Consider the following 57,671-nt stretch of genomic DNA (forward strand, 5'->3'; position numbering starts at 1 on the left):
GCGCAGCCTGCCGCCGCGGCGCAAGCGCCGTCGCCCCAAGGCGCGCCCGTGGCTCGCTCGCCGCGGAGTGCGGCGCGGGCACGAACCGGTGCGGCCGCGGCGCGGCCGGCCGCCCAACCCGCGGCGCAGGGGCAGCGGGGGCCGCAGGCCACTCAGGGTCGTGCGCAGACCGGTCCGCCCCGGGCGCAGCCTGCCGCCGCGGCGCAAGCGCCGTCGCCCCAAGGCGCGCCCGTGGCTCGCTCGCCGCGGAGTGCGGCGCGGGCACGAACCGGTGCGGCGCAAGCGCCGTCGCCGCAGGGCGCGCCCGTGGCTCGCTCGCCGCGGAGTGCGGCGCGGGCACGAACCGGTGCGGCCGCGGCGCGGCCGGCCGCCCAACCCGCGGCGCAGGGGCAGCAGACCCAACAGGGCCGGGCGCGCGCCAACACGCCGCAGGCTCCGCGCCGCCGGGGGATTGTGGCGTGGGCGCAGAACCGGGCGGCCCGCAACGACCGTCCTTGGGCGCCGCACAATCGCGCGCCGGCACCGCAGTACGTGCCGTTGCCGCAGCGGGGTGCGCAGCAGCAGGGCCCGCCGATGCTTCCTCCGCCACCGGTGGCTCCCCGTCGGCCGGCTTCGCCGCAGCAGCTGGCGCAGGCTGCCGAAAAGGGCCGCCCGTGGGCGCCGCAGAATCGCCCGCAGGCGGTCCAGGCCGCGCCTCGGCCGACGGTCGCGCGGGACACCGCCGCACCGGGCATGGGCGCGCCTCGAGCGCGCGCACGCGGTGCGGCGACACCGTCTCCGGCCGCGCCGCCGCAAGCGCCTCCCGCGCGGGGACGGGCAACCCGAGCCCCCCGGAGGGGAGACAACGGACAGGCACCGGAGACCCAGTCGGGTTTCTGACCGGGCGTCGGCCTACGTGCCACGGGAATGGGGCAGGGCGTGTCTGGTGGATCTTCACACCGCCCAGGGCGCCTGGCACCGCATCCGGGCCTGGCGGCCCTCCCAAGGCGGCGTTGCAGGCTGTTGCGCGTACGAGAAAGTACGAGCTGCGGGCCTGCCGCCTTGCGATGCACGGCACCAGACGACGGAGGGGCGCGAGCATCCACCAGACACACCCTGAGGCTGCGTCCGGACGCCCCCCATCGGAACGGAAAGAGGCGGCACGCTCGCAGACTTCGCTGCGAGCGTGCCGCCTCTTCGTGCCGGCTCAGACCTCCGGCGTACGGCCGCGGTCCTTGACCGCCAAGGCCAGCACCAGGATGCCCGCGAGGCCGCACACCAAGGCGATGCCGGGGAGCACATAGCCCATGACCGGGTTCTGCAGGTCGCGCCAGTCGCCGTCGATCAGCCGGTAGACGGCCAGTCCCGCGGACGTGAGGCCGACCAGGGCGATGACCGCGTACCAAATCGCGTCTTTGGCTTCGCGTTTCGCGGGAGCCGCGGTCTCGGCGGGGACGGCGTTCGGGAACGGCGTCGGGTAAGCCGCCGGCGCGGCGGCCGCGACGTTGCGCGGGGCGACGACCGTGGGGTCGGCCACGGGCGCTTCCCGGCGCGGCGTGGGGACGGCGGCGGGCGCCGGCGCCGCGGCGGCCGCGGCTTCGGACACGAGGCGCGGCTTGAGGAGCTGCGGCTGGTCGAGCGGGCGGTCGACGACGACGGTCGGGGCGGCGGCCGGCGTCGCGGCGGCCTTGGCACCCTTGCCGGGCTTGTTCCCGTTGCCGTTGTCCGACGCCGGCGGGGACTTCACGACGACCGTGGGAGCCGCCGGGTCGTCCTTGGCGGCGTCGGTGCCGTCCTCGTCGGTGGGCTTGTCGGCCTTGGCGTCGGTCGCCTTGTCCGGTCCGGGGGCGGGCAGCGTCCCCGCGGGCTTCGCGCTCCCGGCGTCGGCAGGCGACTCGGCGGCTTTGTCCTTGCCCTTGTCCTTGTCCGCGGGGCGCGTCTGACGCGGAACCGCAGGTGTCGCCGCGGGAGTTGCGTCGCCGTCGTCGTCCGCGTCGTCCTTCGCCGCGGAGGCTGCCGCGGCCGCCGCCGGGACGGGGATGGCCACCTTGGTGGTGTCGTTGGCGCCGGCCTTGGGCGAGGCCTTCGCGTCCGCCCCCTCGGCAGCGGACGGAGAGGTCTTCTTCGCGGGGCTCTTCGCGGCGGCCTTCGGAGCATCCTCGGCGGATCCCTTGGCAGCGTCCTTCGCCGGACCGCTCGCGGACTCCGTCGCGGCGGGCTTCGCCGCGTCCTTCCCGGCGTCGGACTCGGGAGCCTTCGCGGTGGTCTTCTTCGCGGCGGGCTTCGCCGCCGGCTTCGGGGCCTTCTTCGCGCTCTCCGCCGCGGCGTCGGCGGCCGTCTTCGTGGCCTCGGCCACCGCCGCCCGTATCGCCTTGGGCAGCCAGGCCGCGCTGGTGGCGTCCTCGCCGTCGAACAGTTGGGCCAGCTCCGCCGCGGAAGGCCGCGCGTCGGGGCGCTTGGCCAGGCACTTGGCGACGATCTCGACGAGGTCCTCGGGCAGGCCCGCCAGGTCCGGCGCGCTCCGCAGGACCTTCTGGGCGAGCGCCGGGCCCGTGGTGTCGCCGTACGGGGCGACCCCGGCCGCCGCGCACACCACGCCCGCGAGCGCGAACACGTCCGTCGCCGGCCGTACGCCGCCGCCGGTCGCCTGCTCGGGTGCGGGCAGCGCGCTCGACGCGTCCGCGCCGAGCATCGCGGATATACCGAGGTCGGTGATCTGCGGCCCGTGTTCCGTCAGTTGCACGGTGGCCGCCGACAGACCCTGGTGCGTCACCTTCGCCTCGTGCACCGCAGCCAGCGCCCGCGCGAGCGCCGAGCCGAGGGCCCGCAGCGCCTCCTCCGGCAGCGGCCCGTGGTCGCGGACCGCGTCCGCGAGCGTGATCCCGGGCGCGTACTCGGCGGCCAGCCACGGCGGCGTGCCGTCGGCGTCCGCGTCGAGGACCCGGGCCACGTGGGCGCCGTCCACCGCGCGCACCGCGTCGGTGGCCTTGCGGAACCGGCCGAGGAATTTCGCGTCGGTGGCGAGATCCGGCCGGACGAGCCGTATCGCGACCGTCTCCCCGTCCTCGTCCGCACCGAGGAACACCGCGCCGAGCCTGCCGTCGCCGAGCCGCGCGGAGAGGCGGTACCGGCCCACGACCCCCGGGTCGCCCGGTTTGAGTGCTTCCATTGCCGCCGTCCTCCCGCACATCCGCTGACAAACCGTCAAGAACCAACCGGCAATTCGCAAAAAACTCGGCAAACGCGCAGGTCGGGTCCCTGGGGTGTGCGGCAGCCTACCGTCGGACGCGCTTGGGGGTTCGCGCCGCGGCGGTCCACCACACCCGCCCGCAGGCAGTGACGCGCGGCAGCCCCCAAGCCGTTGCAGCCAGAACGTTTTTGTGACGTCGGCGAGGTAACTCGCGCGTTAAACCGTCGTTGCGTTCGCGTGTGGACGGGTGACTCCTGGCGGATTGTGCCGGAAGGGGTCTTTGACCGCCCCCCGGCCGGGCAATAGCTTCGCAGCGTTGCGGCCCCGCGACGCGACGTGGCACGGCTGGAGGGAGTTGGCGGCGGATGGGGATCGTGCTGGGGCCCAACCGGTACGGCAAGGCCGAAGTGCGGCTGGTGCGGGTCGTCCGGGACGACGCGACCCACCACCGGCTCGCCGACCTGACCGTGTCGATTGCGTTGAGCGGTGACCTCGCCGCCACGCATCTGGCCGGCGACAACGCCCATGTGCTGCCGACCGACAGCATGCGGGCCCTCGTCTTCGCCTTCGCGCGCGAGCAACCCGGCGAGGAACCGGAAGAGTTCGCGTTGCGGCTGGCCCGACACCTGACGACGGCCTACGAGCCCGTCCACACCGCGCAGGTGCGCATCCACGCCCACCCGTGGGAACGCATCGCCGCCGCGGAAGGCCCCCACCCGCATGCCTGGACGCGCGCCGCGGGCAGCCGGTACGCCGGTGCCGTCCGGAACGCGGACGGCGCCGAGCAGGTCGTCTCCGGGCTCGACGACGTCACCGTGCTGAAGTCCACCGGCTCGGAGTTCCACGGCTTTCTCACCGACCGGTACACGACCCTGGAGCCCACCGACGACCGCGTACTGGCCACGTCGGTATCCGCCCGCTGGCGGCACGCGGCACGGCCCGAGGAGAGCGATCTCGGGGCGGACTGGACGGGCTCCTACGCGGCCGCCCGCGCCACGCTCCTGCGCACCTTCGCGGACACCCGCAGCCTGTCGCTCCAACAGACCCTCTACGCCATGGGGAAGGCCGTCCTCGACGAGCAACCCCGGCTGGCCGAGGTCCGGTTGGAACTCCCCAACAAGCACCACTTCCTCGTCGACCTCGCCCCGTATGGACACGACAACCCGGGTGAGGTGTACTACGCGGCGGACCGGCCGTACGGCCTGATCGAAGGCGCGGTCCTGCGCGACGATGCGATTCCCGCGATGCCTGAACTGCCCTGGTAGGCCTGATAGGTGACGACGGAGGGGGATCCGGTCCGATGCCCGACACCATCGTGGAAAAGCGCCTGCGGGCGCAGCAGATGCCCGCACTGCCCGAGATATCCGGAACGGCGCCCGGCGGAGGACCAGGCGGCGTCCAATCGATAGGGCGGGCCTTCGAACTCCTGGAGCGCCTCGCCGACGCCGGCGGCGAACTCGGCCTCAGCGAGCTCGCCTCCGCCACCGGCTTGCCGCTGCCGACGATCCACCGCATCATGCGCACCCTCGTGGCGGGCGGCTACGTCCGCCAGGAGGCTTCCCGCCGCTACGCCCTCGGCCCGCGCCTGATCCGGCTCGGCGACAGCGCGAGCCGGATGTTCGGAGCGCGTGCGCGGCCCTTCCTGGCCTCCCTGGCGGACGCGACGGGGGAGACCGCCAACCTGGCGCTGCTGGACGGCGACGAGGTCGTGTACGTCGCCCAGGTGCCTTCCCGGCACACCATGCGGACCTTCACCGAGGTCGGGCGGCGCGTCCTGCCGCACAGCACGGCGGTCGGCAAGGTGCTGCTCGCGCAGCTGCCGCCGGACGACGTCCGGGCGCTGCTCGCCCGCACCGGCATGCCGCGCCTCACCGACGCCACGGTCACCGACCCCGAGGCGTTCGTCGCGCAGCTGGCCGACGTCGCGCAGCACGGCTGGGCGGTGGACGACGGCGAGCACGAGGACGGCGTGCGCTGCCTCGCCGCGGTGGTGCCCCACCCGACCGCCCGCGCCGCCGTCTCCGTCTCCGGTCCCGCAGCCCGGCTCGGCGGCGAGGCGCGCGACCGCATCGCACCGGCGCTGACCGTCGTCGCGGGACGCCTGGCGGCGGCATTGCGGGACGAGGCGTAGGCGGCCCCCGCGGGCCGTGGGGCGGCCGATACCCCAGTGGACACGGTGCGTGGTCGGCGGACCGCGCACCGTTCCACACCGCCTTACGGCCGTCTCGGCGGGCAACCGCCCAGGTGGGCGTTTCGCGCCCGCACCCCCGATCCGCGCCGACGTGCCGTGCATCACCATCGATCCGTGTGTACGAGCCGAGTTGGCACGCTCGGTCACCCTGTGTGTCGGCCGATAAACCGACATCGCACGAGTGGTCGCGGTCGTCGGCAAGGCATAGCGTGGGCCGGAGTCGGACCACTGCCATGCGGTTCGCACAGGTTGATCCGGCACCGCGGGGTAGCGCGGACGCCGTGTGGGCATCACATATATGTGACGATCCGTCACGTGATGTGGCTCACGGTTTATTCCGCGTGACGGGAGCCGGTTGCGGCGCGGCATTGTGCGCCTGCTATTCGTACTGGTGCACACATGTCACAAACAGCCGGGGCCGACCGGACACGATCCGGACGGGTGTCGGAACCTGAGCCGAGAAATAGGGGACCCAGCCATGAGCGGAGACTCGGTAGTACTGCGCTATCAGGGAAACGAACACACGTATGACGTTGTCGAGGGCACCATCGGCGACAACGCCATCGACATCGGGAAGCTGCGCGCGCAGACCGGCCTGGTCACGTACGACGGCGGTTTCGTCAACACCGCGTCGACGAAATCGGCGATCACCTTCATCGACGGCGAAGAAGGCATTCTTCGGTACCGCGGCTACCCGATCGAGCAGCTCGCGGACCAGGGCAGCTTCCTGGAGACGTCGTACCTGCTGATCAACGGCGAACTGCCGAACGCGACGCAGCTCGAAGACTTCCGTACCGAGATCACGAAGCACACGCTCCTCCACGAGGACGTGAAGCGCTTCTACGACGGCTTCCCGCGCGACGCCCACCCGATGGCCATGCTGTCGTCCGTGGTGAGCGCGCTGTCCACCTTCTACCAGGACAGCCACGACCCGTTCGACGAGGAGCAGGTCCACATCTCGACGATCCGGCTGCTCGCCAAGCTGCCGACGATCGCCGCGTACGCGTTCAAGAAGTCCGTCGGCCAGGCGCTGCTCTACCCGGACAACTCGCTGGACTACGTGCAGAACTTCCTGCGCATGACGTTCGCGGTGCCGTCCGAGGAGTACAAGGCCGACCCGGTCATCGTCTCGGCCCTCGACAAGCTGCTGATCCTGCACGCCGACCACGAGCAGAACTGCTCGACGTCGACGGTGCGCATGGTCGGCTCCAGCCACGCGAACCTGTTCGCGTCGGTGTCGGCCGGCATCAACGCCCTCTGGGGCCCGCTGCACGGCGGTGCGAACCAGTCGGTGCTGGAGATGCTGGACGCCATCAAGGCGGACGGCGGCGACGTCGACGCATTTGTGCGCAAGGTGAAGAACCGCGAGGACGGCGTCCGCCTCATGGGCTTCGGGCACCGCGTCTACAAGAGCTTCGACCCGCGCGCGCAGATCATCAAGAAGGCCGCGGACGACGTCCTCAGCCGCCTGGGCAAGCGCGACGAGCTGCTGGACATCGCGCTCCGCCTGGAGGAAGTGGCGCTCAGCGACGACTACTTCGTGTCGCGGAAGCTCTACCCGAACGTGGACTTCTACACGGGTCTGATCTACCGGGCGATGGGCTTCCCGACCTCGATGTTCACCGTGCTGTTCGCGCTCGGCCGGCTGCCCGGCTGGATCGCGCACTGGCGCGAGATGATCGCCGACCCGGCGTCGAAGATCGGCCGCCCGCGGCAGGTCTACACCGGCATCCCGATCCGCGACTACGTGCCGCTCGGCGCCCGCTGAGGGACCGTTTCGCCACGAAGGACGTGAACGCCCGGTGGCCGGGTGGGACCCGCGGGTCCCACCCGGCCACCGGGCTTCCGTGCGTGCGGCCCGGGGCCGCCGGAGCCTTGCGTGCGGAGCTACTTCTTCGGCTCGAGCATGGTGGCGACGTACACCGAGGCGGCGCCCACCGAGATTCCGACGATGTACGGGTTGTCCTTGTCCGGCCAGCCGACCACGCTCTTCGTGCTGTATTCGGACCAGGCCGCGAAGTTGTACAGCGGAATGATCGGCATCTTCTCGACCATGATGTCCTGCAGGCCTTCGAGGGCCTGCTTCTGCACCGCCGGGTCCTGCGTGGACGCGTACTGCTGCAGGAGCTTGTCCGTCTCCGGGTCCTGCCAGCGCTCCGTGTTGTTGAACGCGGGCTGGCCGACCGGGGCGGTGAGGTAGCCAGCCAGGGTGCGCTCGTAGACGTTGAACGGCGAGTACGCCGCATACGCCGGGCCGGTGATGCCGACGTCGAAGTTGCCCATGTAGGTGTCCGTGATCGACTCGGTCGTGGACTTGCTGTCGATCTTCACCTCGATGCCGACCTGCTTGAGCTGGTCGGTCATGACCTGGTAGAGCGTGAGCACGTCCGTGAAAGACGACGACGTGAGCAGCGTCATCGTCAGCCGCTTGCCGTCGGGGCCGACCATGATGCCGTCGCCGCCGGGCTTGTAGCCGGCCTTGGCGAGCAGCGCCTTGGCCTGCGGGATGTCCTGCGTCAGCTGGATGCTCTTGTACTTGTCGGCGATGAACTCCGCGTGCTGCGGCAGCAGGCCGGTGGGTGTCATGTTTGGCTGCTCCTCGCCCTGGAAGGCGAGTTGCGCGAGCGCTTTGCGGTCGAGCGCGAAGCTGACGGCCTTGCGGACGTCGGCGTTCTGCCACTGCGGCTTGGTGAGGTTGAATCCGAGCGACATGGGCGCCATCGGCGGGAACCAATAGTGGTTGTTCGCCGGGTCCTTGGCGACGTATTCCTTGTCGATGTTGTTGACGAAGTTGCCCGCCCAGTCGAGTTCGCCTTGGGCCAGGGCCAGGTTCGCGCTGACGTTCGAGGTGTACGCGACGTACCGGATGCCGTCGATCTTCGGCTTCCCGGCCTGCCAGTAGCCGGGGTTCTTCGCGAGCAAGTAGCCCTGCGGCGTCCAGGATTCGAGCTTGAACGGGCCGGTGCCGACCGGATTCTCGAAGGTGTACGTGTTCGGGTCCTGCACCAACTCCCAGATGTGCTTGGGCACGATCGCCGTCAGACCGACGAACGGGAGCTGGGTGAACGCCGGTGCCGGGAAGTCGATGACCGCCTTGGCCGGGCCCTCCGCGCGGGCGCTGCTCGCGAGCAGCCCGTACTGGTTCAGCGCCGGGTTCTTCAGCAGCAGGTTGATGCTGAACGCGACGTCGTCGGCGGTGAACGCCTGCCCGTCGGTCCACTTCACGCCGGTCTGCAGGTCGAGGGTGAGCTGCTTGCCGTCCGGCGAGAACTGCCACGACTTCGCCAGCCACGGCTTGAAGTCGCCGACCTTCAGCACGTTCGGGATGAACAGCGGCTCGTTGATCATCCCGACGCCGCCCATGAGGTTCATCGGCCCGGTGATCGCATACGGATTGAAGTTCTTGACCATCGGGCCGGTCGGCGCGCCCGTCGCCCGCAGGATCACCTTGCCGCCGGCGCCGCCGCCGCCGCTCTTGTCGCTGCACGCTGCCGCGCCGCTCAGCAGCGCCAAGGCGGCCGTGGCGGCGAGGACGCGGCGCCGCAGGCGTCGGCCCGTCTTTCCGGGAGCACCCGCGGCTCCGGAGGCCGTTCCGAGGCCTCCGGTCCGTGTCGAGCCGCCGAGCCTTCCGATTCTGAACACGTGCGTCACCGCCGTCCGTTCGGGGTCGGATGAGGGGAATCCGGGAGCGCGCCGGGGCGTGCCTCCGGGTCTTCGGGAGCGAGCAGCCAGCAGGCCGCCCAGTGGCCGTTCTCCGGGTCCGCCGCCGCGGCCGGGAACACCGGCGGGGCTTCCTCGGCGCAGACCGGCATGGCGAGCGGGCAACGCGGGTGGAACCGGCAGCCCGTCGGCGGATCGGCCGGGTCCGGCGCCTCGCCGAGGCGCTCGGGCGGGGCGGAGCCGGGCGGGCGGTCCGGGTCGGGTGCGGAGTCGACGAGCAGGCGCGTGTAGGGGTGCGCGGGCGCCTGCGTGACGGCCTCGGCGGGGCCGCCCTCGACGATGCGGCCCGCGTACATGACGCGGACGTTGTCGGCGAAGTAGCGGGCGGACGCGATGTCGTGCGTGATGTACAGCAGCGCGAGGCCGTCTTCGTGGCCGAGTCGGCGCAGCAGGTTGAGGACGCCGAGCCGGATCGACACGTCCAGCATCGACACCGGCTCGTCGGCCAGCAGGATCTCCGGCCGCACCGCCAGGGCGCGGGCGATGGACACGCGCTGCCGCTGACCGCCCGACAGTTCGTGCGGGCGTTTGCTCGCGAACTGCTCGGCCGGCGTCAAGCTGACACGTTCCAGCAGAGCCAGCACCTCGGCGTGGACCTCCGCCGACGACCGGCGCGGACCGTGCAGGCGCAGCGGGCGGGCCAGGTGGTGATCCACGGTGTGGATGGGGTTCAGCGACGCGAACGGGTCCTGGAAGATCATCTGCACACGCCGCAGATAGCTCTGGAACGCCCGGCCGCGCGGCTTCCCGACCGGTTCGCCGTCGAGCAGCAGCTGCCCGCGCGTCGGCGGCTCCAGGCGTGCCAGTACCCGGGCCACCGTCGACTTGCCCGATCCGGACTCGCCGACGACCGCGGTGATCTCGCCGTGGTAGAGAGCCAGTTCGACGTCGTCGGCGGCCCGGACGACGACCGGGGAGCCCCAGAGGCCGCGGCGGCTGACCGGGTAGTGCCGGGAGATGCCGCGGGCTTCGAGCGCGGGGGTGCGGGCCGGGCCGGGTGCGGGAGGCGAGACGGGGCTCCCGGCAATGGCGGTGTGGCGGCGGTTGCGGTCGGGTGCGGGGGACGCCGCGGGAACGTCGGTGGCCCGTCGGGCATGCCGCGGCGCCGGGAGCTCGGCGGCGGCAGGCTCGGTCGGCGCGGGTGAGGCCGATGTGGGGTGTCCGCGGTGTCGGGCGCCGGAGTGCTCCGCTGCGTCGGCGGTCGTTCCTTCGTCTGCACTGCCGCCTGTCCCGTTGTGCGTCCGCATGTCTCTTCCCGCGTCGGTTCCTGCGACCGCGGTCGGATCCGGACCCGGCGGGCCTTCGGACGCCGGCGCACTGCCCGGCTCCCCGGGCCACGCCGCCTCGGGACCGGTGTCGGACGCGGCGGATCGGTCGTTGCTCGCCGGTGGTTCAGTCGTCATGGCCGGCCCCCTCCTTCGGGTCGTCCAGGTGGCACGCCACCAAGCGGTCCGGCGACGCCGGAGGGGTGCGCAGCAGGGGGATGTCCCGGGTGCAGCGGCCGAACGCCTCGGGGCAGCGCGGGTTGAAGGCGCAGCCGGGCGGGAGGGCGCGCAGGTCGGGCGGTGAGCCGGGGATGCCGGCGAGGTCGCGCCGGGGGCCGCGCAGGGGCGGGAAGGAGCCGACGAGGCCGCGTGTGTACGGGTGGGTCGGGGTGCGGTACACGTCCTGGGCGGGGGCCGATTCGACGATGCGGCCCGCGTACATGATCGCGACCCGGTCGGCGACTTCGAGGAGCAGCGACAGGTCGTGCGTGATGAACAGCACCGAGAAGCCGAACTCTTGGCGCAGTCGCACGAGTTCGGCGAGCACGTCGCGCTGGACGACGACGTCGAGGGCGGTCGTGGGCTCGTCGAGGACGAGGATCTCCGGGTCGAGCGCGAGCGCCATGGCGATCATGATGCGCTGCCGCATGCCGCCGGACAGCTCGTGCGGATAGGCGCTGAGCCGGGCGCTGGGGACGCCGACCGTGGTGAGCAGGTGCGCGGCCCGGTCCCGGCATTCGGCGCGGCTGATGCCCGGCCGGTGCGCGCGCAGCGTGTCGGCGATCTGCACGGCCACCGTGTGCACGGGGTTGAGCGCGTTCATCGCGCTCTGGAACACGATGGCGATCTCTTCCCACCGGAACGCACGCAGGTCGTTGCGTGCCATCGCCATCACGTCGACGGGCGGGCTCGCGGCGCCGTCGGCGGAGGGCTTGCGGTGGTAGAGGACTTGCCCGGCGGCGATCCGGCCCGGCGGGCGCAGCAGCCGGGTGACGGCGTGCGCCAGCGTGGACTTCCCGGAGCCGGACTCGCCGGCCAGTCCCAGGGTCTCCGACCGGTGCAGGGTGAGGTCGACGGTGTCGACCGCGTGCACGGCGCCCGGGCCTTCGCCGTAGTCGACGGTCAATCCGCGGATTTCCAAGAGCGGTTCGCGGCCGGGTGCCGGGATCGGCGCGGGGACGGTGGCGGGGGCGGTCATACGCTTGCCTCCGGGGCGGTGGGCGACGGCTTCCGCGATGTGCGGCGGGCCCGGCGCTTCTTCTCGGCGGAGGCCAGGCGCGGGTTCATCAGCTCGTCGGCGCCGAAGTTGATGAGGGACAGGCTTGCGCCGACCAGGGCGATGCACAGACCGGGCGGGACGTACCACCACCACGCGCCGGTGGTGAACGCGCTGGAGTTCTGCGCCCAGTACAGGGTCACGCCCCAGCTCCACGTGCTCAGCGAGCCCAGGCCGAGGAACGACAGCCCGGCTTCGGTGAGGATCGCGAAGATGAAGGTGAACAGGAACCCGGAGACGATGATCGCCCCGAGGTTGGGCACGAGTTCCACGGTGACGATGCGCCACGGGCGTTCGCCGATCGCGCGGGCGGCTTTGATGTAGTCGCGATTGCGCAGCGACAGGGTTTGCGCGCGCAGGAGCCGCGCGCCGAACGCCCAGCCGGTGACGCTGATGACCACCGCAATCGGGAACCAGCCGCCGCCGTGCAGGTAGCCGGTGAGCACGATGGTCAGCGGCAGGGCCGGGATCACCAGGAAGATGTTGGTGAGCATGGACAGGATGTCGTCCGTCCAGCCGCCCGCGTAGCCGGCGGTCACGCCGATGAGGACGCCGAGCGCGGTGGCGAACGTGGCCGCGACCAGGCCTACGAGCATCGAGGTGCGGGCGCCGACGAGGATCTGCGACAGGATGTCCTGCCCGGATTGCGTGGTCCCCAACAGGTGCTGCGCGCTGGGGGATTGCAGCACGGGGCCGCCGGTCTTCGACGGGTCTTCCGGGGCGATCCACGGCCCGATGACGGCGAGCAGGACGAAGCACCCGAAGACCACCATGCCGGTCAGCGCCTTGCCGGACCGCAGCAGCGGGAAGCGGCGTTTCCGAGCGGCCGGGGCGGCGGCGGGCTCCGCGGACGGGGATTCGGGCGCGGCGAGTGCGGTGGCCGCGGTCATCGTGCCTCCTGGCGGATGCGCGGGTCGAGGAGCACGTAGCACAGGTCCACGACGAAGTTGGCGAGCAGCACCATCAGCGTGATGATGAGGAACAGGCCCTGCATGAGCGGGTAATCGTTGTTCAGCACCGCGTTGTAGAGCATGAATCCGATGCCGGGGTACGAGAAAACCGTCTCGGTGACGATCGATCCGCTGACGATGAAGCCGAGCGACATCGCGAACCCGGAGATGTTCGGCAGCAGCGCGTTGCGCGCGGCATAGCCGAGCATGACGCGGCGCGTGCGGAGACCTTTCGCCTCCGCGACCAGCACATAGTCCTCGGACAGCGTGGTCAGCATCATGTTGCGCATGCCGAGCAGCCAGCCGGCGATCGACCCGACGACGATGGTCGCCGCGGGCAGCACCGAGTGGCTGAACGCGCTCGCGATGAACTCGCCGGACCAGCCGACTTCCAGCTCCGGGCGGTAGCCGCCGGACAACGGGAACCAGCCCAGTTCGGCACCGAACACGGACAGCGCGACCAGCGCGATCCAGAAGTACGGCACCGCGGCGAAGAACGTGGTCACCGGCAGCAGGTGGTCGAGGAACGATCCGCGCTTCCACGCGGCCGCCACGCCCAGCAGCGTGCCGAGCACGAAGCCGATCGCGGTGGCGACGCCGACCAACACGACCGTCCACCACAGGCCTTGGCCGATCACCTCGGACACGCGGCCCGGGAAATAGGCGACCGAGGTCCCGAGATCGCCGTGCAGCAGGTCTTTCCAGTAGGTGCCGTACTGCGACAGCAGGCTGGCATTGCTGACGCCGATTTGGGCCTTGATGGCGTCGATCTGTTCTTTCGAGATCTGCCCCTGGAAACGGGACAGCATCGTGTTCTCCGGGCTGCCCGGCATGAGCCGGGGGATGAGGAAGTTCATGGTGATCGCCGCCCACGCGGTCACCACGTAGAAAGCGATACGCCGGATGAGGAAACGCACCTATCACCACCGACTTCGAGCGGGCCTGGCGGGCAGAGCGAGGCGAGCAAGGCACGAGCGGGTGGAACACGGGAAGCGCGCGGGCGGGACGGTGCCGCGTGCGCCAGACTGTACGACCCCGACTGAGCGATCGGTAGGTATGTGATGTGACCGTGATCAAAACCGGACGGTGGCCCACGGATGCGGCAAAGCCCCGGCGGAACGGGTCCGCCGGGGCTTTCGAGTGCCGGGAAGGCGGCCGGATGGCCGCCTGAACTCCCTTACGGGAAAGTTCAGTTGGTCGTGGCTCCGGGCGGTGCTCCGCCGGTCGCCGCGTCGATCACGTACAGGTGCCGGTCGGTGCTGCCGACGAACACCATGCCGTCCGCGACCACCGGCGACGTCACCCGGCCATCGGTGACGTACCGCCACCGCGGCTCGCCCGTCGCCGCGACCGCGACCACCGAATGGTCGCTGCTGCCCGCGAACACCATGCCGTTCTCCACGACCGGCGACGTGACCCAGCCGTCCGTCTTGTACCGCCACAGGCAGCTCGTCGAGTTGACGTCGACCGCGTAGAGGCCGCCGTCGCCGCTGCCGAAGTACGACACGCCGTTCGCCGCCGCGGGCTGCGCCACCGGGCCCTGCGCCTTGTACCAGCCGCGTAGCTGGCCGCCCTGCGCGTCCAGCAGGTACAGGTACTGGTCGGTGCTGCCCACGTGCACGACGCCGCCGGACACCGTCGGCGCGGACACCCAGCCGCCGGTCTGGTAGCGCCAACGCGCGTAGCCGGTGACCGCGTCCAGCGCGTACACGCACCGGTCGCTGCTGCCGAAGTACACGACGTTGTCCACGACCGTCGGCGTCGTCGCCCAGCCCTGCGTGGGGAACCGCCAGCGGCACAGGCCCGTCGCGGTGTCCACCGCGTAGACCGCGTTGTCGCTGCTGCCGAAGTACACCGTGCCGTTGGCGACCACAGGCGCGGCCACCACCTCGCCGCCGGTCGGGAAGCTCCACCGCCACTGGCGGCTCGCCAACTCCAGCGCGTACAGGTGGTTGTCCTGGCTGCTCAGGTACATCATCTCGCCCTCGACCGCGGGCGGATGCGACCAGCCGCTGCTGTCGAACCGCCATTCGCGGGTCGACAGATGCAGCGTGTGCAGGCCGTTGTCCTTGCTGTGCACGTGGATCCGCGACGTGCGGACGCCGCCCGCACGCACCGGCGGCGACAGGATCTCCGCACTCGCCGCGAACCGCCACGGGCGCGTCGTCGGCGCGGACATCGGCCCGGTCGGGGTGCGCGGCGTCGGCGGATGCGGACGCGGCGCGTCGTCGGCACCGGCGATGTACGTCGGCGTAGCCCCCGGCGCCGGACCGCCCTTGCGCAGCATCGTCTCCGCGGCGCCCGGCTGCGCGCCGTGCGCCTGACCGGGCGGATGCGACCCCGGCGGGGGACCGTACGGGCCCGGCGCGGTCGGCTGCGGGGTCGGCATCGGGCGCTGCTGCACGCCGCCGCCGGGCATGCCCGAGCCGGGCTGCGAGCCCGGACGCGGCGGGGCCGTCATCGGGTAGGCGCCCATCGGCTGCCCGCCGACCGGCTGCGGATGCGGCGGCGCGGACCCGGGGCCGCCGGGCGGCATCACCGGGCGCGGCGGGGCGCCGTGCGGCTGGGAGCCCGGACCGCCGAACGGACCACCGGGGCCGCCCGGGCCGCCGGGCTGCGACACCGGCGGCTGCGGGGACGGGCCGGGTACCCGCGGCACCGGGTCGGGACCGGTCGGTGCGGGCTGGGCGGGCGACTCGGCCTGGATCTGGGCGGGCAGCTTGCCCCAGTCGTCGTCGCTCAGCTTGCCGATGTCGTCGTCGGTCTCCTCGGGCGCGGCCTGCGGCTCGGGCACCGGGGGAGTGCGCTGGCCCGCCGGGCGGTACTGCCGCTCGAACCGCTCGACCATCGCGGCAGCTGCCTCGGGCAGCCGGCTGTCCGAGTCCGAGTAGCTGCTCTCCGCGTCCAGCAGCGGCGCCAGCCGGGTCAGCAGCGCGGTCGGCGACGGGCGGTGCTCCGGCGCGCGCTGCATGCACGAATTGATCAGGTCGTGGAGTTCGTCGGGCAGCCCCACCAGGTCCGCCGAGCCGGTCACCAGGCGCAGCAGCGCCTCGGCCGGCTTCCGGTCCGGATACGGCGAATGCGCCGTCGCCGCGTACACGAGCGTGGCGCCGAGCGAGAACATGTCGCTCGCCGGGGTGATGTCCCGCACGCCCTGCGCCTGTTCCGGCGACATGTAGGCGGGGGTGCCGACCGCGACACCGGTCATGGTCAGCGAACCGAAGTCCGCGGCCCGGGAAATGCCGAAGTCGATCACCTTCGGGCCGTCGCTGGCGACCAGCACGTTGGACGGCTTGAGGTCGCGGTGCACCAGCCCGGCCGCGTGCACCGACTCCAGGGCCTCCGCGATGCCGGCGGCGAGCCAGCGGATCGCACCGGCGGGCAGCGGACCGCAGGCGCGCACGAGGGTTTCCAACGAGGGGGCGGGCACGTAGGCGGTGGCCAGCCACGGCACGGCGGCATCGGGGTCGGCGTTGACCACGGCGGCGGTGAACACACCGCTCACCCGGCGGGCCGCGGCGACTTCCTGCGCGAAGCGCGCGCGGAAGCCCGGGTCGCCGCCGAGTTCGGAGCGGATGGTCTTGATGGCGACCAGCCGGCCGAACGGCGAACGTCCGAGGTAGATGCGGCCCATCCCGCCCGCGCCGAGCCGGCCCAGGACGGTGTACGGCCCGATCCGGTTCGGATCACCCTTGGCGAGGGGCTCACCCGGCCACTCGTGTTCGGTCACAATCCCCCCGATTTCTCCCCCACCACCGCCCATCATCCCCGCCGGTTCCTCGCTGCGACAGAGTCCGCGCCGATCCGGTCGACCGGCGCGTGTGCAGCCACCGGGGACGCGGAGCGCCGCGTCCGGAATCCCCCTGCTGCCTGAGGCAGAGTACCGGCCCGCGAGCGCCGCCGCCCACGGTGTGCCTCCGTCGGAGGCGGGTGTCGCGGATGCTTCGGTGCTTCTTTCACTGCGTTGAGACGCGGGACGGCGGATCGGGGTTCCCGACCGATCGAGTTCGTCCCGGGTGCGCATATGCCGAGCGGCCGGCCCCGCAGGGAAACCGGCCGCTCGGCCAAGCGTTTGACGGAATTCCGGTTGTGTCAGTGGCTGACCGCGGCCGGGTCGACCTTGATGTCCTCGCGGCGGACGCGCACGAGCACGAACGCGATCACCGACGAGGCGAACAGCATGAGCGACGCGGCGAAGATCGGCCCAGTCGAGAAGACGCTGGCCGCCTCCGCCGGCGTGTCCGCCGACTTGACCGCCGACGTCGCGATCGTGGCCAGCACCGCCAGCCCGATGGTGCCGCCGATCTGCTGCGTGACGTTGAGCACCGCAGAACCGACGCCCATGTCCTTCGGGTCGATGCCCGCGGTCGCGGTCGCCATGATCGAGACGAACACGCCGCCCATGCCGAGGCCCATGAGGACCACACCCGGCAGCACACCGGTCCAGTAGTTCGAACCGGCGTCGAGGAACGACAGCCACAGCAGGCCGGTGCCGGCCAGCAGCGGACCGACGACCAGGAACGGCCGCGGACCGGTCCGCGTGATGATCCGCGAGGTGACCTGCGCCGACGTGATGACGCCCGCGGTCAGCGGCAGATAGGCCACGCCCGCCAGGATCGGCGACAGGTCGAGCAGCAGCTGGTTCTGCATGAACAGGGTGAGGAAGAAGAACGTGCTCATCATCCCCGCACCGGCCAGCATCATGACCAGGTAGCCGCCGGTCCGCGTCCGGTTGAGGAACAGCCGCAGCGGCAGCAGCGGCTGACGGGTCTTCAGCTCGCCGAACACGAACAGCGCCAGGAACACCACGCCCACCACGAAGCTGGCGATCGCCATGCCGTCGGTCCAGGTGTGGTCCTTCTGGTTCTGGCTCTGCTCCGACACCCGGATGAAGCCGTAGACCAGTGCGGACACACCCACCGTCGAGGTGATCGCGCCGGGCAGGTCGAACCGGGCCAGGCCGCCGCCCGCCCCGGTCACCTTGTCGTTCGGGAAGATCCGCGGAATGGCCAGGCCCAGCGCGAGGCCGATCGGCACGTTCACGAACATGACCCAGCGCCAGTTCGCGTACTCGGTCAGGAGACCGCCGGCGAGCAGGCCCACGGCCGCACCCATACCGGACACCGCGGCATAGACGCCGAGCGCCTTGTTGCGCTCCGCGCCCTCCTTGAAGGTCGTGGTGACCAGCGACAGCACCGCGGGGGCGGTGATCGCTCCGCCGACGCCCTGCAGGGCACGGGCGGCCAGCAGCATGGCCTCGTTCTGTGCGAACCCGCCGAGCAGGCTGGCCACCGTGAATATGGCCAGCCCCAGGATGAACATCCGGCGGCGGCCGAGCAGGTCGCCGAGGCGCCCGCCGAGCAGCAGCAGGCCGCCGAAGGTCAGCGTGTAAGCGTTCATCACCCAGGTCAGCGACGCGTCGTTGAAGTCGAGCGCGGTCTTGATGTGCTTGAGGGCGATGTTCACGATCGTGGCGTCGAGGACGATCATGAGCTGCGCACCCGCCAGCACGGCCAGCGCCAGGCCCGGGTGCACGCTCTTGCCCGGCGCGCCGGGCGATCCCGTGGAGGCGGCGACCTCGGGGGGTGCCGTGGACATAGAGGTACCTCGTTCTGAGAAGACGGAAAATAGAGGACGGTTCCGTACTCTGGTCACAGTAAGCAAAGCCCGTTAGAGAACGCAAACGTTTTCTGTACGATGGTTTGCGGAGGCCGACCCCATGGCGGAGGTGACCGATGTGAGCGATGCCCAGGACGCCGCGGTGCGGGACGAAGCCCGCGTCGCGCCGCCGCACGGCCTCGTCGTCGAGGTCGGCGACTATGACCACCGCCGGTTCCCGCGGCGCCGCGGCGCGGTGCTCGCCAAAGCGATCAACGACGCCGTGGTGGAAGAGCTGGCCGAGCGCGGCTACGCCGGATTCACCTTCGAAGGCGTCGCCTCGCGGGCGGGAACCGGGAAGTCCACACTCTACCGGCGATGGGCCGACAAACCGGCCATCGTCATCGACGGCCTCTCCGCTTCACTGCCCGATCTGGCCGAATACCGCTCCAGCGGCAGCCTCCGCGACGACCTGATCGCCGTGCTGTCGATGTACGGCAACAGCTGCGACGGCTCGCTCGGCGTCGCGCTGCGGGTGGTGTGCGGCGAGGCCGCGGTCTCCGCGGAACTCAAGGAACTGTGGCAGGAGCGCGCCGTCGCGCCGCGCCTGGACCTGATCCGCCGCCTGATCCGGGAGGCGATCGACCGCGGCGAGGCCCGGCCGGGCGCGCTCGCGGACGAGTGCGTGACGGCGGGGCCGGCGCTGGTCGGGACCACGTACATGCGGGAATCGGCCGCACCGAGCCGGGAGACGATCGAGCGGATCGTGGACCACGTGATGATCCCGATGCTGGAGGCGCGGGAGCCGGTGGCGCGGTAGGCGGCTCGCCCGAGTGAGGGTGCGGGCGGCCGGCGGGGTGCCGGCCGCCCGAGGTGGGTTACATGCCGTGGCCGGGCATGCCGGTCATGCCCGGCACGGAGGGCGTGGCGGACGTGGCCGGCTGGGCGCCCGGGGCGCTGCCGAGAAGCTTCTGCATCTGCTGAACCTCCGCGGACTGCGAGGTCTTGACCGCCTCGGCGAGCTTGCGGGCGTCCGCGTTGACGCCCTTGGCCAGTTCGTCTTCCGCCATGGTGATCGCCCCGTTGTGGTGCACGATCATCATCTGCAGGAACAGGGTGTCCAGTTCGGTGCCGGCGGCGGCGCGGAACTTCCGCATGTCGGCGTCGGACATCATGCCGTCGGCGCCCGTGCCGTGGTCCATGCCGCTCATCCCGCCCGTTCCGCCCGTGCTCGGCATGGCCGCGGGCTTGCCCCAAGCCGCCAGCCAGCCCTTCATCCGGGCGATCTCCGGGGCCTGCGCGGCCTCGATGGCGGTGGCGAGCTTCTTGACGTCGGCATTCGCCGACTTGGCGAGGACGGCCTTCGCCATGTCCACGGCCTGTTCGTGGTGGGGGATCATCATCTGCGCGAACATCACGTCGGTGTCGTTGAACCCGGCGGCGCTTTGCGGCGCGGCGGACGAGGCGGCAGGCGACGTGGGCTGGTCGCCCGTGTTCATGCCGTCGTCGCCGCCGTCGCTGCCGCAGGCGGCGAGGACGAGTGCGGCGGACAGGGCGACGGCGGACAGCGCGAGAACGCGCGGCATACGGCGCTTCATGGTGAGAGGTACTCCCGTGTCGAACGCCTCGGGGAGGCGCTGCGGATGGCTGGGCCGCGCGGTGGCGCGGCCGGGACCTGGTCGCGGGCAGGCCGGAGCCTGCCGACACGGGTCGGCCTAGATCCGCAGGATCGCGAGCTGGGAGAGGTCGGGGGGTTGCGGCGGGGGCAGGACGGAGGCCACCCGTCCCCACAGCCCGCGCACGAAGAGCGCGGTGCGCCGGGCCGCACCGCGGCGGAGCGCCAAGAGCGTCACGGCCAGCACGAACCCGGCCAGAGCGATCGCCAGGCAGACGGACGCGGGGTCCATGCCGGGGTGCCGGGCGGGGGAGTTGTGGTCGGCGGCGTTCCGGTGCTCGGCGGCTGCGGGGCCGCCCGCGGCGCAGTGGCCGTCGGGGCAGGGTGCGTCGGGCGCGTTGCGTCCGGCCACGGGGTCGGCGGACATCGCGTCGGCGGCCATCGTGGCCTCGGCGCGCGCCTCGGGCGGATGGCCGACGGTGTGCATGCCCACGGTGCCGACGGCGAGGACGACGAAGAGGAACAGGCGGACGAGCGCGGTCGCGTTGCGCATGCGCCGTCCTTCCGCCGCCGGGGCCCTGTGGGGGAGAGCTTACCGGTTGGGGGTATCGGGTATCGGCGGCCGTCCGCACCCTAGAGGGGAAGGTTGACCCTTACAAGTGTTTCCCGGGGTCGAGGGTGTGCGACACGTGTCACGCTGCGGGGATGCCGTGGCGTGGGACACGTCCGTTCGCAGGGTGCGGCACTTGACTGACTTGGTCAAGCATTCTTAGGGTCCGGGCATGGCGACGACCTCCCGTACCCCAGAACCCGCGGCCGCGGCTCCCGCGTCCGGCTCACGCCTCGACCTCGTGGACGAGGAGGTCCTGGGCGTGACGATGCGCGTGCTGGCCGGTCGGCAGCGCTCGCTCTCCGAATTCGTGGCGGCATCCGCGCGGTTCGGCGAGCGCGAGTACATGGTCCACGACGACGGCACGCGGTGGACGTATGCCGCCCACGCACGCGCCGTCGCCTCGGTCGCCGCCGCGCTGCGCGACAAGTACGGCGTCCGCCCCGGCGACCGTGTCGCGATCCTCGCCGCCAACCGCCCCGAATGGCTGATCACGTTCTGGGCCACGGTCAGCCTCGGTGCGGTCGCCGTCGGCATGAACGGCTGGTGGGCGGGCGAGGAGATCCGCTACGGCCTCGCCGACTGCGAGCCGGCCGTCCTGGTCGCGGACCGCCGCCGCCTCGAACGCCTCGGCGGCACCGACCCGGGCGTCCCCGTGGTGGAGATGGAGTCCGGGTTCGCCGAACTCGTCGACCACGCCCCCGACGCGGAAATCCCGACCGGGCCGGCGAGCGAGGACGACGCCGCGCTGATCCTCTACACGTCGGGTACCACCGGCCGCCCCAAGGGCGCCGTGCTCACCCACCGCAACGTCATCGCCATGCAGAACGTGCAGGCGCTGCTCGCCGCCCGCGCGTTCGCGCAGATGCCCGCCGGCTTCGTGCCGCCGCCCGGGCGCTGGCTGGTCAACAGCCCGTTCTTCCACGTCTCCGGCCTGCTCGCGGGCGCCGTCGCGGCGCTGGCCGACGGGCACACGATGGTGCTGTTCAGCGGACGCTTCGAGGTGCCCGCGGTGCTGTCGCTGATCGCCCGTGAGAAGTGCACGAACTGGTCCGTCGTGCCGACCGTGGGCTGGCGCGTCGTCAACCACCCGGACGTGGCGTCGTACGACCTCACGTCGGTCACCCGGCTCGGCGGCGGCAGCGCGGCCTTCGCACCGGAACTCGTCGAGCGGCTCCAGCAGGTCTTCCCCAACGCCAAGGGCGCCATGGGCGTCGGCTACGGCCTCACCGAGAGCGGCGGCGTCGCGACCTCCGCGGGCGCGGCCCAACTCACCGCCACGCGCGGCGCGATCGGCGTCGCGGTGCCGACCGTCCAGGTGGAGATCCACGGCCCGGACGGCGAGCGGCTGCCGGACGGCGAGGAAGGCGAGATCTGGATCCGCAGCCCCCTCGTCATGCTGGAGTACTGGCGCAACTCCGAGGCCACCGAGAAGTCCCTCACCCCGGACCGCTGGCTCCGCACCGGCGACCTCGGCCTCGCCCGCGACGGCCAGTTCTTCATGGCGACCCGCCGCTCCGACCTGATCCTGCGCGGCGGCGAGAACGTCTACCCCGCGGAGATCGAACACTGCCTCGACGCCCACCCGGACATCGCCGAGTCCGTCGTCGTCAGCGTCCCGCACCCCGAACTCGGCGAAGAGGTCAAGGCCATCGTCGTCCCCAAGTCGGGCGGCACCCTGGCCCCGGAGACCCTCACCGAGTACCTCCGCGACCGCCTCGCCTACTACAAGATCCCCACCCACTGGGAGATCCGCACCGAGCCCCTGCCCCGCACCCCCACCGGCAAGGTCATCCGCGCCGTCGCCACGGGCGCGAAGTCGGCGGACTTGGTCGAGGAGTAAGCGAGATCCAGCCTCAAGCGGCGCGGTCGTCGAACGTGACGACCGCGCCGTCGGCGTTCCACCGGACATCGACGTCGACCCGCAGCGCGGCGGCGATCCGCGACAGGAGTTCGGACGTCAGCGGAAGGACGCTGCCGACCTCGATCGCCTCGAATTCGTCGGCGTCGGTGCCGAGCAGACCCGCGAGGTCCTCTTCCGACAGCCCCAGCACTTTGCGGCGGTCGTAGACGAGTTGTCCGAGGTCCATCGCCAAGCGGATCTGCTCGCGTTGGGCGGCGATCCGCGGCGCCTCGACCTCACCGCGAAGGGCGCGCTCGCGTGCGGTGCGCCAGCGCGAGTGGTTCATCATGCCTGCGGCTTGTCGTGTCGGGTGTACACGACCTGAGCAGGACCGTGCCACGCCTCACAGACCAGATCCTCGCGCATCCTGCTTTTGCGGAAGACGGTCAGCAAGACAATGCGGCGACCTGGAGCCAGCCAGTAGGTGACCCGGATAGCCGCCCCCGACAGGCTGAAGCGCAGCTCCCGCAGTCCGTCTCCCAAGCATCGCGAATGCGGTTCCCCAAGGTCTGTCGGTTGATCCGCCAAGCGGTCGACCTTCTCTTCGGCGATCAGGTAGTGAGAAACAGGCAGCCCGGAAAGCCAATTCTGGACCTCGGGTTCAAGTTCGACGGAGAAGCGGTTGGTCACCATGCCACGCCAGGCAGCCGTGGCGGCGACGTGGGCCGGCTTGGCGCTGGTTCGTTCGAGTGGGTGAAACGCCGCAGGGCGGCTCCCTCAGGGGGAGCCGCCCTGCGGTGTTGGTCGGGGTCAGTCGTTCTTGTGGAGGTCCGCGTTGAGGCTGCCCCAGGACTCGGTGCGCCAGATGGCTTCGACGGCGCCGGTCTGGGAGTTGCGGCGGAGGAGGAGGCCGCTGCGGCCGGAGAGTTCGGCGGCCTTGACGACGGTGCCGTCCGGGAGGGTGACGCGGGTGCCGGCGGTGACGTAGAGGCCCGCCTCGACGACGCAGTCGTCGCCGAGGGAGATGCCGATGCCGGCGTTGGCGCCGAGGAGGCAGCGTTCGCCGATCGAGATGACCTGCTTGCCGCCGCCCGACAGGGTGCCCATGATCGACGAGCCGCCGCCGATGTCGCTGTGGTCGCCCACCACGACGCCCGCGCTGATGCGGCCTTCCACCATCGACGCGCCGAGGGTGCCCGCGTTGAAGTTGCAGAAGCCCTCGTGCATGACGGTCGTGCCGGAGGCGAGGTGCGCGCCGAGGCGCACCCGCGTCGTGTCGGCGATGCGGACGCCGGACGGCACCACGTACTCGGTCATGCGCGGGAACTTGTCCACGCCCGCGACCTCGAACGACACGCGCGCCGCGCGTGCCCGCAGCCGGGCCGCGGGGACCGCGTCGACCGCGACCGGGCCCAGGTTCGTCCACGCGACGTTCGCGAGCAGGCCGAACTGGCCGTCCAGGTTCGCGCCGTGCGGGCGGACCAGGCGGTGGCTGAGCAGGTGCAGGCGCAGGTACACGTCGTGCGCGTCGACCGGCGCGTCGGCCAGCGAGCCGATGACGGTGCGCACCGCGACGACCTCGACGCCGCGCACCTCGTCGGGGCCGAGTCCGGCGGCGGTGTCCGCGCCGAGCGCGGCGACGGCCTCGTCGGCGCTCAGGCGCACGGTCTCGGCCTTGTCGCCGCCCGCCGTCAGCTCGGGGGCGGGGTACCAGGTGTCCAGCACGGTGCCGTCGGCGGCCAGCGTCGCCAGGCCCGCCGCAACGGCGCCGGAAGTGGGGGAAGCAGAGGTCTCGATCACGCGGCCTACGTTACCGGGGAGCCCGCCGCGGCCACGTCGCGGAACGCCCGCAACAGGACGCCCCAAAGAGTAGAGGGGGTCCTCCACTGCGCTGCGTCCACCCCTCCGGCACGCTGAGTAGCACGAGCGCCCGCACGCTCGGCGTCGGCGGCTCGGCTTCTGGGGGAGGTCGGGCGGCCGCGCGGGGGGTGGGTCGGTCGGCTCCGCCGGGGTGGCGGGGCCGATCGGCAGGTCCGCAAGGGCCGTGGCGCCCCGGGTCGCGCGGTGGCGCGGCGCGGTCGGCGGCTCGTGGCGGCGGCCGCCCGGGCTGCCCGCGCCGCCGCGCGGGCTTCCCGGCAGGGCAGCCCCGCGAGGCCACCGGCACGCACGAGTCCCCCGCCCGACCGGCCGATCGACCAGACGAAGGAGCGTCCCCCGATGCTCACCTCCCGCACCCCGCCGCGGCTCGGCGCCCTGCCCCGCGGAGCGGGCGCCCGGTGGGCCTCCGAGGAATCGGTGGTGCCCGGGCTCGCCGGCCACGACGGGTTCGACCTGCGCGACTTCTTCCTCGACGTGCAACTCGCCTCCGACGGCCGGTTCCGCGGCTCGCACACCACCTACATGATCGACGCGAAGCCCGACGACGACCCGTCGGACGTCACCCGGTTCCGCTACCGCCGCTCCCACGTCCTCCTCGGCTACGCCTACGGCCGTCTGGACTTCGCCCGCGGCACCGGCGTCGTCACCGTCGAGGGCTACGGCCACAGCCGACTCACCGTGCACAACGCGGCCGGCGCCCTCGTCCTGCGGCTGCGCGACTCGGTGATCACGTACTGCCCGGTCATGTATACGCGGGCGGTTCTCCTGCGCCAGGACCCGGAGCCCCGGACTCCCTGAAGTACGCGGCGAGCCCGTCCCGGTCGGTGCCGAGCTTGGCGTAGATCGCCGTCAGGTGCTTCTGCACGGTGCCGAGCCGGACCGCGAGTTCCCCGGCGATCGCGGTGTTCGACAGGCCGCGGACGACGAGTTCCGCGGTCTGGCGTTCGCGCGCCGTCAGGGCTTCGACGCCGGTCCGGTACGCGCGCCGCGGCCGTCCGCCCGCCGCGACGAGTTCGGCGCGGGCCCGGGCGGCCAGCGCGTCGGCGCCGCAGCGGGTGGCCACGTCGAGGCCTTCGGCCAGCCGGATCCGCGCCTCCGCGATGTGCTTGGCGCGGCGCAGCGCGGCGCCGTACTCGACGAGCGACAGCGCGAACTCGTAGCGGGACGGCGACTCCGACAGCCAGCGCACCGACTCGCCGAGCTTGGCCAGGCCCTCCGCGCCGCCGACGATCTGGCCGGCGACCCGCAGGGTGGTGCCGAGTGTGGCGGGCGCGCCGAATACGTACGCCTGCCCCACCGCGCGGTTCGCCGCCCGCCGGGCACCGCTCGGATCGTCCGCGGCCAGGGCGAGCGCCAGGTTGGGCCGCCACGGGCACCACCCCGGGTTGCCGACGCCGCGCGCGTCCAGGCGCTGCCCGGCCTCCGCGAAGTCCGCCGCCGCGGCCGCGTACTGCCGCCGGGCGAGCCGCAGTTCGCCGCGCACCGTCTGCGGCACCGGGAAGACCACGGCCTGCGGGAACGGCTCGCCGAACCGGTGGCGCCCGGCGAGTTCCTCGGCCTCGTCGAGACGCCCGCGGGCGATGAGGACCTGGATGAGCGTGCCGATGGCGTACCAGCGGGCCGGGGCGTCGGGCCCCAGCCGTTCCGCGTACTCCAGGCCGAGCCGTACCGCGGTCTCGGCCTCCGCGAGCCGCCCCTGCCGGTAGTGGATGTGGCCGAGCAGGGCGTGGGCGAACGCCAGATGGGTGCCGCGCCAGCCGCGTGCCTCCAACGCCGCGATCCCGTCGACGAACAGCGCTTCGGCGCGGTCCGGCTGGTCGCAGTACATGAACGTGAGCGCGGTCAGGATCGGGATCTCGAAGCCCCAGTCCTCGTCGACCCAGCTCAGTGGCGGCACCATCGCGCGTTCCGCATACGCCCGCACCTGCACCGCGGGATCGCCGCGCACCACCCCGTAGTACGACCGCAGCCCCAGCAGGCACCGCTCCGTCGTGTCCGCGCCCGCCAGCCGCCCCGCGAGCGACCGCAGCCGGCGGGCCCGCATGTGCCCGTCGTTGTCGTCCACCCAGAACAGCGCCCACAGGAAATGCTCGGCCTGCAGCCGCAGCCGCGACCGGGACAGCTTCGTCGCCCGCGCCTCGGCATCCACCAGCTGCACCGCTTCGGGCATCCGGTCGTCGTGCGCGAGGGCCTTCGCCAACCGGATCACTATCGGCTGCCGCAGTTCCTGGTCCGGGTGGGCGACGGCGAGCGCCGAATACAGGTGTTCGATCGCCGCACGCGGGTCGTGCAGGAACGCGGCCAGCCCCAATTCGTAGAGGACCGCCGTGCGTTCCTCGCCGAACGGCGGCTCGTTCAGTGCCCGCAGCAGGTTCCGGTACGCGGCATCCGGCGCGCCCGCCCGCAGGTCCTGCCCCGCCGCGGACCGCAGCCGCGCGACCAGCCACGGATCGCCCGACGGATAGGTGGCGCGCAGATGTGTGGACGCCTGGGCTTCCTCGTGCCCGTCCGCGATCAGCAGGCGCGCCGCACGCGCGTGCAGGGCGCCGCGGGCCTGCGGCGGGATCCGCCGGTAGACCTCGGTGGCGATCGTCGGATGCGCGAAGTCGAGGTGATCGGTCTCCCCGAACACCCGGACGGCGCGCAGCTTGTCGGCCGGCGCCACGGCCGCGTCCGTGTCCAGCCCGGCGAGGGCGGCGGCGCGGCCGAGGGTGGCGTCCGTGCCGAGCACCGCGACCGCACGCGCCAGGCGGACCGCTTCGATGCCCGCGCGTTCCAGCCGGGCGATCATGCCCCGGCCGACGATGGCCGCGGCCAGCCCGGCCAGCTTGCGGGCGTTCGCCGCGGTCGGCCGCAGGTCGAGGTCGGCGACCTCGCCCACCAGTTGGCCGACGACGTAGGGGATCCCGTCCGTCACCGCGTGGCAGGCCCGGCAGAACTCGTCGTCCGCGCCCGCCCCCAGCCGGTCGCGCACCAGTGCGGCCACCGCGTCCGGCGACAGCGGCGACAAGTCCAGCCGCCGCGCCGCGGGGAGGCCCGCGAGGTCGTCGAGCAGATCGGCGTTGGGCGTCGGCTCCTCGGGCCGCCGGGTGACCACGATCAGCACCGGCGCGGCGTCCGACGTGCGCGCGTACGACTCCAGCCACGCCAGCGACTCGCGGTCGGCCCAGTGCGCGTCGTCGACCAGCACCGCCATCGGCCCGTGCCGCTGACCGAGACCGGCCATCAGCCAATCGAGTGCGTCCCGCACGCCCTGCGGCTCCGGGGCCGCGGGCACTGCCGGGACCACCGGCGCCAGACCCAGCGCGGGGGAGACCATGTCCCACCAGGCGCCGAGGAGTTCGTGCCGCTCACGGTCGTCCGCCGCGACCAGCAGCGGGCGGAACAACTGCCGCACCACATGGAACGCCCGCCCCTGCTCGCGCTCCCCGCCCTTCGCGTACAGCACCGGGCAGCCGCATGCGGCCGCCATCCGGCGCGTCGCATCCACCAGCGACGTCTTGCCTATACCCGCGGTCCCCTCGAACAGCAGAAGACCGCCGTGCGCCCCGCCCGGTCCGAAAGCCGCGCCCTCCGCCCCGGCACCGCGAAGGTCGCGGATCAGCCCGTGGACGACCGAGAGTTCGCGTACGCGTTCCAGCAGAGGCTCGGCGGCGGGATCGTACGCGGCGGCTGCCGCGGCCGTCACCGCATCCCCTCCGCGCCCCCGCCTTCCAGCCCGGCGTGCGACGCGGGCACCAGTTCGCCCATGTCGACGAGCATCTCCCGGGCCGCGTTCGCCAACCGGTCGGCGCCGCATTCCACGGCCACGGTCAGCCCTTCGAACAGCGCGTCGGCGGCGTCCCGGTCGCCCAGCTCGCGGCGGAGCGCCATGCCGTACTCGATCAGCGAGACCGCGTACTCGTAGCGGGAATCCGAGTGTTCGAGCCACATCGCGGCATCCTCGATCTTCGCCAGCCCGTTCGGACCGCCTTCCAGCCGTCCGGCGACCCGCAGCGCCTGGCCCATCGCCGACGGCGCGCCGAACCGGTACGCGCGGCGCAGCGCCTCGCACGCGTGCTCGTACGCCTTCTCCGGGTCGGTGCTGGTCAGCGCCTTGGCCAGATTGACACGCCAGGCGCACCACGCCGGGTTGTCCACGCCGCGCCTCTCGAGCTTGTACCCGGCTTCGGTGAAGTCCGCGGCGGCGTCGTGCTCGCGGCCGAGCGCAAGGCGGAGTTCGCCGTGCACGGCCTGCGGGTCGGGGAACACGACCGCGCTCGGGAACGGCTCGCGGAAGGCGAACTGCTCGGCGAGTATCTGGGCTTCGCGGGCGCGGCCTTGCGCGATGAGGACTTCGATGAGCGGACCGAGCGAGTACCAGCGTGCGGGCGCGTCCGGGCCCAGGCGGAGGGCGAGGCGCAGGCCGTGCCGGCAGTCCTGCTCGGCGAGCTGGAGCTTGCCTTGGCGGTAGCGGACGAAGCCGCGCATCGAATAGGCGTAGGCCATGTGGTGGCCCTGCCAGCCGTGCGCGCGCAGCTCGTCTATGCCGTCGCTGAAGAGCTGTTCGGCGCGGTCGTTGCGGTCGCAGTACATGTAGACCAGCGCGAGGAGGCTCGGGATTTCGAAGCCCCAGTCCTCGTCGGTCCAGGTGAGGCCGGGCCCGTAGGCCTGGTCGGCGCTGGCCAGCACCTGCACCATCGGGTCGCCGCGCACCACTCCGTACCAGGCGCGCAGGGCCAGCAGGCTGCGTTCGGTCCGGTTGGCGCCGTTCATGCGCACGACCAGGTTGCGCAGGCGGCGGGCGCGCTTGGAGTAGTCGGGGTCGCCGGTCCAGAAAACCGCCCACAGGAAGTGCTCGGCCTGCAGCCGCAGTTTGGTGCTGGACGCGTGCGCGGCGGAGGCCTCGCTGTCGAGGAGTTCGACGGCCTCTTGGATCTGGTCGGTGTAGCCGAGCGCGCGGGACAGCAGCAGCACGATCTGCTCGCGGAGCACCCGGTCGCCCGCGTCGTCGGCGAGGGCGCCGCGCAGGTGCCCTATCGAGTCCGGCAGGTCGCCCTTCACGAACGCGGCCCGGCCCAGTTCGAAGCGCACCGCCGCGCGGTGTTCGGCCGGCGGGGGTTCGGCGAGGGCGCGCTTGAGGCAGCGCACGGCCGCGTCCGGGGCACCGGCGCGTTTCTCCTGCTCGGCGGCGTTGCGCAGTTGGTCGACGACCCACGGGTCGCCGCAGCGTTCCGTCATGAGCAGGTGCAGGGCGGCGAACCGGGCGTCGAGGCCGTCCTGGATGAGGAGCCGCGCGGCGCGGGCGTGCAGCGTGCCGCGTGCGCCGTGGTCGATCCAGTCGTAGACGGCCTTGGCGACCAGCGGGTGCACGAAGGCCAGGGTGTCCTGGTCGGCGAGGATGGCGCGGTGCCGCAGCCGGTCGGCGATCAGGCTGACCTTGTCGCCGTCGACGTCGGCCAGTTGGCTGACCCGGGCGATCGTGGCGTCGGTGCCGAGCACGGCGATCGCGCGGGCCACCGGCATCGTCGAGTCGCCCATGCTCTCCAGGCGGCGCGCGAGCTTGGGGCCGATCTGCCCGGCCGCGATGTTGGACAGCGGCGCCATGTTGGCGGTCGTCGGCGCGAGTCCGCGGCGTTTGACCTCGCCGAGCATCGCCCACAGCACGTACGGGCTGCCCGCGGTGACTTCGTGGCAGCGCGCCTTGAACTGCGGGTCGGCACGGCCGAGCGCCTGCTCGACGATCTGGCCGACCGCGTCCGGCGACAGCGTGCCGACGGTCAGACGCAGGACATCTTCCACCGCGCCCAGGTCGCTGAGCAGTTCGTCGGCGTCGGTCTGCTCCTCGGTCCGGCGGGCGACCACGACGAGCACCGGGAGGTCGGCGAGGTTGTTGCGGGCGAATTCGACCAGCCAGCCGAGCGATTGCAAGTCCGCCCACTGCACGTCGTCGATGATGAGGACGATCGGGCCGCGCTCCTGGGTGAGGCCCCCCATGAGGTAGTCGAGCGAGTCGCGGACGCCGAGCGGGTTCGGGTTCTGGCCGTCGCCCGCGGGGGTGAGGCCGATCGCGGGGGCGATGATGTCGAACCAGCCGCCGAGGAGTTCGGCGCGTGCTTCGGGGGCGTAGGTGCGCAGCAGGTTGTAGAACAACTGGCGGACGACGGAGAACGACCGGGTCATTTCGCGCTCGGCGCCGATGGCGGAGAGCACCATGCAGTTGTTCTCGACCGATATGCGGCGGACTTCGTTCAGCAGCACGGTTTTGCCGTAGCCGGCCAGGCCTTCGACGATCAGGAGCTGCCCGCACCGCTCGCCGGACTGTGCGTCGTCGCCCGGGTGCTGCCGCGGCACGGCCGCCTCCACGGCGGCGGCAGCGGCGGCTGCTGCCGCCCGGGACGGGGTGCGCGGCCGGGGCCGGGCGTGCCGGCACAGTTCCTCGACCAGCGTGCGCACGAGAGCGCGTTCGCCCTCGCGCTCGAGTAACGGCGGCCGGGTCAGGAGTGGTTCCGAGCCATCCCAGCCGGACACGTCGACGGGCGCCACGCCGCGCACGTCCAGCCGGTGCGCACTCCCGGCGTGCCGGACGAGCGCCCCTTCCGGGCGTGACTCGGGTGGTCCGTCCGCCGGTGGTTCCGGCGGCCGCGGGGCTCCCGATCCCCGTGCTCCGTTCGCTTCTGCCATGACGGCACCTTCCCCACGAGGGTGCACGCGCCGGTCGATGGCGGCCGGCCGGGCGCGTTTGCAGTTCCCATCCTGGCCTATGAAGGTCACCCGATGTGCCCGCCTTAACACAGAAGTCCTCATTGATTGTGAGGATTGCACGACGCACCGGTCGGATGGGCACGTGCGGACGCCGCCTTCCGGTCGCGGCCCCGGCCGGGAACGGGCACGCGGCGGGCAATCGTCGATACGGACCGAAAGGATCCGGTCGACTTCGTGGGACACGCGACCGGGTTTCCCTGCTTCGGCGCCCCCTGCGACCGAAAACGAGCACGGTCGAGCATCCTGGGGGAACGCGGTGCGGCACAGCCGCTCGCGGTGTGACAGTACGAGGAACCACGGCGGAAGAGAGAGCGCGGTGCGGGTGCTGCTGGTCGAGGACGAAGTCCGGTTGGCCGAAATGGTCCGCCAGGGCCTCGTCGACGCGGGCTTCAACGTCGACGTCGAGCACACCGGCCCGGAGGGGCTGTGGGCGGCCACCGAACGCACGTACGACGTCGTCGTGCTGGACATCATGCTGCCCGGCATGGACGGCTACCGGGTCTGTGCGAAGCTCCGCGAGGCCGGCGTGTGGACGCCGGTGCTCATGCTGACCGCCAAGGACGGCGAGTACGACCTCGCCGACGCGCTCGACCTGGGCGCGGACGACTACCTGACCAAGCCGTTCTCCTTCGTGGTCCTGCTCGCCCGGCTGCGCGCCCTGATCCGGCGCGGCGGCGCGGTGCGGCCCCCGGTGCTCGCGGTCGGCGACCTGACGCTGGATCCGGCGCGCCGCAAGGTCGCGCGCGGGAGCACCGAGATCGCGCTGACGCCGCGCGAGTTCGCGCTGCTGGAGTTCCTGATGCGGCATGCGGGCGACGTGGTGTCGAAGACCGAGATCCTCGAGAACGTGTGGGACGCACACTACGACGGCCCCGCGAACGTGGTCGAGGTCTACGTCGGCTACTTGCGGCGCAAAATCGACCAGCCGTACGGCCGCGCGACGATCGAGACGGTGCGTGGGGCGGGGTACCGGGTAGCCGACGTCTGAGAGTCCGACGCAGGCTCCCTCAGTCCGCGAGCGGGAGTTCGACCCGGAACAGTGCGCCGCCCGACGGCGCGGCTTCGGCGCGCACGGTGCCGCCGTGCGCGGCGACGAGTTCGCGGACGATCGCCAGGCCGAGGCCGGACCCGCCGGTGGTGCGCCCGCGGCTGGCGTCGAGGCGGACGAACCGGTCGAAGACCCGGTCGCGTTCGGCTTCCGGGATGCCCGGGCCGTCGTCGCCGACCTCGACGACCGCGCGGCCGCCCGCGGCGGACAGGGCGATACGGACCCGGGAGGCGGCGTGCGCGGCGGCGTTGTCGGCCAGATTGCGCAGCACGCGGGTGAGGGCGCCGGGGTCGCCGCGGACCCGCAGCGGGGTGAGGACGACGTCGACGGCGAGTTCCGGGTGCTGGGCGGTGAGCCGGTCGCGTTCCGCGGCGGCGAGGTCGTCGAGGTCGACGTCGGTGTCGGCGAGCCGCAGTTCGTGCTCGTCGGCGCGGGCGAGGAGGAGGAGTTCGTCGACGAGGCCGCCGAGGCGGAGGCTTTCCGCGTGCAGCATGGCGACCACGTCGCGGTCCCGGTCGGGGAGCGGCCGGGAGCCGAGGATCTCCAGGCCCGACCGGAGGGTGGCCAGGGGGCTGCGGAGTTCGTGTCCGGCGTCCGCGACGAACCGGTGCTGGGCGTCGACTTGGGTTTCCACCCGGTCGAGCATGGTGTTCATGGTCTCGGCGAGGCGGGCGATCTCGTCGCGGGCTTCGGGCACCGGGACGCGTTCGCCGAGCCGTGACGCGGTGATGCCGGAGACCTTGCGGCGGATCGCCTCGACGGGGGCGAGGGCGCGGCCGACGAAGACGTAGGTGGCACCGGCGACCAGCAGGACGAGCACGGGGTAGCCGATGACCAGCAGGGCGGCGGCGTCCTCGACGCTGTCGTCGATCGGGTCCAGTGATTCCGCGGCGAGGACCGTGTAGGTGCCCTGCGGTGTGTCGACGCCGAGGGCGGCGATCCGGTACTCCATGCCGCCGGCGCCGACCGGGTGCCGGTCCTCGTGCCGGATGCGGCCGTCGCCGGGGCGGTCCGGCGAGATCGGCGGCAGCCCCGCCAGCGAAGCGGACCAGGCGACGACGTCGCCCGCGGGGTCGATCACCTGGACGGCCATCGGCTCGCCGTGCTCGGTCGGCAGGACGCCGGTGGGCACGCCCGTCTTGTCGATCTCCCGGGCGACCGCCTGCGCGCGCTGGGTGGCGGCGCCGTCGACGGTGCGGACGAGCTGGCGGTGGTAGAGGAACACGAACCCGACCGCGCCGACGCCGAGCACGACGGCGACCACGAGGGCGGCGGCCAAGGCGGCCCGCACCCGCGCCCCGGCCCGCTGCCGCACCCAAGCCCGCATGCGGGCCAGCCTAGGACGCATGATCACCGCCGTGCCGGAAGTGCGGGCCCGCGGCTAGCGGCGCGCCACCGCCACCCGCCAGCGCGACGCCCGCAGGCGTTCGACGGCGGGGGCGGCGTGCCCGGCGGCGACGGTCAGCGGCCACGCGACGGCGACGCCGAGGAGCAGGGCGACCAGCACGTCGTGCGGGTAGTGGACGCCGACCCACACCCGCGACGCGGCCATCGCCAGCGCGGCGACGGCGGCCACCCAACCGAGCGCGCGGTGGACGAGGAAGACGGCGGTGGCCGCCGCGGCCGCGATGACGGAGTGGTTGCTGGGGAACGACCAGTCTCCGGCGCCCGGGCAGGCCTCGATCGTGGAGGAGCCGGGCAGGGTCTGGCAGGGGCGCTGCTCCTGGACCAGGCCCTTGAGCACGTCGTTGACGGCGTAGACGAGCACGACGACGACGGGGGCGAGGAGGGCTTGCGCCATGCGGCCGGTGCTCTGGCCGCGGGCGTACCACCAGGCGCCGAGCATGAGGACGGCGAAGACGGCGAGGCCGTAGTCGGTCCAGTCGGCGACGAGTCTGTCGACGAACCCGGGGGCGTGCGCGGCGAGGTCGGTGACGCGGGTGTAGAGACCGCCGTCCACGTCGGCACCGGAGAAAGCGAGATCGGTCACGACCCCTCCAACGATTCGGGTCGCCTCCCGGCGACGGCCGTCCGCCGGGGCACGCGGTCGGAGGACGCGGGCCCGGCTCGTAGGAAGCGTGGCGGAGGGGTGCTGAGGATTTGCTGAGAGAGCGGAGGAGGCCGGTGTGCGGGCAGGGCGACCGGGCCGAGACGGCCCGGTGGACGTCTGGCGCCGCCGCGGTCCGTCCGCCTTGCGGTCCCACGAGAGCACCCCGGGCACCCGGAAACCGCACCCGCCCCATGGGCGTCCGTTTTCCGCAGAGGCGTCGTTGGACACCGCACCCGCCCGTGTGCGGTCCGGCCGGGCTGGAGATGATTTCGACGGGACGCACGGGGGCGCCGCGCCGGACCGGGCGGTGGCGACGACGGACGAGGGGGTGGGGGCGGCGGCTCCGAGAACCGGCGCGGGGGCGGCCGGCGTACGCGCCATGCCCGAAGACGACGCTGTGCCAAGGCAGTCGGCGCCCGCGGCCCTACCCGTCGTGGCCCCGGCCGATCAACCCGCCTTCGCGCCCGCGCTCCGGCCCGGGGGTCTGCACGACCTGCGTCGTGGCCCTCGGCCCGACGCCCTCCACTACGGTCCCGCCGACCTGCTCGTCGTGTCCGGGTTGCCCGGGGCCGGCAAGAGCACGCTCATGGCCCGGTGTGCGGCGCATGCGCGGTTGATCGATTCGCAGCACGTGCGGGAGTCGTACCAGGCACGGCTGCCGGAGAGCGTGCCGTATCGATTGTTCAGGCCGTTCGTGCGGCTCACCCACTACTGGCGGCTCGGCGCCGCCCTGCGCCGCGGCGGGCCGGTGGTCGTGCACGACTGCGGGACGGTGCCGTTCGTGCGCGGCTGGCTGACTCGGGCCGCGCACCGGCAGGGGAGGGCCGTGCACTTGCTGATCCTCGACGTGGATCCGGCGACCGCGCGGGCCGGGCAGCAGGCCCGCGGCCGGGCGGTGTCCGCGCGCGAGTTCGCCCGGCACCGGGCGGTCGCCGCGCGGGCGTTGGACGGTCTGTCGGCTTCCGACGCGCCGCCCGCGGGCTGGCGGTCGGCCGTGGTGATCGACCGTCCCGCGGCCGGGGCGCTGCGCGAGATCCGGTTCACCGCGGACGGGTAGCGGACCACGGGTCGCGGCCGCCGGTCGCGGCGGTGGCCTGGGCGGCGACGCCACGCAGCCGGTCGGCGCAGGCCGCGATCGCGGCGGGGGTCATGCCGGTCCGCATGAGCCGCAGGCTGATTTCCAGGCGCGGGCGGCCGTCCGGGCCGTAGACGGGCACCGAGACGACGCCGATGTCGTAGGTCTCGCCGTCCCGCAGTCCCTCGACGAGGAAGTCGCGTTCGCCCATCGTGGCGGCGACGCTCTCGACGACACCGCGGGCGCGCGGCGACATCTCCTCGCCGCTGAGGCCGTCGAGCAGGGTGTAGACGCGGGTGAGGCGTTCGATGAAGTAGCCGCGGGCCCGGCACACGGCGACGGCGGCGCGCAGTTGGGCGGGGTCGAAGCCGATGCCGGGGAGGCCTGGCCGGGCGAGCCAGCGTTCCACGGCGTCGTCGGTGTCCCAGGCGGCGTGCACGATTCCGGCGGGCGGCGCGTAGTCCCAGCGCTGGCCGTCGCGGACGGCCGGGTCGAAGCGGCGCACCGGGTCGACGGCGGCGAGGACCGCGATGTACTGCTCGTCCACCGTCGCCATCACCGTGCACACCGCGTCGAACTCGCGGGCGAGTTCCGCGAGGTGCGGGCGCAGCCCGGCGAGCGCGGGGAACGTGCGTTCGGCGGCGCGGCCGGCCGCGATGAGCGCGGGGCCGAGGCAGTAGGTCCGGTCCGCCGCGTTCCGCACCAGATATCCGGACGCCGTCAGCTCGTTGACGATGCCCAGGCAGGTGGCCCGCGCGATACCCGTGCGCCGCACCAACTCGGCCAGGGACAAAGGCCGGTCGCCCGCATCGGTGAGCGCGTCGAGCAGTTCCGCGACGCGGCGGGTGGGCGGCGACGGGCGTTCCACGGCGGGGTCCCCCTTCGGATACGGCCATTGACATCGCGGCAGGGCGCTCCTAGCTTCACGACGTCATTCACATATTACTCATTGAGTGTCCAAATATGAACACCCAGGAGCGTCATGACCGACGAACGCGCCATCTGGGCCCGCTTCTGCGACGACATACGCAGCGCGGGTGACCTGCTCATCGCCGACGCCCACCCGCGCCCGGTCCGCCGCGTCGTGCCCGTCGCCGAGGCGCTGCGATGAGGGCCCGGGCGCAAGGCCGGCCGAACGCCCGGCCGACCCGGGCGCGCGCCCTGCGGCGCTGCGCCACGGCCGTCGCCGCCGTGCTGCTCGCGGCCACCGCGTGCGGCGGCGGCAAATCCGCCAAGCACCCGCCCGCCGACGGCGCGTCCGGCACGCCCGCCCGCGGCGGTTCGCTCACCTTCCTGCTGCCCGTCGACTCGCGTGCCCTCGACCCGTTCAGCGCCGCGCCGGTGAACGTCGCCGACGCGTCCCGGCTCGCCGCGATCTACGACCCGCTGCTCCTCACGGATGCCGCCACCGGCGCCGTCCGCCCGCACCTCGCCGAGTCCCTGACCAGCGCGGACAACGGCGCGACCTGGATCCTCAAGCTGCGTCCGAACGTGACCTTCAGCGACGGCACACCCTTCGACGCCGAAGCGGTCAAGTACACGTGGGAACGGCACGCCGACCCGGCCGTGCGCTCGCTCCAGGCCGCGGCCGCCACCGGGCTCGCGCTGACCGTCGCCGACCCCCTGACGCTGAAGATCGTGCCGCCGACGCCGAACGCCACCTTCGACCACGTCGCCGCGTCCGCCCTCACCTACATCGCGTCCCCGACCGCGCTGCGCGCCGATCCGGCCGGGTTCGCGGCGAAGCCCGTCGGTGCGGGGCCGTTCATGCTCACCGAATGGGTGCGCGGCGACCACCAGACGCTCAAGCGGAACCCGAAGTACTGGCAGGGGCCGGACAAGCCGTACCTCGACCAGGTCGTCTTCAAGACGACACCCGACCTGCTGCAGGGCATGAACGCCGTCGCGGGCGGGCAGGCCGACCTGACCGTGTCCGTCGACCCGGGCATCATCGCGCAGGCCAAGGACCACGGCCTGGCGGTGACGTCGCTCGACCTGCACGGCGGGCAGATGCTGGCGTTCAACAACGCCAAGCCGCCGTTCGACGACCCGCGGGCGCGCCGCGCGGTGTCCCTCGCGATCGACCCCGCCGAACTCAACAAGCTGATCTACGACGGCAAAGCCACCGTCGCGCACGGCGTCCTCAGCAGCGCCCGCCTCGGCGGCGCCCGGCTCGCCCCGCAGCCGGGCACCGACAAGGCCGAGGCGCAGCGGCTGTTCGACGAACTCGCCGCCGCGGGCAAGCCGCTGGACTTCGGGCTGCTCGTCACGCAGAACCCGACCACCGCGAAGGTCGCCGAGTACCTGCAGAGCCGCCTCGGCACGTTCCGCAACGTGCACATGCGCGTCGACGCCGTGGCCGCCGCCCAGTTCGTGCCCCGGCAGCAGATCCAGCGGGACTATCAGGCGACGCTGACCCAGCAGTGGATCGACGACCCGGAACCGGCCCTCGCCCAGCTCCTCACCTCGGCGAGCAAGCAGAACTGGCTCGGCTACGCCAACCCGGCCGTCGACCAGGCGTTCGCCGCCGCCCGCGCCACCACCGACCCGGCCGCGCGCACCGCCGCGTTCGCGTCCGTACAGCAGGCCCTCGACACCGACCTGCCGTTCTTCGTGACGCTCACCCCGAGTACCGCGGTGCTCGCGGGAGGCGGCATCACCGGCGTCGCGCTCTACAACGACGGCGCCGTCCTCATGGACCGCATCGGCCGACGCTGACCGACCGCACTTCGACCGGCCTCCCTGCCCCGTCCGTGACCTGCGCAAACGCGCGGCCTCGCGGGCGGGGTGCGGCCTTCCGCCACACCGGTTCCCCTTGACTCTGCAACACGTCACGCATCCAATGGGGCGGTCATGCGGGGTGATCGCGCTCACGCAACGGGGCGGGCGAGAGGAGGCGCGGGTATGGCGGTCTCGGGGCATCCGTACCGCGATGTGGTGATCGCGGGCGTGCACAACACCGTCCAGGCGAGACGGTTGGAAGGCCACACGTCGGCATCCATCACCGTCGAAGCCATCCACGGCGCGCTCGCCGACGCGGGGCTCACCCTCGACGACGTCGACGGGATCAGCGCCGCCGACCTGTCCGCCCGGCTCATCTACGACCTGCGCCTCGGCCCCGCCTGGCGCGGCGCCCAGTACGGGCTCGGCATGATCGCCGAAGCGGCGTCCGCGGTCGCCGCCGGCATGTGCGACGTCGCGGTCGTGGCCTCCGGCGAGGCCGGCATCTACACCGACCACGCCGCCACCGCGCCCTGGACCCGCCCCGAAAACGAATTCGTGATCCCCTGGGGCCTGTTCACCACCGCGGAATTCGCGCTCATCGCCCGCCGGCACATGATCGAATACGGCACCACGGAAGACCAGCTCGCCACCGTCGCGGCCACGATCCGCAACAACGGGCACGTCAACCCGGAAGCCGTCTACTACGGCCGCGGGCCTTTCACCCCGGCCGACATCCGCGCCTCGCGGCCCATCGCCGAGCCGTTCCACCTGCTCGACTGCGCCACGACGTCGGAAGGCGGCTGCGCGCTCGTCCTCACCACCGCCGACCGCGTCCCCGACCTCGCCGCCACCCCGGTGTGGCTGCTCGGCATGGCCGCCGACTCCTACGGTCCCGCCTACCAGCACCCGCCCGGCTACGACCTCACCGGCCGCCGCCCCGACGACACCGGTGTCGTCACCGTCGGCCGCCGCGCCGCCGACCGCGCGTTCCGCACCGCCGGCATCGGCCGCACCGACGTCGACGTGCTGGAGCTGTACGACCCCTTCTCCTTCGAAGTCATCCGCCAACTGGAGGCATTCGGCTTCTGCGAACCCGGCGAAGGCGGCCCGTTCGCCGCCGAAGGCCACCTCGCACCCGACGGCAAGTACCCCGTCACCACCGACGGCGGACTCATGTCGTACAGCCACGCCGGCTCCAATCCGCAGATGCTCCAGCGGGCCATCCGCGCGGTCCAGCAAGTCCGCGGCACCTGCGTCTCGACGCAGATCCCCGGAGCGGAGATCGCCCTGGCCAGCGCGGGCGGATCCGGCGCGCTGTTCAACCAGGTCGCCCTCTTCGGAAAGGAAAGGCCCTGACCGTGCTCCAGCCCCAGACAGGCATACCCCTGAACCCGGTCACCCCCCTCACCGCACCTTTCTGGGACGGCTGCGCCGGGGGCGAGCTGCGCTATCAGCGGTGTACGGAGTGCGGCACCGCCAACTTCACCCCCACCGACCTGTGCCGGGGCTGCACATCCCGCGCCCTCGAATGGCGGGTCAGCAGCGGACTCGGCACCGTCTACAGCTGGACCGTCGTGCACCGCCCCGTCACCCCGGCCTTCACCGCGCCGTACGCCGTCGCCATCGTCGACCTCGACGACGGCTACCGCATGCTCACCAACCTCATCGGCATCGACGCCGCCGCCGTCCGCGAAGGACTCCGGGTCCGCGTCGACCACCACGGCGTCGGCGGCGAACGCGTCCTGCCGTACTTCCGCCCGGAGTTCCCCACCGCCGAAATCGCCGAAGGGAAGTGAGCACGATGGCACCCGTCCCCCTTGCCGGTGTCACCGTGGTCGAGGCCTCCTGCGGCGTCCCCGGCGGCTACTGCACCAAGCTGCTCCGCGACGCGGGCGCGACCGTGGTCAAACTCGAACCCGCCGGCGGCGACCCGCTGCGCCGCGGACGCGACGGCGACGCCGCACCCGGCACCGACTCCGCGCTCTTCCGCTACCTCGCGGCCGGCAAAGCCTCCCGCGTCCTCGCCGCCGAAACCCTGCGCGGCATCGCGGAAACCGCCGACATCCTCGTCGAGGACGGCCGCCTGACCGACGACGAGATCGCCGGACTCCGCGCCGCGCACCCCGCCTTGGTCGTCGTCTCGATCACCCCGTACGGCCGCACCGGCCCGCACGCCGGACGCCCCGCCACCGAATTCACCCTGCAAGCCGAATGCGGCTCCACCGGCGGCCGCGGCCTCGCCACCGAATCCCCGCTGCAGGCCGGCGGGCACATCGGCGAATGGGTCAGCGGCGGCTACGCCTCCGTCGCCGCCCTGGCCGCACTGCTCCGCGCCCGCCGCACCGGACACGGCGACCACGCCGACGTGTCCATGCTGGAGAGCATGGCGTCGACCATGCAGACCTACGGCTCCGTCGCCGCCTCCCTGTTCCGCGCCGCCGGAAACCCGCTCACCAGCGGCCGCACCGTGGAAATCCCGTCGATCGAACCCACCGCCGACGGCTGGGTCGGGTTCTGCCTCGGCACCGGGCAGCAGCTCCAGGACTTCCTCCTGATGATCGAACGCCCCGACCTCATCGACGACCCCCGCTTCGCCACCATGGGCGAACGCGCCCGGCACCGCGACGAGTTCCTCGACATCGTGCGGACCTGGACGACCAAGCAGCGCACCGCCGACATCGTCGCCTTCGCCGGAGCCCTGCGCATCCCGGTCGCGGACGTGGGGACACCGACGACGCTCACCTCGGTCGACCACTTCGTCGAACGCGGCGTGTTCGTGGCCAACCCGCGCGGCGGATTCGCGCAGCCGCGAGTGCCGTACCGCATCGGGGAGTTCCGCGGGGAAGCCTTCGCCCCCGCACCGGACGTAGGGGAGGGGGACGTGGCCGCCGGTACGCGTGCCCCGGCGGGTACGGCCGACCCTTCGTCGCGCCCCCTCGCCGGACTCCGGGTCCTCGACCTCACCGCCTTCTGGGCCGGACCCAGCGCCACACTCACCCTGGCCGCGCTCGGCGCCGACGTCGTCAAGGTCGAATCGCACCGCCGCCCCGACGGCATGCGCTTCGCCTCCGCCCGCCGCGCCGGCGACGACCGGTGGTGGGAATGGGGCATGGTCTACTTCGGCGCCAACCCGGGGAAACGCGGCATCACCCTCGACCTCGGCACGCCCGAAGGCCACGACCTCGTGCTGCGCCTCGCCGAGACCGCCGACGTCGTCATCGAGAACTTCTCCCCGCGCGTCATGGACAACCTCGGCCTGACCTGGACCACCCTGCACGCCCGCAACCCGAGGCTGATCCTGCTGCGCATGCCCGCGTTCGGCCTCGACGGCCCGTGGCGGGACCGCACGGGCTTCGCGCAGACGATGGAACAGGTGTCCGGGATGGCCTGGATGACCGGACGTGCCGACGGCCCGCCGCTCATCCCGCGCGGCCCGTGCGACCCCAACGCCGGCACGCACGCGGTCTTCGCGCTGCTCGCGGCGCTGGCGGAACGCGACCGCACCGGCGCCGGCACGATGATCGAGTCCACGATGGTGGAAGCCACGCTGAACGTCGCCGCCGAATCGCTCATCGCCTGGACGGCGGACGGGCGCGAGATGCGCCGGGACGGCAACCGCGGCCTGGGCGCGGCGCCGCAGGGCGTCTACCGGTGCGCGGGCGACGACGCGTGGGTTGCGGTGGCGGTGGAATCCACCGCGCACTGGGCGGCGCTGGTCGAACTCCTCGACGCGTCGTTGCCGTGGCGGGGTGACGAGGACCTCGCGGAACGGCGCGCGGCACACGACGCGATCGACGAGGCGGTCGGCGCCTGGTGCGCGTCGCGCGTCGCGGGCGACGTGGCGGACCAGTTGCGGCAGGCGGGCATTCCGGCGGCCGTGGTGGTGCCGCCGGCCGCGATCGAATCGGACCCGCAGCTCGAGCACCGCGGCTTCCTCAACCGGGTCGTCCATCCCGTCGCGGGCGAACACCGCGTCCCCGGACTGCCGTTCCGGCTGGCCTCGGTCACCGAGCCGTGGATCGACACGGCGGCGCCGACGCTGGGCGAGCACAACGCCGCGGTGCTGGGCGGGGAACTCGGATTGTCCGATGAGGAATTGGCGGAGCTGGCGGATAAGGGCGTGACCGGGACGGTGCCGGGGTAGCCGCACCGCTTTTGCGGCGAACGCCGGACGGCGGCACCGAGGGGATGGGTGCCGCCGTCCGGCGTGGCTCGGGGGGCGTGGCGCGGGGTGAGTGCGGGTCAGTGCATGCCGTGCACGGCGGCGTGGCCCTTGCCCTGCGCGATGAGCCACTTGTTGACCGGGGTCGTCACCACGAACGCCAGCGCCAGGGCGGCCACGAGCGCGCCCCAGAAGAGCAGGTCGCCGAGTCCGGCATCCATCGCGCCGGGGTAGAACATCATGAAGCCGTTGTCGATGATCTCCATGACGACGATCGACACGGTGTCGGCGGCGAGCGCGGTCTTGACCAGCGTGGTGAAGGACAGGCCGGCCTTGCGGAGGCCGAACATGGTCAGGCCGTAGCCGAACACGAACGCCAGGACGACGGCTATGACGATCGTCGCGCCGTTGCCCCACCCGAACGCGGTCCCGATCGCCAGCCCGAGAATCTCGCCGATGGCGCACCCGGTGAGGCAGTGCAGGGTGGCCAGCGCGGCCATGCGCCAGGAAACGGGGCCGTGGGCGTGGGCGTGGTGTCCCGCATGGGCGTCGTGGCCGCCGTGGGCTTCGTGGGTGGAGTGCCCCTCGTGCCCCTCGCGCCCTTGGTGTCCTTCGTGTCCTTCGTGTGCCGTGTGCGCCTCGTGGCCTTCGTGCCTGTCATGTCCTTCGTGGCCGCCGTGGTTCCGGTGCTCGTCGTGCCGCTGCGTCGTGTTGCCGCTCATCGTTTCCCACCCCTGGTCCGACAGTCTGCCCAATACCCCCCTGGGGTATCTCCGTCGCCCCTGAAGCTACTGGGCTTCAGGGATGGCGGTCAAGTACCCCCAGGGGGTTTGTTGGTACGCGTGTTCCGGCTGGTGCCGGGGCCATGGCCGCGCTATGGGGACCGCGGTCTTGGTAGCGTGTCCGCGCCCTGCGGACGGCGCCGGACCGGCCGGGGGCGGCGCCGAGGCGGAGAGGGACGATGGCGGAGGTCGAAGGCACCGGAACGGATACCGCGGCGGCGAGCCCGTCCCCGCCCACCGACCGCGTCGTGGGGGTCCTGGAACTGCTCGCGAGCCGCCCGGACCACGCGTTCAGCCTCAGCGACATCGCGCGGGCGCTCGGCATGAGCAAGGCGACGTGCCACGCGGTGACCGCGAGCCTGGCCGGCGCGGACTACCTGATCCGCAACCCGTCGGACAAGACGTTCACGCTGGGGCCCGCGCTGGTGGCCGCCGGGCGCTCGGCCGAACTCGCCTACCCGGCGGTGCGGCTGGCCCAGGCGGAGGCCGCGGCGCTGGCCGAGGACCTCGGCTACGAGACGACCGCGGCGATCCGCAGCGAGGGTTACTTGGTGATCGTGGCGTATGCGGGCGGCGCGGACACCGGTGCGGTCCGCATCGGCCGCCGGATCCCGCTCGCCCCGCCGTTCGGCGGCGTCTTCGTGGCGTGGGCCGGCGACGCGGTCGCCGAGGAATGGGCCTCGCGCACCGAACGCCCGGCACCGCACGACCCGTTGCTGGCCTCACTGGCGGCGATCCGCGAGCGCGGCTACAGCGTCGAACGCCTGACCCCGGCCGGCGTCCGCCTCCGCCACGCCCTCGCCGAACTCAGCGACGACCCGTTGGCCGAGGGCCTCCAGCCGATGGTCATGACCCTGCTGGCCGAACTCCACCAGGCCGAGTACCTGCCCGGCGACCTCACCGACACCGCCCGCCACCCGGTCAGCTCCCTCAGCGCCCCGGTCTTCGACCACGACGGCACGACCCAGATGAACCTGTCGATCCAGCCCCAACGCGCTCTGACTCCGCGAGAAATCGACCGCGCCGGCAAGCGCCTGCTGAAGGCCTGCACGCGGATCACCCAGTCGATCGGCGGACGTGCCCCGAAGGGGGCATGAGGCGGGGCCGGACGGCAGGGCGTTCGTCGGAAGCCCGGGCATGAGGACGGGCATCCGACCGGCGTGGGCCGAGCGAGCGGCGTACGAAGCGCTCCGGTCTGTGGCCGACGGCGAGCGGTCGCGGCGCGGTGCGGCCGGATGCGGCGGCCGGCCGGCTCAGGCGTGACCGCTGTCGCGCCGCACGAGGCGGCGGCGCGGTGCCGGCTCCGGCGTGCGCACGGGAGCGGCTTTGGGCCGCATTCCGCCGGACGCGCTGATGACGACACCGCGCGGCCTACCTGCGCTGCTCGCGGAGCGTTCCCATGTGTGGAGCGTGTCGGCCCGCACGGCCTCGGGTGTTCCCGTGCGCCGTCGGACGCTCGTGCGGTCCGGCTCGTGATCCCGTCGTCGGCACCCTTCGTCGCCGGGAATCACCTGCGTGTGATGTGAGGTGCGTCGCGCGGGGTGGGGGCGGGGTTCGCGGGGGTGGCTGCGGCATCATTGCGGTCAATCCGGGTAACACTCGGATTCCGGGCCGCGACCGGCCCGGGTACGGATGCGGAGGTTCCCGCGATGACGACGACCTCGATCGCCGCGCTCGCCACCGCCGTCTTGGGAATGGCGGCATGCGGGTGGGCCTTTTTCTACGGCCCGCGGCAGAACCGCATGACCGCGTGCGTGCTCGCCTCGATCGTCGCCTGCCTCGCCCTGGTGTTCCTCTCGATCGGGCAGGGCCGGCTCGGCGCGCTCGACGTGGCGCTGGTGGTCGGCGCTCTCGGGCCGATGGGCACGGTGCTCGTGGCGGCACGCGGGCGTGGGCTGGGCCCTGCCGGGCGGCGGCGGCACGCTCGCTGACGCGCCGTCGGGCACGCGACGACGCGGCACCGGCCGACTCACCCCGTATTCGGTCCCCGCATGTACAGCGTCACGCACATCCACACCACGCCCGCCGTCGCCGCCAGCGTGATCGCGACCAGAGCCAGGACCAGGAAATACACCGTCCCCAGGCTCAGCATCGCGGCGAACAGCGCGAAGGTGAACAGAACGCCCAGCAGCCAGCGGTGCGCCGCATCGCCGTGGCCGGAAACCGCCGTCGCGCCCGGATGCTCTCCCGGGGCGGCATCGTCGCCCGCCGCCGCGCCGGCCGGGGGCTCGGGGCGTTGGCGGCGCGTCAGGTGGCGGCCCGGTTTGGGGGCGCGCATGCGCCGCAGCGCGCGGTCGAGATCCCGGTCTTTGCGCAGTTCCGCTTCGATCTCTTCGAGCGCCCGCCGTTCGGCGGGCGTCAGGCGGACGTCATCCATGCCGAGCGCCCCCTCGTGCCTCGTCGCATGCAGTCCGCCGACCACGCACCGGCGTGCGCCGGCGGTGAATCGGCCGTACCTTGACGTTCCCCCGGATGGACGCGCCGACACCTCCGCGTCGGCGCCGGTCCGTCCCCCGGTAGGGTGGCGCGCCATGGCCGACCGAACCACCGCACAGCAGCCCGGGGACGCGCCCCGCGACGCCGCGGCGCAGGCCGCGCCCGCCGCGATCCCCGCCGAACTGCAGGATCTCCGGGACAGCATCGACAACATCGACGCCGCCCTGGTCCACCTCCTCGCCGAGCGCTTCAAGTGCACGAAGCGGGTCGGCATCCTCAAGGCGACGCACGACCTGCCCCCCGCCGACCCCGGGCGCGAGGCCGTGCAGATCCAGCGCCTGCGCGCGCTGGCCACCAACGCCAAGCTCGACCCGGACTTCGCGGAGAAGTTCCTGAACTTCCTCATCGCCGAGGTCATCCACCACCACACGTCGATTCCGCGCGACTGAGCGCGCCTCCGAACGCCCCGACGGCGGTCGTCCCCGGTCTTCCCGAGGGCGGCCGCCGCTGTCGTCCGGTCAACTGACGACACGTCATAAACGGTCACCCCGGGCGTTGTCGCGCATACGGGCGAATTGGTGATCTTCCCGTTGCCTGGCCGCGTGTTCGCGCGTTGATGGCGGTGGAGCCGAGGCTCCACCGTCATTCGAACGATGGGAAACATCAGTGAACGAGCTGGCCAAGAAGACCGTGGTGGCCGCCGCCATGGTCGGCGGCATCTTCGCCATGGGCGGGACGGCGTACGCGTCCGCCGGGGCGAACGGCGCCGCTGTGGACTCGCCCGGTGTGCTTTCGGGCAACCTGATCCAGGTTCCGGTGCACGTCCCGGTCAACGTCTGCGGCAACACCGTGAACGTCATCGGTGCGCTCAACCCCGCCGTCGGCAACACCTGCATCAACGCCGAGGGCCCGGTGGCGCCGCCGATGACGCCGCCGCACCACGAGCCCCCGCACCACAACCCGCCGGAGGCGTGCCCGCCGGTGACCCCGCCGCACCACGAGCCGCCGAAGCACGAGCCGCCGGCGTGCCCCCCCAGCACCCCGCCGCACCACGAGCCCCCGCACCACACCACCCCGCCGGTGACGCCGCCGCACCACGAGTCGCCGAAGCACGACTGTGCGCCGAAGGAAGACGAGTGCCCCTGCGGCCCCGAGATCGAGCTTGACCGCGTGGCGGTCGACGGCGCCCGCGTCTGACGTCCGGAGTTTCCGGTCGGCCCATGCTCAGGGGCCGACCGCCCAGGCAGGCACAGGCAGTGGTACGCGAACGAGGGCCCTTCCCGGCGCCGGCCGGGAAAGGCCCTCGTGGTCGTTCCGGAGCAGTTCCGGAGTCGTTCCGGAGTCGTGCCGTGCCTAGCCGCGGCCGCCGCGGACCAGGCGGCCGGGCAGGGCACCGGTGTGCTCGCCGTCCCGGAACGTCACCTCACCCGCGACCACCGTGGCGGTGTAGCCGTCGGCGCGCTGGATCAGCCGCGGGCAGTCGCCCGGCAGGTCGTACAGCACCTCCGGCGGGTGGGCGCGCAGCCGGTCCAGGTCGATCACGTTGAGGTCGGCGCGCAGGCCGGGGCGGAGCGCGCCGCGGTCGCGGAGGCCGTACAGCGCGGCGGTGTCCGCGGTCATCTTCTTCACCGCCAGCTCCAGCGGGAGCTTGGCGCCGCGGCTGCGGTCGCGCGCCCAGTGGGTGAGCATCGTGGTGGTCATGCTGGCGTCGCAGATGGTCGCGCAGTGCGCGCCCGCGTCGCCGAGGCCGAAGACCGAGCGCGGGTGCAGGAGCATCTCGCGGACGGGTTCGAGGTCGCCGGACGCGTAGTTGAGGATCGGGATCATGAACATGCGGCGGCCGTCGCGCTCGAGCATGAGGTCGTAGAGCACCGCGTCGGGGGCGCGGCCCTCGCGGTCGGCGCGGGCGACGAGGCTGTCCTCGTACGACGGCTCGTAGTCCACCTCGTCGCCGATCGGCACGATGCGGTCGCCGAACGACGACAGCAGCGACCGCGGCGGGGTGGGTTCGGCGAGGATCGCGGCGCGGACGTCGGCCTGGCGGAGCTTCGCGACCCGTTCGGTGAGCGGCAGAGCGGCCAGCGCGTCGAAGGTGGGGCGGCCGCGCAGCGGGTGGAACGTCGTCTCCAGGCTGAACAGCAGGCCCGTGGCGCGCCCGGCGACCTGCATCCACACCTCGGCGCCCGCGTCGGCGGCGGCCTGCGTCTCGGCGAGGAGGTCGCGGTAGAGGTCGGGGGATGCGTTGGACTGGGTCATGCCGTACGCGACCGGCCGGCCGATCGCCCCGGCCAGGCGGCGCATCCAGGCGACCTCGCGGGACGGTGCCAGATCGTCCTCGCCGGCCACGCCCGCCGGGGCGACCTCGAAGACGCCGTGGCCGGCCGCCTTGAGGGCGGCGCCGATGCCGAACAGCTCGTCCTCGGCGGCGTAGGTCCCCGGGACGGGTTCGCCGTCGATCGCCCGGTGCATGATCGTGCGCGACGTCGTGAAGCCCAGCGCGCCCGCGTCCATCGCCTCGCGGACGATCGCGGCCATGGCGGCGATGTCGTCGGGCGTCGCGGGCTCGTTGCGGGCGCCGCGCTCGCCCATCACGTAGGTGCGGAGGGGGCCGTGCGAGATCTGCGTGCCGACGTCCATGACGAGGCGGCGGTCGGCGAGGAAGTCCAGGTACTCGGGGAACGACTCCCAGCCCCAGCGCATGCCTTCGTGCAGCGCCGTGCCGGGGATGTCCTCGACGCCTTCCATCAGCTCGATCAGGCGGCGCCGCTCGTCGGGGCGGCAGGGCGCGAAGCCGACCCCGCAGTTGCCGGTGACGACGGTGGTGACGCCGTGCCAGCAGGCGGGGGTGAGCAGGTCGTCCCAGGTCACCTGGCCGTCGAAGTGGGTGTGGATGTCGACCCAGCCGGGGGTGACGAGGGCGCCGTCGGCATCGATGTCCCGGCGCGCCGGGCCGAGGGCGGGGGCGACGGCGGTGATGCGGCCGTCGTCGACGGCGACGTCGGCGGCAAGGGCGGGGGCGCCGGTGCCGTCCACCACCGTGCCGCCGCGGATCACCAGGTCGTGCATGGGGCCTCCCGGTGTGATGCGAGTTCATTAACCGTTGGGGGCAGTGAAGCAGCGCGAGGATGGGAAGTCGATGGCGTCCGGGTCCCCGAACAGTCCCCGCACGGGTGGTCCTCGCCCGGTATTCGCCCGGCGTCCACGTCGCCCGGGTAGGGTTCCCTGAGCAGTACCAAAGAGAGCACGCACGGTAGCGGCACGCTAGGGAGCACGCATGACGCAGGCAACCTCGCCCGACCAGGTCATGGTCGAGCTGGTGGATGCCGACGGCAACACCATCGGCCTCGCGGAGAAGCTGGCGGCACACCAGCCGCCGGGGCAACTCCACCGCGCGTTCTCCGTCTTCCTGCTGGGCCCGGCCGGCGGGCCGGACGCCGGGTCGGTGCTCATGCAGCGCCGTGCGCTCACCAAGTACCACTCGCCGGGCCGCTGGTCGAACACCTGCTGCAGCCACCCGTACCCGGGAGAGCCGCCGGTGGACGCGGTGGCCCGCCGGGTCGACGAGGAACTCGGCGTCAAGGCCGCCGGGTTGACCCCGGCCGGCACGGTGACGTACGACGTCACCGACGAGGTCTCCGGCCTCGTCGAGAAGGAGTACAACCACCTGTTCGTGGGCCGCGTCGGCAGCGCTCCCGACCTCAACCCGGACGAAGTCCACGAGGTCGTGTACGTCCCCCTCGACGGCCTGGAAGCCTGGCTCGCCGAGCACGACCACACCGCGTGGCTGAGCACCGTCCTCGCCTCGGCCCGCCCCACCCTCGAAGGCCTGCGGCGCGGCTGACTCCGGCCACGCCGTACCGGGCCCGCGATGTGACCAATTCGCGGGCCCGGACACGCACTCAAGGCCTGGGCTTCACGCCCCGAACCTTGGTAGAAAGGGCGCCTGGGGAACGGCCCCACGGCGGCGTCCGCACCGGATGCCCGCAGTACCGCGCCCGAACCGGACCGGATCGGCCCCACGGCGGAAGGCGGCTGGCGACGTGATGCACGGTTACGTGCTGGCGCTTTTCGCGGCGGCAATCCTCCTCACCGCGCCGTTCGTCCTGGACCGTGCCGAAGCGGCCGGATTCAGCCCCCGCCTCGTCCAGCAGGGCTGGCGCGCGGCCGTGGTCGGCGCCGTCGCGTCCCTCGCGCTCGCCGTCCCCGTGTTCACGCCCGACCTGTGGACCGCGCCCGCCCGCGCGATCGGCGTCACACCGGACATCGGCCTCGTCAAGGTGCCGCTGTCCGTGCAACTCGCGGTCGCCGGCGGCGTCCTCGCCGGACTCGCGGCCGGCTGGCGGCGCGGCGGCGCGGTGGTCCGCGACTACCGCCGTGCCCTGCGCGTACAGCTCGACCGGCTGGAGAGCACCAGCCCGGTCCTCGACGAGGTGGAACGCGGCCACCCGCGGCTGGTGATCGTCGAGGACGCCCAGCCGCGCCTGGTGCTGCTCCCGTCGCGCCCGCCGCGCGTCGAGGTCACCACCCGTGCGCTCGACCTGCTCAAGCCCGAGGAACTCAACGCGGTCCTCACCCACATGTCCGGCCACCTGCGCCGCCGCGACGCGCTGTGGATGACGGCGTCCGAGACGCTGGCCGAGGCCTTCCCGCGCATCCCGTTCTTCGCCCGCTGGGCCGACCACAGCGCCGCGTTGGCCGAGAAGGGCGCCGACGCCGACGTGCACGGCCCGATCGCCCGCGCCAACCTGCGCCGCGCGCTCGCCAAGCTGTCGGGCCCCGGCCAGGCCAACGGGCCGTTCTGCCCGTGCTTCGCCTGGCCCCTGCAACGCCAGGCCGACCTCGAACTCGCCCCGCCCCAGCCGCGCCTCCCCAGGCCCCCGGTCGCCGTCGCCGGCCTCCGGGCGCTGACGGCGGCGGCGGTGGTGGTGCCGACCCTCGTCGTGGTGTCGCCGCACTTCTTGTACATGTAGTCCGACGAGGCAGAGGCGGCTCCGCGAAGCCGGGCGCGCTCGGCGGGCGAGTGGTGGTTGTCGCGGGGTCGGGAGCGCTGTCACGCACGGTCCCGTCCGGCTTCCCACCCCATCTCGGTGGTGCATTGCCGCTCCTTCCGGTAGGTCTTGGGGTCGGGGCGGATGCGCGGAGGTGGCTGGGCATGGTGCGGGAACATCCGTGGCGGGCGCGGGTGCGGCATTGGCGGACGCCGCGGGACATCGCGCCGGAGGCGCTGACCCTGGCGGATCTCACCGACAAGGTGCTCGGGGCGCGGCGGCCGCTCATCGTGGCCGGGTCCGGGGTGGTGGTGTCCGGCGCGGATCCCGGGCTGCGGGCATTGGCCGCGGAGGCGCGGATCGGCGTCTACAACACATGGCGCGCCAAGGGCGTGCTGCCGTGGGACAGCGACTACCACCTGGGCACGATCGGCTTGCAGGCCCGCGACCTGGAGCTGTGCGAGCTGGAGTCCTACGACCTGATCGTCACCACCGGCCTCGCCGACGGCGAGCAGCCCGTGCTCCCCGACGGGTTGCCGCTGGCCGACTGCCCGGTCGCCGATCTGGAGATCCTCGCGGTGCGCTGCGCCGACCGCGAGGGCCCGGAGACCACCGAGGCCCCGCTGCGCGACCGCCTCGCGGCCGTGGTGCAGAAGGCGTGGGGCGGCGCCAAGCCGCCGTTGGCGCCCACGCTCATCACCCGCCAATACGCCCTCCTGCTCGGCGAACGCGGCATGGTCGCCGCCGACGCCGGCACCGCGGGCTTCTTCCTCGCCCGTACCTTCCCCACGCTGCGCCCGCACAGCGTCGAGCTGCCGTCCGAGCCGCAGCCCGGGTTCGCCGCGCGGGCGGTGTTCGCGCGACGCGCCGCGGAGCCCGGACTGCCCGCGGTCGCGCTCGTCGACGGCAGCGCACCGGACGACGCGACACGCGAGGCGGTGGCCGAAGCCGCCTCCCGCGGCATTTCGGTGCCGGTGGTGTGCTGGACGCCGGACGGACCCCAGGTCGGCATCGAAGACCACCTCGAGGACGTCCGCCGCGCGGTCGCCGCCGGCGAATCCCACGTCGTCGTGGTCGGCTACGACCCCACTCAACTCGCCGACCTGGAACACGTGGCCGGGGACATCACCGCTTGGCGCCAGGCCGTGTCCGGCGAATATCCACCGGACACGGCCTAGCCACCGCCGCACTCTTTCCTTATAAAGTTTGAGAGATTGCGGGAACGGCGAGAAGCCGTCGGCGAACGGGAGGCAGTGCGTGGACGACTCCGACGTGGCAGAAATCGTGGCCTCGGTACGCCGCTTCGTCCGCGACAAGGTCGTGCCCCTCGAAACGCACATCGACGAGACCGACGAAGTCCCCGCCGAGCTGCGCGATGCCGCGGCCGCGATGGGCCTCTACGGCTTCGCCATCCCCGAGGAGTACGGCGGCCTCGGCCTGACGATGCGCCAGGAAGTGGCGCTCGTGCAGGAGTTGGGCTGGACGACGCCCGCGTTCCGGTCGCTGTTCGGCACGAACAACGGCATCGCCGGGCACGTCCTCATGGAAGGCGCGACCGACGAGCAGAAGAAGCGCTACCTGCCGCGCCTGGCGAGCGGCGAATGGACCGCGTCGTTCGCGCTCACCGAGGCCGAGGCCGGCTCCGACCCCGGCGACCTGCGCACCACCGCCCGCCGGGCGGACGGCGACGGCGGCGGCTGGGTGATCGACGGTACCAAGCGCTTCATCACCAACGCGCCGATCGCCGACGTGTTCATGGTCTTCGCCCGCGACGCCGGCCATCCCGGGCGCGGCGCCGACGGCATCTCCGCCTTCCTGGTCGAAGCGGGCACCCCCGGCGTCACGGTCGGGCCGCGCGACCACAAGATGGGCCAGGCCGGCGCGTGGACCGCCGAGGTCGTGTTCGACGGCGTCCGGGTCGCGGACAGCGCGCTGATCGGCGGGGACGCGGGGCTCGGCCAGGGCTACCGCACGGCCATGCGCTGCCTCGCGCACGGCCGCCTGCACATCGCCGCACTGTGCGTGGGCATGGCGCAGCGGCTGCTGGAGGAGACCGTCGCGTACGCGAAGTCGCGGACCCAGTCCGGTCGTCCCATCGCCGGGTTCCAGCTCGTGCAGGGCCTGATCGCGGACTCGCAGACCGACGTGTACGCGGGCCGCGCCACGATCGAAGCCGCCGCCGGACAGTACGACCGGCGCGAGGACGTCCGCATGGCTCCGTCCGCCGCCAAGTACTTCTGCAGCGAGATGGTCGGCCGGGTCGCCGACCGCGCGGTGCAGGTGCACGGCGGCGTCGGCTACGTGCGCGGCGTCGCGGTCGAGCGCTTCTACCGCGACGCCCGGCTGTTCCGCATCTACGAGGGCACCAGCCAGATCCAGCAGGTCGTCGTCGCCAAGCAGGCCCTCGCCCGCGACGGCAAGCCGTAGCCGACCATCCCCGCCCCCACCGTGGCGGGTTGCCGCCGGACGCGGTAGAAACGGGCATCCGCCGTCGTCCCGTCGAGAGCGAGGCAGTATGCACACCGGGTTCTGGGCCGAGATCGCCGCGCGTGCCGAAGCGACCCCGGACGCCGAGATGATGGTCGACGAACGCGGCCGCCGTCTGACGTACGGCGAGTACCGCGACGCCGCCGAGTCGTTCGCGGCCTACCTGGCCGACCACGGCGTCGCCGCGGGCACGGTGGTGACCTGGCAGCTCCCGACCTGGGTCGAGTCGGTCGTCGTGGTCGGCGCGCTGGCCCGGCTGGGCGCGGTGCAGAACCCGGTGATGCCGATCTACCGGGAGCGCGAACTCTCCTTCGTCACCGGCCAGGCGGGCAGCCGCCTGCTGATCGTGCCGCCGGTGTGGCGCGGCTTCGACTACCCGGCGATGGCCGCCGCGGTGGCCGCGAAGGCGCCCGGCGGCCTCGACGTGCTGGTCGTGGACGGCGACCTGCCGTCCGGCGACCCGGCGAAGCTGCCGCCGCCCCCGCCGGTCCCCGCCAAGCCCGAAGACGCACCCGTGCGCTGGTACTTCTACACCTCCGGCACCACCGCCGACCCGAAGGGCGCCCGGCACACCGACGCGACCGTGATGGCCGCCGGGGTCGGCATGTCCGAGCGCATCGAGTGCGTGCCCGGCGACCGGGTCGGCCTGGTGTTCCCCTTCGCGCACATCGGCGGCTGCACGACGTGGCTGACCTCGTCCGTCGTGTTCGGCGTCGCGATGATCCTCACGGAAGCCTTCGACCCGGTCGAGACCGTCGAACTGCTGCGCCGCGAAGGCGTCACGCTGGCGGGTGCGGGCACGGTCTTCCACCAGACCTACCTGGCCGCGCAGCGCCGGGACCCGAGCCGCAGGCTCTTCCCCGACGTGCGCTGCTTCCCGGGCGGTGCCGCGCCGAAGCCGCCGGGCCTGCACCTCCAGGTGAAGAACGAGATCGGCGGTGCGGGCATCGTCGCCGGATGGGGGCTGACCGAGGCCCCGATCCTCAGCATGGCGGGCGTCCACGACCCGGACGAGGCACTGGGCGCCGCCGAAGGCCGCCCCAACACCGGGGTGCGCGTGCGCGTCGTCGCCCCGGACGGCACCGACGCCGCCCCCGGCGGCGAAGGCGAACTGCGCGCCAAGGGCCCGCAGCTCATGCTCGGCTACCTCGACGCCGCCCTGGACGCGGACGCGTTCGACGAGGACGGCTGGTTCCGCACCGGCGACCTCGGCCGCATCGACGACGCGGGCAACATCTACATCACCGGCCGCCTCAAGGACGTGATCATCCGCAAGGGCGAGACGATCAGCGCCAAGGAGATCGAAGACCTGCTCAGCGCCCACCCGGCCGTCGCCGAGGTCGCGGTGGTCGGCCTGCCCGACGAGGCCACCGGCGAACGCGCCTGCGCGATCGTCGTGCCCGCCGACCCGGCCGCGCCGCCCGCGCTCGACACGCTCGGGCAGTTCCTGCGCGAGCAGGGCCTCATGGTGCAGAAGCTGCCCGAACGCCTGGAGATCGTCGAGGTGCTGCCGCGGAACCCGGCCGGGAAGGTGCTGAAGAAGGACCTCAAGGAACGCTACGCGTAGGCCGGGGCGGGGGCCGGGCTGACCGGCCCCCGCCGCCGGGTCAGCCGGCGGCCGCGTCCGCCGCCGCCCGCGTGAACGCCCGCACCAGCGGACTGTCGCCCGCCGTCCGCCACACCAGCGCCCAGCGGATCAGCGGCGCGTCGGTCAGCGGCACATACGCGATGTCCGGCCGGGAGAAGTACCGCGGCGCGTGCTCCGGCACCGGCGACATGCCCAGCCCCGCGCCCACGTGCGCGAGCGTCTCGGTGGCCGTCGTCACCGCGGGCCCGCGCCGGATCGGCCGCCCGCCGGGAGTGACCCGCGGGTTGATCGCCTCCTCCCAGTAGGCGGGTGCGTTGCCGAGCATGCGGAAGACCGGCCCGTCCGCGATGTCCTCCAACGACACCGACTCCCGCTGCGCCAGCGGGTGCTTCGCCGACACCGCGAGCACCATCGGCTCGACCATCACGACCGGGCCCACGGTGAGATCCGGCTCCTCGACCGGCAGCCACACCAGCTGCACGTCCACGGTGCCGGCCCGCAGCGGCCCGAACGGGTCGCCGAACACGGCCTCGCGGATGCTCAGCTCGCATTCCGGGTGGCGCTCGCGGAACAGGTCGGTGACCGCGTGGATTTCGTGCAGCATCGCGTCCATCACGCCGAGCCGCAGAACGCCCGTCAGCCCGCGCGCTGCGGCCGCGGCCCGCTCCAGGCCCTCGTGGATGCGCCGGTAGCCGGCGTCGAGGTCCTCGCGTAGCTGCGCGCCTATCGGGGTCAGCGCGACGCTTCTGCTGGTTCTCTCGAACAGCGGTGCCCCGATGCGGCGTTCCTGGAGCTTGATGGCCTGGCTCACGCGGGCCCGGGAAACGAGCAGCTTGTCCGCGGTACGCCCGAAATGGAGTTCGTCGGCCAGCGTCAGGAAGATCTCGATGTCGCGCAGTTCCACGCCTGTGCGCCCTTCGGTTCGTGCCGCGGCCGGCCGCGGCGTTCGGTAACCCGTGGATTAACAAGCATTGCCGGGTTGACCGTTGTTCCCGCGGCCGGACGGGACGATCGTGGAGCCACCCCACCCGCGCGAACGAATCGAGACCGCCATGCCGACGACCGCACCGACCGCCGTGGTGACCGGGGGGACCGGAGGACTCGCCCGCGCGGTCGCCCGGGCGCTGGGCACGAGGCCGGGGGCGGTGGTGTACCTGACGGGCACCGACCCGGTCCGCGGCGCCGAAGCCGCCCGCGACCTGCGCGCCGCGGGCCGCCCGGTCCGCTGGGAGCCGCTGGACGTCCGGGACCCGGCGCAGGCCCGGCACCTGGCCGCGGAACTGGCCGCGCGCCACGGCGGCATCGACATCCTGGTGGCCGTCCCCGGGGCGCAGATCGGCTTCGACGCCCCGATCGCCGCGCAGGTCCGGGACTACGTCGAGGCCAACAACCACGGCCTCGCCCGCGTGCTCGCCGCGTTCCTGCCGGTGCTTCGGGACGGCGGGCGGGCGGTGGCGGTCACCGGGGCGTTCGGCTCCCTGGAGCATCTGCCGCTGCGGCTGCGCGACCGGTTCGCGGGTGCGGGGGCGGCCGAAGTGGACGCGGTGATGGACGCGTACGTGGCGGCGGTCGAAGCCGGGACGGCGGTCGCGGAGGGCTGGCCCGCGTGGATCGAAGTGGCCTCGCACGTGGGACAGGTGGCGGCGGTGCGGGCGGCGGCGTGGGGGCAGGACGTGGGCGGCGAACGGCGTGACGTGCTCGTCAACGCCGTCGACCCGGACGTGCCGGACGTCGCGGGTCTCTCGTCTTCGGCGGCCGACACGGCATGGGGGCAGGCCGCGGAAAGGATTCTTCGCGCAGCGCTGCCGCCCGCGGGAGCGGGGGAGCCGCACGGGGAGCTGATCCGGGGCGGGACGGTGGTGCCGTTCGCGGGGGAGCGGCAACAGCCTTGTACCCGTTAAGGATTCGTCAGGAAAGCGGCTCCCCGCGTCAGGATCCCGCAGCGGCTCTGCCTCCCCCTCACGCGGGTTCCTACCGTCCCCCTCATGCAGGGATCAACGGGGAACTCCGGGAGCAGCGGTTATACGGCTCCCACGTTTGCACGGAGCGTCGGCACCGTGGGCACCGTCGGCACGGTCGGCGCACCCCCGCGTCCGTCCGGCCGAGCCCCGGACCGCCCGGCCGACTTCCCGGAGCGCCCGTGGCGGCCGCGCCGCGCAACGGCCCCGCACGGCAAGGCGCCGCAGCCGCGCCACCGGGGCCTCCGGCTCACCTCCACGCCCACACTCCTGCGGCTCTACGGCATCGCCGTCGCGGTGCTCGCCGCCGGGTTCGCGGCGTTGCTGACGCGTGCCGTGGTCGCGGCGGACGACGGGCTGCGGGTCGTCGGGCAGGGCGCCGGGCCGCAGGTGGTGGCCGCGAACAACCTGTACCTGGGGCTCGCGTCGATGGATGCGGAACTCGCCAACATCGTCCTGGTCGGCGACGAAACCGGCCTCGGCTACACGCGGGCGGACGCTCAGACGGCGTACCGGAACGCCCGGACCGCCGTCGCCGAGGCACTGCGGGCCTCGGCCGCGAACGCGTCCGGTGCCGCCGCCCGCGACACGGTCGGCAGGCTCGTCGACGGCCTCGGCGCCTACGACAACCTCGCCGGGCAGATCACCTACGCCGACGCCCAGGACGACGCCCGGCGCCTGCAAGACCCCTCGCCGGCCTTGCCGAATCTGCGCCGGGCGACCGACATGATGCACAACGGACTCCTGCCCTCGGCGGACGCGTTGCTCGACGCCGACGCCGCCTCGGTGACTCGCGGCTACCAGGACGGGCGCGACGGGACCGCGCTGTACGCGGGGTTGGCCCTCGCCGTCGGAATCCTGCTGGTCCTGCTGCTGATCGGCGGCCAGGTCTTCCTGTTCCGGCGCACGCACCGGGTGTTCAACCCGATCCTGGCGGCCGTGACGGTGGCCGCGATGTGCGTGGTCGCGATCGGCGCGGGCGCGGCGTTCGACGCCCGCGACGAACTCGACGTCGCCAAACACGACGCGTTCGACTCGGTCCTCGCGCTGACCCGCACCAAGGCGCTGGTCGCGGACGCGAACGGCGACGAGAGCCGCTGGCTGGTCGACGCCGCCAACGCCCGGCAGTACGCGGACCGGTACGCCGACACCACCCGCCTGCTGACCATGCATTTCACGCGCGAGCTGGACAACATCACCTTCGACGGCGAACGCGAAGCCGCACGGACCGCGTACGAGGCGAACGCCACCTACCAGGCCTTCGATACCAAGATGCGCGGCATGGCGTCCGCCGACTTCCGCGGCGCCGTGGACTTCAACACCAGCCACCGCGCGGGCAACTCGAACTGGGCCTACGAGCGGTTGCAGAGCGACCTCGACGCCGTCGTCGCCATCAACCGCACCCACATGACCGCCGCCTCGGACACCGGCGAACGCGACCTGGGCGCTTGGCGTTGGCTCGGCTCGGCAGCCGCGGTGGCGCTGGCCCTGGCGACGTGGCGGGGGATCCGGCC

The 57,671-nt window shown here is 72.8% G+C and carries 46 protein-coding genes (1 of these 46 running past the window's edge); 24 read left to right on the plus strand and 22 right to left on the minus strand.

Features of this window, described 5'->3' with window-relative positions:
• Positions 1-1,186: 1,186 nt before the first annotated feature.
• Positions 1,187-3,148 carry a serine/threonine-protein kinase gene (locus ABEA93_RS35235; RefSeq protein ID WP_345680002.1) on the minus strand — a complete coding sequence of 654 codons (1,962 nt, stop codon included), beginning with the start codon at positions 3,146-3,148 and terminating at the stop codon, positions 1,187-1,189.
• A gap of 386 nt (positions 3,149-3,534) precedes the next feature.
• Between ABEA93_RS35235 and pucL the strand changes: the two genes are divergently transcribed.
• The 3 genes from pucL (at position 3,535) to ABEA93_RS35250 (ending at position 7,128) form a co-directional block, all read left to right on the plus strand.
• Positions 3,535-4,434 (plus strand): factor-independent urate hydroxylase, encoded by a 900-nt coding sequence (pucL, locus tag ABEA93_RS35240; RefSeq protein WP_345680003.1) that lies wholly within the window; start codon positions 3,535-3,537, stop codon positions 4,432-4,434.
• Positions 4,435-4,511: 77 nt separating this feature from the next.
• Entirely contained in the window at positions 4,512-5,300 is a 789-nt protein-coding gene (locus tag ABEA93_RS35245) for an IclR family transcriptional regulator (RefSeq protein WP_345680056.1), read from the plus strand.
• Positions 5,301-5,838: 538 nt separating this feature from the next.
• Positions 5,839-7,128 (plus strand): citrate synthase, encoded by a 1,290-nt coding sequence (locus ABEA93_RS35250; RefSeq protein ID WP_345680004.1) that lies wholly within the window; start codon positions 5,839-5,841, stop codon positions 7,126-7,128.
• A 119-nt stretch (positions 7,129-7,247) separates the two neighbouring features.
• Here the strand turns inward: ABEA93_RS35250 and ABEA93_RS35255 are convergent, their stop codons facing one another.
• The 7 genes from ABEA93_RS35255 to ABEA93_RS35285 form a co-directional block, all read right to left on the minus strand.
• On the minus strand, positions 7,248-9,002 hold the full coding sequence (locus ABEA93_RS35255; protein ID WP_345680005.1) for an ABC transporter substrate-binding protein: 1,755 nt from the start codon (positions 9,000-9,002) through the stop codon (positions 7,248-7,250).
• Positions 9,003-9,007: 5 nt separating this feature from the next.
• Entirely contained in the window at positions 9,008-10,108 is a 1,101-nt protein-coding gene (locus ABEA93_RS35260) for an ABC transporter ATP-binding protein (RefSeq protein ID WP_345680057.1), read from the minus strand.
• A gap of 364 nt (positions 10,109-10,472) precedes the next feature.
• On the minus strand, positions 10,473-11,543 hold the full coding sequence (locus tag ABEA93_RS35265) for an ABC transporter ATP-binding protein (RefSeq protein WP_345680006.1): 1,071 nt from the start codon (positions 11,541-11,543) through the stop codon (positions 10,473-10,475).
• Entirely contained in the window at positions 11,540-12,511 is a 972-nt protein-coding gene (locus ABEA93_RS35270) for an ABC transporter permease (protein ID WP_345680007.1), read from the minus strand. Before ABEA93_RS35270 ends, ABEA93_RS35265 begins: the two co-directional genes overlap by 4 nt.
• Positions 12,508-13,488, minus strand: a complete 981-nt coding sequence (locus ABEA93_RS35275) for an ABC transporter permease (protein ID WP_345680008.1) — start codon at positions 13,486-13,488, stop codon at positions 12,508-12,510. Before ABEA93_RS35275 ends, ABEA93_RS35270 begins: the two co-directional genes overlap by 4 nt.
• Positions 13,489-13,760: 272 nt before the next feature.
• Positions 13,761-16,301 carry an outer membrane protein assembly factor BamB family protein gene (locus tag ABEA93_RS35280; protein WP_345680009.1) on the minus strand — a complete coding sequence of 847 codons (2,541 nt, stop codon included), beginning with the start codon at positions 16,299-16,301 and terminating at the stop codon, positions 13,761-13,763.
• Between the two features lie 362 nt (positions 16,302-16,663).
• Positions 16,664-18,169, minus strand: a complete 1,506-nt coding sequence (locus tag ABEA93_RS35285; RefSeq protein WP_345680010.1) for an MFS transporter — start codon at positions 18,167-18,169, stop codon at positions 16,664-16,666.
• 139 nt (positions 18,170-18,308) lie between these two features.
• Between ABEA93_RS35285 and ABEA93_RS35290 the strand changes: the two genes are divergently transcribed.
• Positions 18,309-18,989: a TetR/AcrR family transcriptional regulator gene (locus tag ABEA93_RS35290; RefSeq protein WP_345680011.1), complete on the plus strand. Its 681-nt coding sequence runs from the start codon at positions 18,309-18,311 to the stop codon at positions 18,987-18,989.
• A 58-nt stretch (positions 18,990-19,047) separates the two neighbouring features.
• On the opposite strand, the gene ABEA93_RS35295 is transcribed toward ABEA93_RS35290, so the two are convergent.
• Together ABEA93_RS35295 and ABEA93_RS35300 are read right to left on the minus strand one after the other, a co-directional pair.
• On the minus strand, positions 19,048-19,767 hold the full coding sequence (locus ABEA93_RS35295) for a DUF305 domain-containing protein (protein ID WP_345680012.1): 720 nt from the start codon (positions 19,765-19,767) through the stop codon (positions 19,048-19,050).
• A 117-nt stretch (positions 19,768-19,884) separates the two neighbouring features.
• On the minus strand, positions 19,885-20,337 hold the full coding sequence (locus tag ABEA93_RS35300) for a hypothetical protein (RefSeq protein WP_345680013.1): 453 nt from the start codon (positions 20,335-20,337) through the stop codon (positions 19,885-19,887).
• Positions 20,338-20,566: 229 nt separating this feature from the next.
• Here ABEA93_RS35300 and casG point away from each other — a divergent pair, with 229 nt between their 5' ends.
• Positions 20,567-22,237: a steroid-24-oyl-CoA synthetase gene (casG, locus tag ABEA93_RS35305; protein WP_345680014.1), complete on the plus strand. Its 1,671-nt coding sequence runs from the start codon at positions 20,567-20,569 to the stop codon at positions 22,235-22,237.
• A 13-nt stretch (positions 22,238-22,250) separates the two neighbouring features.
• Here casG and ABEA93_RS35310 read toward each other — a convergent pair whose 3' ends face one another.
• From ABEA93_RS35310 to dapD, 3 genes are all read right to left on the minus strand, one after another.
• Positions 22,251-22,586, minus strand: coding sequence for a helix-turn-helix domain-containing protein (locus ABEA93_RS35310; RefSeq protein WP_345680015.1), 336 nt, complete (start codon positions 22,584-22,586; stop codon positions 22,251-22,253).
• Positions 22,583-22,930 carry a type II toxin-antitoxin system RelE/ParE family toxin gene (locus ABEA93_RS35315; RefSeq protein ID WP_345680016.1) on the minus strand — a complete coding sequence of 116 codons (348 nt, stop codon included), beginning with the start codon at positions 22,928-22,930 and terminating at the stop codon, positions 22,583-22,585. Before ABEA93_RS35315 ends, ABEA93_RS35310 begins: the two co-directional genes overlap by 4 nt.
• A 117-nt stretch (positions 22,931-23,047) precedes the next feature.
• On the minus strand, positions 23,048-24,037 hold the full coding sequence (gene dapD, locus ABEA93_RS35320; RefSeq protein ID WP_345680017.1) for a 2,3,4,5-tetrahydropyridine-2,6-dicarboxylate N-succinyltransferase: 990 nt from the start codon (positions 24,035-24,037) through the stop codon (positions 23,048-23,050).
• A 417-nt stretch (positions 24,038-24,454) separates the two neighbouring features.
• On the opposite strand from dapD, the gene ABEA93_RS35325 reads away from it, so the two are divergent.
• A complete protein-coding gene (locus tag ABEA93_RS35325; RefSeq protein WP_345680018.1) occupies positions 24,455-24,913 on the plus strand; it encodes a hypothetical protein in 459 nt (152 codons plus the stop codon).
• Here ABEA93_RS35325 and ABEA93_RS35330 read toward each other — a convergent pair.
• Together ABEA93_RS35330 and ABEA93_RS35335 are read right to left on the minus strand one after the other, a co-directional pair.
• Positions 24,858-27,803, minus strand: a complete 2,946-nt coding sequence (locus tag ABEA93_RS35330; RefSeq protein ID WP_345680019.1) for an AAA family ATPase — start codon at positions 27,801-27,803, stop codon at positions 24,858-24,860. The genes ABEA93_RS35325 and ABEA93_RS35330 overlap by 56 nt on opposite strands.
• The gene (locus ABEA93_RS35335) at positions 27,800-30,778 is read right to left on the minus strand and encodes an ATP-binding protein (RefSeq protein ID WP_345680020.1); all 2,979 of its coding nucleotides are present in this window, start codon (positions 30,776-30,778) and stop codon (positions 27,800-27,802) included. The genes ABEA93_RS35330 and ABEA93_RS35335 overlap by 4 nt, the downstream gene beginning before the upstream one ends.
• A 397-nt stretch (positions 30,779-31,175) precedes the next feature.
• On the opposite strand from ABEA93_RS35335, the gene ABEA93_RS35340 reads away from it, so the two are divergent.
• Positions 31,176-31,847: a response regulator transcription factor gene (locus tag ABEA93_RS35340; RefSeq protein ID WP_345680021.1), complete on the plus strand. Its 672-nt coding sequence runs from the start codon at positions 31,176-31,178 to the stop codon at positions 31,845-31,847.
• Positions 31,848-31,866: 19 nt separating this feature from the next.
• Here the strand turns inward: ABEA93_RS35340 and ABEA93_RS35345 are convergent, their stop codons facing one another.
• Together ABEA93_RS35345 and ABEA93_RS35350 are read right to left on the minus strand one after the other, a co-directional pair.
• A complete protein-coding gene (locus ABEA93_RS35345; protein WP_345680022.1) occupies positions 31,867-33,234 on the minus strand; it encodes a sensor histidine kinase in 1,368 nt (455 codons plus the stop codon).
• Between the two features lie 54 nt (positions 33,235-33,288).
• Positions 33,289-33,897: a phosphatase PAP2 family protein gene (locus ABEA93_RS35350; protein WP_345680023.1), complete on the minus strand. Its 609-nt coding sequence runs from the start codon at positions 33,895-33,897 to the stop codon at positions 33,289-33,291.
• Positions 33,898-34,336: 439 nt separating this feature from the next.
• Here ABEA93_RS35350 and ABEA93_RS35355 point away from each other — a divergent pair, with 439 nt between their 5' ends.
• On the plus strand, positions 34,337-35,014 hold the full coding sequence (locus tag ABEA93_RS35355; RefSeq protein ID WP_345680024.1) for a P-loop nucleotide/nucleoside kinase family protein: 678 nt from the start codon (positions 34,337-34,339) through the stop codon (positions 35,012-35,014).
• Here the strand turns inward: ABEA93_RS35355 and ABEA93_RS35360 are convergent.
• Positions 34,998-35,900 carry an IclR family transcriptional regulator gene (locus ABEA93_RS35360; RefSeq protein WP_345680025.1) on the minus strand — a complete coding sequence of 301 codons (903 nt, stop codon included), beginning with the start codon at positions 35,898-35,900 and terminating at the stop codon, positions 34,998-35,000. The genes ABEA93_RS35355 and ABEA93_RS35360 overlap by 17 nt on opposite strands.
• A gap of 114 nt (positions 35,901-36,014) precedes the next feature.
• Here ABEA93_RS35360 and ABEA93_RS35365 point away from each other — a divergent pair, with 114 nt between their 5' ends.
• The 5 genes from ABEA93_RS35365 to ABEA93_RS35385 all read left to right on the plus strand — a co-directional run bounded on the left by ABEA93_RS35365 (position 36,015) and on the right by ABEA93_RS35385 (position 41,900).
• On the plus strand, positions 36,015-36,143 hold the full coding sequence (locus ABEA93_RS35365) for a hypothetical protein (RefSeq protein WP_345680026.1): 129 nt from the start codon (positions 36,015-36,017) through the stop codon (positions 36,141-36,143).
• Complete coding sequence (locus ABEA93_RS35370) at positions 36,140-37,750, plus strand: ABC transporter substrate-binding protein (RefSeq protein WP_345680027.1); 1,611 nt, start codon at positions 36,140-36,142, stop codon at positions 37,748-37,750. Before ABEA93_RS35365 ends, ABEA93_RS35370 begins: the two co-directional genes overlap by 4 nt.
• A 186-nt stretch (positions 37,751-37,936) precedes the next feature.
• Entirely contained in the window at positions 37,937-39,112 is a 1,176-nt protein-coding gene (locus tag ABEA93_RS35375; RefSeq protein ID WP_345680028.1) for a thiolase family protein, read from the plus strand.
• Between the two features lie 2 nt (positions 39,113-39,114).
• A complete protein-coding gene (locus ABEA93_RS35380) occupies positions 39,115-39,552 on the plus strand; it encodes a Zn-ribbon domain-containing OB-fold protein (protein ID WP_345680029.1) in 438 nt (145 codons plus the stop codon).
• A gap of 5 nt (positions 39,553-39,557) precedes the next feature.
• Positions 39,558-41,900, plus strand: coding sequence for a CaiB/BaiF CoA-transferase family protein (locus ABEA93_RS35385; RefSeq protein ID WP_345680030.1), 2,343 nt, complete (start codon positions 39,558-39,560; stop codon positions 41,898-41,900).
• Between the two features lie 98 nt (positions 41,901-41,998).
• Here the strand turns inward: ABEA93_RS35385 and ABEA93_RS35390 are convergent, their stop codons facing one another.
• The gene (locus ABEA93_RS35390; RefSeq protein ID WP_425585220.1) at positions 41,999-42,640 is read right to left on the minus strand and encodes a DUF4396 domain-containing protein; all 642 of its coding nucleotides are present in this window, start codon (positions 42,638-42,640) and stop codon (positions 41,999-42,001) included.
• A gap of 239 nt (positions 42,641-42,879) precedes the next feature.
• Between ABEA93_RS35390 and ABEA93_RS35395 the strand changes: the two genes are divergently transcribed.
• A complete protein-coding gene (locus ABEA93_RS35395; protein ID WP_345680031.1) occupies positions 42,880-43,797 on the plus strand; it encodes an IclR family transcriptional regulator in 918 nt (305 codons plus the stop codon).
• 552 nt (positions 43,798-44,349) lie between these two features.
• On the plus strand, positions 44,350-44,631 hold the full coding sequence (locus tag ABEA93_RS35400; RefSeq protein WP_345680032.1) for an MrpF/PhaF family protein: 282 nt from the start codon (positions 44,350-44,352) through the stop codon (positions 44,629-44,631).
• Between the two features lie 38 nt (positions 44,632-44,669).
• On the opposite strand, the gene ABEA93_RS35405 is transcribed toward ABEA93_RS35400, so the two are convergent.
• The gene (locus tag ABEA93_RS35405; RefSeq protein WP_345680033.1) at positions 44,670-45,077 is read right to left on the minus strand and encodes a hypothetical protein; all 408 of its coding nucleotides are present in this window, start codon (positions 45,075-45,077) and stop codon (positions 44,670-44,672) included.
• Positions 45,078-45,231: 154 nt separating this feature from the next.
• On the opposite strand from ABEA93_RS35405, the gene ABEA93_RS35410 reads away from it, so the two are divergent.
• Both ABEA93_RS35410 and ABEA93_RS35415 read left to right on the plus strand, forming a co-directional pair.
• Complete coding sequence (locus ABEA93_RS35410; RefSeq protein WP_345680034.1) at positions 45,232-45,585, plus strand: chorismate mutase; 354 nt, start codon at positions 45,232-45,234, stop codon at positions 45,583-45,585.
• 217 nt (positions 45,586-45,802) lie between these two features.
• The gene (locus tag ABEA93_RS35415) at positions 45,803-46,333 is read left to right on the plus strand and encodes a chaplin (RefSeq protein WP_345680035.1); all 531 of its coding nucleotides are present in this window, start codon (positions 45,803-45,805) and stop codon (positions 46,331-46,333) included.
• 156 nt (positions 46,334-46,489) lie between these two features.
• Here the strand turns inward: ABEA93_RS35415 and ABEA93_RS35420 are convergent, their stop codons facing one another.
• Entirely contained in the window at positions 46,490-48,202 is a 1,713-nt protein-coding gene (locus ABEA93_RS35420) for an N-acyl-D-amino-acid deacylase family protein (protein WP_345680036.1), read from the minus strand.
• 208 nt (positions 48,203-48,410) lie between these two features.
• On the opposite strand from ABEA93_RS35420, the gene idi reads away from it, so the two are divergent.
• The 5 genes from idi to ABEA93_RS35445 all read left to right on the plus strand — a co-directional run bounded on the left by idi (position 48,411) and on the right by ABEA93_RS35445 (position 54,178).
• Positions 48,411-48,977, plus strand: coding sequence for an isopentenyl-diphosphate Delta-isomerase (gene idi, locus ABEA93_RS35425; protein WP_345680037.1), 567 nt, complete (start codon positions 48,411-48,413; stop codon positions 48,975-48,977).
• A 199-nt stretch (positions 48,978-49,176) separates the two neighbouring features.
• A complete protein-coding gene (locus ABEA93_RS35430) occupies positions 49,177-50,106 on the plus strand; it encodes a M56 family metallopeptidase (RefSeq protein WP_345680038.1) in 930 nt (309 codons plus the stop codon).
• Between the two features lie 182 nt (positions 50,107-50,288).
• Positions 50,289-51,302 carry a hypothetical protein gene (locus ABEA93_RS35435; protein ID WP_345680039.1) on the plus strand — a complete coding sequence of 338 codons (1,014 nt, stop codon included), beginning with the start codon at positions 50,289-50,291 and terminating at the stop codon, positions 51,300-51,302.
• A gap of 79 nt (positions 51,303-51,381) precedes the next feature.
• On the plus strand, positions 51,382-52,551 hold the full coding sequence (locus ABEA93_RS35440; protein ID WP_345680040.1) for an acyl-CoA dehydrogenase family protein: 1,170 nt from the start codon (positions 51,382-51,384) through the stop codon (positions 52,549-52,551).
• An 88-nt stretch (positions 52,552-52,639) separates the two neighbouring features.
• A complete protein-coding gene (locus ABEA93_RS35445) occupies positions 52,640-54,178 on the plus strand; it encodes an AMP-binding protein (RefSeq protein WP_345680041.1) in 1,539 nt (512 codons plus the stop codon).
• Between the two features lie 40 nt (positions 54,179-54,218).
• Here the strand turns inward: ABEA93_RS35445 and ABEA93_RS35450 are convergent, their stop codons facing one another.
• Positions 54,219-55,103 carry a LysR family transcriptional regulator gene (locus tag ABEA93_RS35450; RefSeq protein WP_345680042.1) on the minus strand — a complete coding sequence of 295 codons (885 nt, stop codon included), beginning with the start codon at positions 55,101-55,103 and terminating at the stop codon, positions 54,219-54,221.
• Between the two features lie 148 nt (positions 55,104-55,251).
• On the opposite strand from ABEA93_RS35450, the gene ABEA93_RS35455 reads away from it, so the two are divergent.
• Positions 55,252-56,100 carry an SDR family NAD(P)-dependent oxidoreductase gene (locus tag ABEA93_RS35455; protein WP_345680043.1) on the plus strand — a complete coding sequence of 283 codons (849 nt, stop codon included), beginning with the start codon at positions 55,252-55,254 and terminating at the stop codon, positions 56,098-56,100.
• 156 nt (positions 56,101-56,256) lie between these two features.
• Positions 56,257-57,671 carry the 5' portion of a hypothetical protein gene (locus ABEA93_RS35460; protein WP_345680044.1) on the plus strand. Its footprint extends 28 nt past the window's final position, so 1,415 of the gene's 1,443 nt are visible here — the first part of the coding sequence; the start codon lies at positions 56,257-56,259; its stop codon lies beyond the right edge, outside the window.

The sequence above is a fragment of the Yinghuangia aomiensis genome (genome assembly GCF_039542225.1).
In the GTDB taxonomy this organism is placed as follows: domain Bacteria; phylum Actinomycetota; class Actinomycetes; order Streptomycetales; family Streptomycetaceae; genus Yinghuangia; species Yinghuangia aomiensis.

Excerpts from the sequence above, each read along its gene's own strand:
- ABEA93_RS35285 (WP_345680010.1), bottom strand. The coding sequence starts at position 18,169 with ATGTCCACGGCACCCCCCGAGGTCGCCGCCTCCACGGGATCGCCCGGC.
- ABEA93_RS35445 (WP_345680041.1), top strand. The coding sequence starts at position 52,640 with ATGCACACCGGGTTCTGGGCCGAGATCGCCGCGCGTGCCGAAGCGACC.
- ABEA93_RS35315 (WP_345680016.1), bottom strand. The coding sequence starts at position 22,930 with ATGGTGACCAACCGCTTCTCCGTCGAACTTGAACCCGAGGTCCAGAAT.
- ABEA93_RS35435 (WP_345680039.1), top strand. The coding sequence starts at position 50,289 with ATGGTGCGGGAACATCCGTGGCGGGCGCGGGTGCGGCATTGGCGGACG.
- ABEA93_RS35385 (WP_345680030.1), top strand. The coding sequence starts at position 39,558 with ATGGCACCCGTCCCCCTTGCCGGTGTCACCGTGGTCGAGGCCTCCTGC.
- ABEA93_RS35355 (WP_345680024.1), top strand. The coding sequence starts at position 34,337 with ATGCCCGAAGACGACGCTGTGCCAAGGCAGTCGGCGCCCGCGGCCCTA.
- ABEA93_RS35250 (WP_345680004.1), top strand. The coding sequence starts at position 5,839 with ATGAGCGGAGACTCGGTAGTACTGCGCTATCAGGGAAACGAACACACG.
- ABEA93_RS35410 (WP_345680034.1), top strand. The coding sequence starts at position 45,232 with ATGGCCGACCGAACCACCGCACAGCAGCCCGGGGACGCGCCCCGCGAC.
- ABEA93_RS35295 (WP_345680012.1), bottom strand. The coding sequence starts at position 19,767 with ATGAAGCGCCGTATGCCGCGCGTTCTCGCGCTGTCCGCCGTCGCCCTG.
- ABEA93_RS35370 (WP_345680027.1), top strand. The coding sequence starts at position 36,140 with ATGAGGGCCCGGGCGCAAGGCCGGCCGAACGCCCGGCCGACCCGGGCG.
- ABEA93_RS35375 (WP_345680028.1), top strand. The coding sequence starts at position 37,937 with ATGGCGGTCTCGGGGCATCCGTACCGCGATGTGGTGATCGCGGGCGTG.
- ABEA93_RS35455 (WP_345680043.1), top strand. The coding sequence starts at position 55,252 with ATGCCGACGACCGCACCGACCGCCGTGGTGACCGGGGGGACCGGAGGA.
- ABEA93_RS35335 (WP_345680020.1), bottom strand. The coding sequence starts at position 30,778 with ATGGCAGAAGCGAACGGAGCACGGGGATCGGGAGCCCCGCGGCCGCCG.
- ABEA93_RS35310 (WP_345680015.1), bottom strand. The coding sequence starts at position 22,586 with ATGATGAACCACTCGCGCTGGCGCACCGCACGCGAGCGCGCCCTTCGC.
- ABEA93_RS35420 (WP_345680036.1), bottom strand. The coding sequence starts at position 48,202 with ATGCACGACCTGGTGATCCGCGGCGGCACGGTGGTGGACGGCACCGGC.
- idi (WP_345680037.1), top strand. The coding sequence starts at position 48,411 with ATGACGCAGGCAACCTCGCCCGACCAGGTCATGGTCGAGCTGGTGGAT.
- ABEA93_RS35235 (WP_345680002.1), bottom strand. The coding sequence starts at position 3,148 with ATGGAAGCACTCAAACCGGGCGACCCGGGGGTCGTGGGCCGGTACCGC.
- casG (WP_345680014.1), top strand. The coding sequence starts at position 20,567 with ATGGCGACGACCTCCCGTACCCCAGAACCCGCGGCCGCGGCTCCCGCG.
- ABEA93_RS35365 (WP_345680026.1), top strand. The coding sequence starts at position 36,015 with ATGACCGACGAACGCGCCATCTGGGCCCGCTTCTGCGACGACATACGC.
- ABEA93_RS35390 (WP_425585220.1), bottom strand. The coding sequence starts at position 42,640 with ATGAGCGGCAACACGACGCAGCGGCACGACGAGCACCGGAACCACGGC.
- ABEA93_RS35325 (WP_345680018.1), top strand. The coding sequence starts at position 24,455 with ATGCTCACCTCCCGCACCCCGCCGCGGCTCGGCGCCCTGCCCCGCGGA.
- ABEA93_RS35245 (WP_345680056.1), top strand. The coding sequence starts at position 4,512 with ATGCCCGCACTGCCCGAGATATCCGGAACGGCGCCCGGCGGAGGACCA.
- ABEA93_RS35395 (WP_345680031.1), top strand. The coding sequence starts at position 42,880 with ATGGCGGAGGTCGAAGGCACCGGAACGGATACCGCGGCGGCGAGCCCG.
- ABEA93_RS35405 (WP_345680033.1), bottom strand. The coding sequence starts at position 45,077 with ATGGATGACGTCCGCCTGACGCCCGCCGAACGGCGGGCGCTCGAAGAG.
- ABEA93_RS35300 (WP_345680013.1), bottom strand. The coding sequence starts at position 20,337 with ATGCGCAACGCGACCGCGCTCGTCCGCCTGTTCCTCTTCGTCGTCCTC.
- ABEA93_RS35270 (WP_345680007.1), bottom strand. The coding sequence starts at position 12,511 with ATGACCGCGGCCACCGCACTCGCCGCGCCCGAATCCCCGTCCGCGGAG.
- ABEA93_RS35400 (WP_345680032.1), top strand. The coding sequence starts at position 44,350 with ATGACGACGACCTCGATCGCCGCGCTCGCCACCGCCGTCTTGGGAATG.
- ABEA93_RS35265 (WP_345680006.1), bottom strand. The coding sequence starts at position 11,543 with ATGACCGCCCCCGCCACCGTCCCCGCGCCGATCCCGGCACCCGGCCGC.
- pucL (WP_345680003.1), top strand. The coding sequence starts at position 3,535 with ATGGGGATCGTGCTGGGGCCCAACCGGTACGGCAAGGCCGAAGTGCGG.
- ABEA93_RS35345 (WP_345680022.1), bottom strand. The coding sequence starts at position 33,234 with ATGCGGGCTTGGGTGCGGCAGCGGGCCGGGGCGCGGGTGCGGGCCGCC.